This is a genomic window from Acutalibacter sp. 1XD8-33 (assembly GCF_003612555.1).
In the GTDB taxonomy this organism is placed as follows: domain Bacteria; phylum Bacillota; class Clostridia; order Oscillospirales; family Acutalibacteraceae; genus Acutalibacter.
The window spans coordinates 1-54796 of sequence record NZ_RAZF01000015.1 but is presented as its reverse complement, the minus strand read 5'-3'; the positions used below and the strand labels follow the sequence as shown (position 1 = coordinate 54796).

The following is a 54796-nucleotide window of genomic DNA, read 5'->3' as shown; positions in this document are numbered from 1 at the left end:
ATACTAGCAGCCAGATTGCAAACAAAGATGAACAGGCAGTAGGGGAGGCAGAACGCCTTACCCTGTCCTGGCAGAAACCGAACCGCCCGCTCCAGCGCCGGGTCGCAGGACAGAAGGATGCGGATTGGAGTAGTCCTCGAAGTGAAGGCCCCGCACCAGTTTAGCAACATCTGGCAAATCTTTTTTGTGCGCTGCCGCCACATAGGACAGGTACTCCCGAAAGGTGAAATATTGGAAGGAGTTGTCCTCGGCAAAGACGGTGTACCGCCGCAGCTTGAAGCCCTTGTCCCGGAAGCTGACCGTCTGGCCGTTCAGGCGGATGCCGTCACAGCGGAAGCCCTCATGGAGACCGGACAGGGTTTTCAGAAAGGTGGTCTTTCCGGCCCCGTTCAGGCCAATCAGTCCCACCACCTCATGGGGGTGCAGCTGGAGGGAGAAATCCGACAGCACATTCTTTCCCTCGCTGTATCAGGCGCTGAGGTTTTGCAGCTCCAGGATGTTTTCGCCCACGGTCAACTCCCCCGCTTATCGTTCTTTGCCTTTTTCCAGGAGACCCAGGCGGAATACCCGAAGGCCGCCCCCATCAAGACGTAGAGCCCGGCCCACTCCAGATTGCCGGACACACCGCTGACGACCGCCGCCAGCCAGATCAGAGCCAGGATGCCACGAATATAGACATGACGCATAACAGTTTCCTCCTTGAAGCAGTGCTTCCTTTGATGTATCTGCATCATAGCAGAAAACCGAGTACTGTGCGGGAATATCCGTAAACGGCAGGTTTTTGACCGCGAAAAGGGGCTCTACCCACAAAGGAAAGTGCCCCGATCAATTGGTTTTATCAATCTGCTTTTCTGTTCTTGTGATGATAAATCACCAACACAAAAGCGAAGGAAACAAGCTGCGCAGCCATGATCCGGACAATTTGTAATTCGTCTGCGCCCGTTGAAGAAACGACATGCAGCATATTGGTGGCAACGGAATTATTGAACAGACGCCAATCTCGCAAAAGATGCCGACAAACAGGCCCATTCTCAGCTCGGCCCCTTGCAGCCGGTGGGCGCAGGCGGCAATCAGAACCGCCTCTAGAGCCATCCGGTAGAAATCCGGCGCACGGAGCAAGGACAGCAAAACCGTGAGAACCAGCGCCCCGGCCAATATGCCGGAGAGCAGCAGAAACACGTCCGTCATCAGCGATGTGCGCCGCTTTGCACAGCGGGTCACCCGCCCGGTGAACAGGTCCACACAAGTCTTTTCCGAGCGGAGGACGATGATCTTTATCCCCATCCGTTCCAGGACGGGGATGGCGGTGTCGTAGATGAAGTCCCGATGTTCAGGCACTTCGCCGGAGATACCCTTGTAGAACATCACTTCGCAGTAGACTGCCTCGTCCAGCGGCTCACCATGCTTTTTTGCTAACAAAATGGTGGCCAGCGAGTCCTTGTCAAAGCTGACCGAGGCGATGCGCTTAGGCAGCTCCATGGTCACCGCTCCTGCCGGGAAATTTTCTTTTTGGAAGCTGCCGTTTTGCCGCGCTTATCCTCTGCCTTGCAGTCAATCCCCGTTACTTGGCAGCCAAAGGCTTCCAGCTCCTTCTGAACACAGCGTACACAGTAGCTTGTTTAAACGGCGTTCCCACAAAATGGTGGACTCGGAGCCCTTTTGCCTCTACAGGGGTGAGAAACCAAGTTTGGTATATTGGAGTTAAAAATGGCGCAGACGATGAAAGTTACGATGCTGAACTTGGTATCCGCCCGACCTTCATCCTCCCGTCCGCGCTCATGGTCTCCAATAGCGGGGAGGTCACCACCAACCAGCCGCCTACTGTCCCGTCCAGCATCACGGTGCCCTCCACGGTCTACGGCGGGAAGCCTGTCTCTATATCTTGGGGGGGCAGCACGGATCCGGACGGGAACCTGGAGGGCTACAGCCTGGAGCGCCAGGTGGACAGCGGCGCCTGGGCGGAGGTATATAGCGGCCCGGAGCTGAGCTTTACGGATACCATCACCAAGGGCTGGGAGACCGTGGCCTACCGGGTCCGGGCCCATGACAGCCACCCCTGTCTGGGAGGACTGCATCGCAGAGATGAAAAGCGGACTCAACTATGTTTTTGAAAACGAAACCGCCCAGAACGGCTTCGCGTTCAGCTTCCGGGTGAACGTCTCCCGAGGGGAGAGCGGCCAGGGCGGGTACATCACATCCATACAAGGAGGGTTTCAGTAATGGGATTGAACCGGTTTCAGAGGGGGAGCACAGAAAGCAGGCCCAAGACCCGTACGGAGCTGGAGGCGAAGAACCAGGCCCTGCGGGCAAAACTGGCCAGCCTGGAGGCTCAGCTGGAGGACACCCAGCTGGCCCTCTGCGACGTGTACGAGGCCATGCTGGGAGGTGAGGGATAATGGCGGCGGTCTATGCGACCCTGATCATCAAGGACAAGAAAATCCGGGAGCAGGTCCGGGAGCGGGTCCGGGAGATCCTCTCCGACCTTGAGGTGGATGCCTGACAAGGATTGACAAAATTTCCCAGAATGGTATAATAAAAACACCCCCATTTTTGGAGGCGGAGGACGTTGTTGCATACGAGTTGGAGATCCCAACTCGGGCGGTTAGCTCATCCCCAAAGAGGTACATACCTCGGGAAAGGGGGTGATTCATCTCTCTGAGTGAACACGAAGGGAGGTGAGGCTTTATGGGACGAAAGCTGCTGCGGTTTGCAGTGTGCTTACTGATTGCCCTTGTGGTAATCATGTACTTAGCCCCAAAAGCGTGTTAGCCGCCCGGCTAGGCCCCGGACGGCTAACTTTATTAGCTGAAAGGTAAGAGCTAACCGCCATGCAACAGCGCCCTCTTTGCCTGTATTATACCCCAATCTATGGAGTTTGTCAATGATAAACTCCAGCAGACCGCCAGCTTTCTTCCTCTGCGGAAGTCTCCCGGCGGTCTGCTTTATATCATATGCTCCGACTTTGTCAAGTGGCAAGGCCGGGGCTTTCATTTTTCATGAGAGGTGAAAGCCAATGACTTTGGAGAAGTTCCTGGCCTGTTCCGGCGGCGGGATCTTCCTTCTGCTGACGCTCATCCAGATAGCCCCTATCCAGGTGAACCCCTGGTCGACCATCTCTCGGTGGATCGGCAAGGCCATCAACGGCGAGGCGCTGGCCGAAATCGACGCCTATGAGCGGTTCTGCGAGGATCACCCAGATTATCCTAACAACAAGGCCGTGATGGCCATTGAGAACATCCGGGAGAACTACAAGGAACTGCTGAAGAAACATGATTTTTTGCAGGAAGGAGAAGCACATCATGAGTAACAGCGCTTTAAGCTGCAAGCGGCTGGTCAGCCCCAACCGAAACAGCCCTAGGAATCACAAAATCGACACCATCACCATCCACTGCGTGGTGGGCCAGATGGGGGTGGACAGATAGTTATGGAGGATGGCCGCCACCTGGGCGCGGGTCGCTGTGCCTTTGGGGTCAAAACGGTTGTTGCCCACGCCACTGATGATGCTGTTGGCCCTGGCCCAATCGACGGCGGTGCCCGCATAAGTGCTGATGCTGGATTCATCGGCAAAATCGGGCGCGGTCGCTGCCGGGCGGCCTTCATACCGACACAAAATGGCAACGATCTGTTCCCTGGTTACCGGGTCATCGGAACCAAACACCCGGCTGCCATAACCACTTATATAGCCGTTATTACTGGCCCATCTCGCGGCGCTGTTGTAGTAGGCACTAGCGGGAACATCGGAGAAATCTGCCAGGCCGTCTACCTTTGGACTTCCTGCCGAGCGGTACAGCACCGCCGCCAGCATGGCGGGCTGTGTGTGTCATAGGGCCTGTACACCACCGGGCAGTTCTCCTTTAGGGGCAACAGGACTTCCTCCAATACACGCTCCCGGTCGACATTTCCACCCGGCTCGGCAAAGCGTTCCGGTGTCCTCTGCTCGGGCCGGAGGAAGAAGTCGTCCATATGTACCACTGCCGCGCCCGTTTTCTCCTGAAGCACTCTTGCGAGAGTGGTATTTCCCGAGCCGCACCTCCCATCGATTGCTAATAGCACGGGCTGTTTTGGGGGCACTTGAATAAACGCACGAGGCCTTTCGGCGGCAGAATACACGTCAGTTTTCAGCTTTTCCATTTCGTAGACCCCGTTTCACCTTGAAAGGCACCAGCCCCGTGCGGCCCAAGGCAAGCATGATTATCGGGATCAGCATAAGCTGGGCGATAATGCCGGGAATGGCGTTAATAAATGCCCCAGCGAGGAACATATGCACCGAGAAACCCCAGCTGGATGGTCTGCACGAGGCCCCACACCACGCGCCCGGGCAAGCATGGCAATAACCAGGCTGCGGTACAGCGCCAGTAGACACTTCCATTTGGAGAGGGAGTAGAGCAGCCCGGCCACCAGGCCGTAGGTCATCAGCTCGAAGGCCATGCCGGTGGCGGAGGGGAAGAATACCGGCATACCGAATATGGCTGACCGCAGCAGCGGCAGCACAAAGCCCACTATGGCCCCGCTCTGCCAGCCGCACACAAACCCGCACAGCAGGACGGGGATGTGCATAGGCAGGAGCATTTGGCCTATCTGGGGGATCTGGACGGTGAAAAAGGGGAGGATCAGACCGATTGCCAGGAACATGGCAGACAGGACGATGTTTTTGGTGATGGATTTCATGATGCTTGGCTCCTTTGCTAATAAGTTCATGCTTTTAAGATTATATAAATTCTCTATCCTACTGAAAATGTGATCTCGACGTCCCCCTCGCCCAAAATATCCTTGAGCTCCTGCTGGGTAACACCCTGCACCTTCCCCAGCTGGGTAAAATTCCAGGTGTTCACATCATAGTACACGGTGACAGAGTTGCCCTGATACAGAATGATGTCCCCCGGCTCGGTGGTGATCTGCTCATTACTTTCCGGCAGGCTGGTTGGCAGCGGGCCAATCTTCTCAAAATTTCCATAGTCGTGCATCTGCACGGTGACAGGCCCCTCCTGGAGCAGCTCCGCAAAAGCCTGGGCGGAGGTGTTGTCCGCAAGCTCCGCTGTCAAGTTATGCTCTTCGATTTGCAGGTTTATCATGTTGCTTTCCTCCTGTTCTTCTGTTGTAATCACGGATGTTTGGGATATCTCTGGCTCATTCGAACCGGGTGCGATACGCACGATTTTATTCCCCCAGCCCTCCAGCACCGGGTTATTCTCCACCGCGCTGACGAAATCCTCTGTCGCGTCAAAATAGCCCACCGGAGTATACTCTCCGCTCACCTGCGCGTCACCATAAAACAGCACAATGCGGTTGGGCTCGGAGTAATAGACCTCACCGGCCCTTTCACTGGTGACGTTCTCCGGGTTCGAGGGAATCTCATACCGGCTGGGGATGTCGTAATACTGCATGACCTCCCAATTTTCGTAGTCATCGTAGTGGTAGATGGGCAGCCGCCAGTCGGCAGTACCCACGTGCCGGGCAATGGCTGCGGCTGTGTCATTGTCATATAGGTGCAGGGTGAAGGGAGCGCCCTGGTCGCCAAAATTGACGGTGAGGCTTGTGGCGCTTTCTGCCTCCGGGACAGATTCAGCGCTGGTCTGCGGCTGGCTGTCTGCTATGGAGGAGGCCGGAGTCGTAGTTGAAACAGGAGCGGAACGCCTGTTTTCTGTCTGTGAACAGCCCGCCAGCACCAGAGTGCAGAGGATCAGGCAAATAAAGAGAAGAACTTTTTTCATGTTGGTTTTCCTTTCCAAATAAATTATTCGCTTATAAGACTTGTCAAAGCAACCCGCCTGATTTTCCCCGCCGCCAGCCAAGCAAACCCGGCGAACAGCAGGGTAACGGCCAGAACCGGCAGCAGGGTGCCCCTAAAGCTCACGCCGGAGGCAAAATTGCTGATGCCCGCCAGCTTCATTACTGTGGAAACAATGGGGGTGGTCAGTAACCCTGAAAGGACAACACCCATCGTCGAGCCAAGGAGGGCGGTTACCCCAAAGCGCAGGGCAAAGGTCAGCCGCTGGACAGAATCGGCAAAGCCAATGGCTTTATAGATGGCGATGTCCCGCTGTTCTGCCGACAGAACACGGCTGCCGGTCAGTACCGTGACCACCAGAATAAACACCGCCGTGGTAACGTACATTGCCGCCACCAGTGCCCGCATAGCCGCGATGATGCCGAACAGTCCGGGCCAGGTATTTTCGTGGACATGGACGTCCCCGCCGAACCTTTCTTCCAGCGCCTGGGTGATGGCAGCTTTTTGGCTGGGGTCACCGAGGAAGTAGTGCCAGCACCAGATGCGCGGGTCGTCCCGGCCAATTTTCAGGTATCCTGATTGACTTAAGCCTACGTTGGCGCCCATGTCGTTGGCGCAGGAATAGATGCCGCTGACGGTGTATTCGTCGTTTGACAGGTCGCCCCGGACGGTAACCGTATCGCCAATAGCCACACCCAGGTCGCTTGCCACAAACTCGGTCAGAACGATTTCGTTATCGCCCATGCAGGTACGGCCCTGCAAAATATGAAAGCGCCCCGGCTCCGAGATGGCGTTGGCGGTGTAGTCCACGCCGTTGACGCTGACGCTGGGCATGGCCAGCAGGTAGGTGTCGGTGATATTGCTGTATTAGCGAACAATTTCCGCCGCCTGTTTTATAGAGGATTCGCCAAACATCTGCACCCCGATATCGTGGTCGGCGGGGTTGAAAGCGTCCATCATACCCTTGCCGTCCGGGCCGAGCCAGGCGCCCATGCAGCCGATCATGGCGGCGAAAAAGGACAGCAGGACTGCCACGGCCAGTGTGCCCAGATACATCCTGCGTCCGGTCAAAAGCTGTCGCATGGCCAGGCGCAGAGGGAGCGTTTTTTCAGTGATTTGCACGGCTGGGCTGCTGCCTAGGCTTGCCGCTTCCATCTCGCCGCGAATAACCCTCATGGGGCTAATTGTGCCGATTTTCCCAGCCCGCCAGTAGATGAATCCGCCCAGCAAGAGGATGATATCACTAAAGCAGAGAGCAAACAGCCCTATAGGGAGAACGGTCGGAATACGCAATCCGGTGGTGGTCAGGGTCGCCGCGCTGACAACAGAGCTTATGGGGACAGTCAGCAGTAGGCCAAGTACCAAGCCTACAAGAATTGCTATGCCATACTGCACCAGCAGCACCATGCGTAGGTCAGCGGTGGTGAGGCCAATCGTCTTGAGGATGCCCATGTTCTTGTATTCGACGCGTATGGTGGCGGAAATGCTGTGCCCTGCTATAACCAATACTGCGATGAGAAGTACAACCGCAAATGCCAAAAACAGCGCGGAAAAGGCGTTTTGCAGCACCAGCATGAACCCGGAAATCGCCTTCCGGCTGTGGGAGAACTCCGTGAAATCTGCAAGGCCGGTGCGCTCGTTCAGGATGGCGCTCAACTCGGTGGCAAGCAGGTCAGCCGAAGGGAAAATGTGGAGCATGGCTCCATTCCGGGCAAGCGCGTCAATACCCGAACTTTCGATGGTATTCAGTGCGGCGCGGTAGTCGCTCTCGCAGACAAGAAAACCTTTCATGCCGATCATGCTGCTACCCATCACCGGGTCTTCATAAAAGCCCGCCACTGTCAGCGCCATATCCCGCCCGGAGCGGGCGATGGGAAAAGTGATCTCGTCACCGATACTCAGCCCGAACGTTGACAACAGCGAGGGGGAAACGTACACTTCCCCAGGTCGGATATTTTCGGGCGCGGGTTGATAACCGGACAAATCATCAGCGAAAAAGCGGTAGCGCTCCCGCTCCGGTTCGTAGAGAATGAGCTGTCCCTCGCTGTCAGACTCCTGCCCCAGGGCGGTGTAATTGGTGAACACCAACAGTTGGGTTTCTACCTTGCCTATCTCGTCAAGATTGGTTATTTCTGTCGACAGGCTTTCCGTATCGGCTTCGCCGGACACCCAGGCTGTCAACGCACCAAAGCCTGCCTGGGTCAGTCCGGTTTCTTCATGGGCGGCGTTGGCCCACAGGGTCAGCACCGTGCCGGTAACGGTAGCGGTGAGTGTAATCAGCAGAAATATGCCCAAAAGCGCACCCCAGTGGCGTTTCAGCCCGGCGCGTATCAAAATGCGTTTTTCCATTTAAATCCTCCCCTAATAAAATTTTTCATGCAATGAAAAATTGAAGAGTTCAAACGCGCCAGCGCTTGAACTCTTCACCACCCCAACTCTGAAAGCCAACGGCTAATCTTTGTTTCCCGCTCTTTTTCATCTTCTGCACGGTAGGTGGGCAGGCCCAGTTCATCCAGGATTTTTCCGTCCTCCAGGTAGAGCAGCCGGTTCCCCCGCAGCGCTGCCCGCAGGTCGTGGGTGACCATGAGGATGCTCTGCCCCTGGGCGTTCAGCCCGGTCAGCAGGTTCATGACCTCTTGACTGTTTGATTTGTTAAGCGCGCCGGTGGGCTCGTCCGCAAAGAGTAGGGCGGGCTTGTTTATCATGGCCCGGGCGATAGCGGCCCGCTGGGCCTCGCCGCCAGAGACCTGGTTGGGCAGGCGGTTTTTGGCGCTGGCAACATTCATCTGTTCCAGCAGGGCATGGGCGAGGGCGTTCACGTCAGCAGATTTTCCCGCATACCCGGCAACAGCCACGTTCTCAAAGAGGGACAGGTTGCTCACCAGGTGAGTCTGCTGGAACACAAAGCCGAACTCTTTAGCCCGGAGCGCGGCCATTTTCCTCTCTCTCAGGCCGGTAATGGGCTGATTCTTGAAAAATACTTCGCCTCCGGTCAGGCTGTCCATGCCGCTTAAACAGTACAGCAGGGTGGATTTTCCCGCGCCGGAGGAACCCATGATTACAGTAAAATCTCCGGCGTAGATGTCCACGTCTATGTCCTGCAAAACAGGAGTTTCGCCATACTTTTTGTCAGGTTTTTGCCCCTGAGTATCATTTCCTTCATCCCGCAGCCCGCCACCTTCCTGCGTCATTTTTCACGATAAGCTGTTTCTTGCCGGTGCGCGGGTCGGGGAGGATCTCCTCCACAAACGTCACCTGGAACCGAACATATCCCAGCCCCTTTTCTTCCAGAATCCCCCGCATTTGCGCGGTTAGTTCCGCTTGAATCACGCTTTCTGTCCCCTGAGAGGTTTTCTCCGCTATCATGACGAAGCTGTCCCTGCAGGTCTGCTGGAACTGATAATCCCGCAGGCCCTCCCCGCAGAAGCCCTCTATGGCGAGGGGGTGAAGGAAATCCCGATGACCGAAGCCATCTTCAAACCAGAGCATATCCTCGCAGCGGCCCAGGAGCCCGACGGCGCGGGTGAAGGGGCTTTCTTTCGTCGGTTGCGCCAAGGTCAAAGAATCGGAAATTTTGTAGCGGATGAGGGGTTGTGCGAAGTTATAGAGGCTGGTCAGGTACATTTCGCCGTCTATTGCCTCCACCACGTTCAGGTCATCGAACAGGAGCATACCGCTGCCGTCGTCCACCCCCCAGAGCCAGGGACTCGCTGGCGCCGTACACATTGATGACCGCCCCGCCCAGCACTTTTTCCAAGTACCGTCGCAGACCCGCGCCCAGAGGTTCCCCGCAGGAGATTACCCGCATGACGGACAGCTTCACCCGGCCCTGCTCCACCAGCTCGCCTAAAATCTTGACTGCCGACGGATAGCCGATGATGATGTTGGGCTTGAACTTGTTCAGCTCCGCCACCCACTGCTCCAAGGGCTGCTTGATGTCCAGGTGGATCTGAGCGGCCCCTACGCCGTCAATGCCGTCTCCAACCGCCATAGCCCTACCGTATCGCCCATCGGTGGCGGCAATATAGGCGATGCGTGGCCCAGCCCCCAGCAGCTTCACGATCTCTTTCATAGACATTCCCCACAGTGCCACCCGGATGATGCCAAAAAGCATGGTGCGCCAAGCGGTCTCGTCGTACACGAAATAGCCGGGCCTGCCGGTGCTGCCGGAGGAGTGAACCACATGGTACTTACCCTTGTAAGCGCTTCTGTCGGCGGCGGTTTCGGCGTCAAAGTGGCGAAGCTCGTCTTGGGTCAGGTCGGGTACGGTGATAAGCTGGTCGAAGTTGTGCAGGAGTATTTGCTTATCCATCACAGGGAGCGTGGTCAGAGGCGCGGTGCGGATATTGCTCTCGTCGATGCCAGCCCTTACAAAAGCCCGGTGATAATAGCTGGAGTGCCGGAAAGCGTAAACCAGCATTTTCCGCAGCTTCTTCGTCTGATATTTCTTCATTCGGACCGGGCTCATGCGCTCGTGGCGTTTGAGCCTTGCGAGTTCCAGCAATAATTTCAATCTGTTCGATATATGAAAGCTTATAATATAGCTGAAAAGTATAGTTTTCAGCATGATTTTCCCGATGATAGTACCGGGCGGTCAAATTTTCCAGGTCAAAGACCACGCTCCACTCGGTGGACTCAAACTCACCAAAATTGTCCTTGCTGACACTGTCCAGCGCGTCCCGGACTTCTTCTTGATTCATAGTTTTATGGTTAGAGAGCGTGTCTATCAGTATGTCATATCTCTCATGGGATTGAGCTGTACCAATGCCGTTCTTCTTTCCCTCTGCCATGTAAAAGTTGGTGACGATAGGCGTTTCCACCACAACCATTTCGTTGTTCACCCACTCCACCACAACGCTCCGGCCCGTGTTGTCGGCAATCGCAAAATGCATCATGTAGCCCATGGAGGCGTGCATATCGTACTGAGCAAGCAGGTCGAGGGCTTCATTCACGGTAGCGGCTCTGTCCAGCAGCAGGCGGATGGCGGTGGTGGTAGTCAGACCAGGCTTGCCGGTGTTTTGGTCGATGGTGGCGCTGTCCTGGATCATATTTACGGACACCGCCAGACCCTTTTCGTTCATGCCGTCCAGGGGTGCATAGAGGCAGATAAGAGCCTGAAATTTATCTGGAAGTTGGGATAAGTCCACGCCGCTCATGCCAATAAAATCCGTGTTGACGGTGGAGACGGATTTGTACCCGCTCTCCGGAGCGGATTGGACGATCATGGCATTGCAGGGTTCCCAATCGAAGTTGCGGCCAAAGAGATAGCCGCCCTCGGTATTCTGAACAGAAATCGTACTGCACCCAAAGAGCAGGTCGCCCAGGGAGATGTTTTCCTTTACCAGCGAGGTGAGGTACTGTGCAACCCCGCCGTCGGATGCGGCCCCGCCTTGGGCGAGAAACTGGTCAAATCCGGAATCGCCCTCAAAACGGATGGCGGAGAGGCCGTCCTCCAACTGTGTGACTTCAAGGGTGGGTACAGTGATGGGTTCCGCTGCCGCAGAATCGCCGGAATCAGTGGGGACTAAACTGTTTGCAGATTGCGGGGGTCTGCTTACATTTGCGGAACAGGCGGCAAGCCCTAGAAGCAATGGTATCAAGAGGAATAATCGTAAAACTCGTATTCTGATTCTCCCTTCTCCGAAAGTTTGTAGATTCTGGCAACAGTATCCCGCGTGTGATCATGGATCTCTTTTTCCTGGACAAACCCAGCTTGCTGGAAAAGCTCCCCAAAAACCGGATGTAATAGTTAACGCAGTTCAAAAGAGGCTTTACCTCTTTTGAACCAGGCGGCGTAGCAGCCCAACTATAAAACCGGTATCTACCGGTTTTATAGTGCGTTTACTATAGTACACGGCCCAAATATCCCGGTCGCGCTTATTCTGACTTTCGATAAGCCGTTGTATCACCTTCTCGAATACTGGCTTTCCAAACGGATTGTAAAAGTAGAACACGGCGGCATAGCCGTCAAAGTCTGCGGCGTTAGCATGGATGCATCCCACATTAAGCTGCAATTTGCGCATATTCTTCCGAGCTATGTTCAATAGGCGTTCGTCCAAATCCAGGCCATCCATTTTGGCATATCCCAATTCTGCGGCAACCTTCATGCACATACCGCGAGTTGAGAATCAACTCGACCGCAGCCCACGTCCAGAAAAGCGGATTTGCTGGGTGTTACTGGCACAGCCTGGAGTATGCGTTTCATATGATCCGCGTCGGTCATGCTGTAACCGTGATATTCGTCTGTGTTCTTTTGCAAATCGCCCACATAGACCATGCTGAGATCCAGGCCGTGCAGCCGTTCCTTTGATCCCATTCCTCAACGCCCAGGCTACAGCCTGTTCGTAGTAGGCGCCCTGGGGCACATCCGAAAAGCCGTGAGAGCTGCTCGGAGCAGGAGAGTTGTCCATCCGGTGCAGGACGGTTGCCAGCATGGCGCGGGTTATGGGCGTGCCGGGGGAGAATTTCCCGCCGCCGGTGCCCGACATCAAGCCGTTTTTGAAACATATCCAACCGCCTGGGCGTACCAGGCAGAGGAGCTAACATCGGTGAAACTTATGGCAAATGCGGTCTGCCCCAAGCTACACAGTATTGTAAAACTCAAAAGAGCGCTGAGAACTTTTGTATATGTCTTTTCATGTGATTTCTCCTTTCCTGCTAGTGGAATATACCTATAAATATGCGGACAAATATCACCAGGCTGAATCCCAGCAGCACACCACCAAAACACTTCTCTATCGTCCGCAAGCTATACTTCTCCATTTTCTTTTTTATCGCAACAACTCCCGCTGACAAGGTGAACCACCAGAGATAAGTGCCGATAAACACGCCGGTTACCAGAAATGTTCCGTCCATCGCCCCCATCCCTTCCCCCAATCCAAACCAGGAGAACGCGAACAGGAAGGTCAGAATTGCCGCTGGGTTCGTGATGCCCACCGCGAAAGAGGACAGGAACAGCTTTACCCCTTGAGGGCTCTGGGCTTTAGGGGCGTTTGCGCTGTTTGTCTTTAACAGCAACCCCAATCCCATCGCCAGGATAAGCGCTCCGCCCAGTAGGTTGATGATGGTCTGATGGGCCAACAAAAAGTCGGAAATAAGCGAAAGTCCGAATGTTCCCACACAGGCATATAAGCAATCCGCCACCGAGGAGCCAAGCCCAGTCAGCAGCCCGGACCGCAGACCGCTGCTATATGCCCGCTGGGCTGTCATAGCTCCCACGGCCCCGGCAGGCACGCCGAACAGCAGGCCAATCAAAATGCCGCGAAACAGGTAGCCCATGTCAGGCGCAGTGGCATTGGCACTGCACGATGATCTCGCCCTGAGAATCTTTATCGTCCCGGATGATCTCATCCACACAGGGTACATAGATATGCCCGGAGAGCGGGTTCTTGATGCTGACGATGGGCGCGGTCAGGGTGGCTTCCACCTCCGACTTCTCAAAGCTCAGATCGGTGTCGATCATTTCACAGTCAATGAGTTTGAGGCCCTTGCAGTAGCACAGGGGCTGGGTGCCGATGATCTTGCAGTTGATAAACGTGATGTTTTCGCTGTACCAGGCCAGGTACTCGCCCTTGACCGTACTGCCCCTTACAGTGATATTTTTTGCGTGCCAGAAGGCGTCTTTTGTGTCAAAATTGCAGTTGTCGAACTCTGAATTTTCGATGTACTGGAAAGAGTATTTGCCTTTGAGGGTCACGTTGTCAAAGTGCAGATCGTCGGAGCGCATCATGAAATACTCGCCTTGCACAGTGGTGTCCAGCATTTCCATGCCGTGGACAGACCAGCCGAACTCCGGGGAAATCACGTCGCAGCCACGCATTTTGATGTTGGCGCACTCCCGCAGAGCTTTGATGCCGTGGAGCTTGCTGTGGGCAATTTCCATGTTCCGGGAGTACCAGATTGCGGCGCGGCACATCTCGGTCATTTCCGCCTCGGTGATTTTTACACCATCGTCATGCCAGAAGGGATAGCGCAGATTGAAGAAGCAGTTTTCCATCTCCACATTGCGGCTCTCCTTCAGGGCGCTTTCGCCGTCGGCTGGGCCGTCGAAGCGGCAGTTTTTCAGCAGCAAGCCGTCGCTGTTATAGAGGGCGCGTTCCTCGTCAAAGGTCTTGTTTTCAATGATTTGCTTCATGATGATATCTTCCTTTCTGCGTCAAATATTGTTTTTCCTGATTTGATAGAGCAGATAATCCAGGCAGTCGATACGCTTCTGTTCCCGGTGCATAGCGTCCAGCAGCAACCGGCGGTGCTGGTTCAAAAGGCGCAGGCCGGCCTGCATCCTGTCCTGCTCCAGGTCTTGCATAAATTCCCGGATGCACTTTTCCTCGCAGCCCGCGTCCCGCAGGTTCTGCTCAATGGCTTCTCTCGTCTGATAGGCTCCCATTTTGCCACCCCCTTGCTTAATGGGCCTATTATAATCCGCTGAAACCGGAAAAGCAAATGCTTTGATGCTGTATCACGGTATGCTTGACAGGTATAGCACTTTCTGCTATGATAAAATGCACACGGGGTATGCATTCCAAGTTTTTCCTCGAACCGTGAAACGGTTCGCTTTTCTCCGAAAAGTTCGGGAAAAACTCTTATGAATCAATTTAAGGGAGGAAACCTCAATGGAACTTCGCGTTTTGCAATACTTTCTCGCCGTGACCAGGGAGCAGAATATCCTGCGGGCGGCGGAATCCCTGAACCTGTCCCAGCCCACCCTCTCCCGGCAGATACGAGACATGGAGGCGGAGCTGGGCAAGCAGCTTTTCATTCGGGGCAGCCGGAGCATTACCCTCACCGAGGAGGGCATGATTTTGCGCAAGCGCGCCGAGGAAATCATGGAGCTGGTGAAGAAGGCCGAGGACGAGATCGCTTTGGCGGAGGAGCCTGTTTCCGGGGACATCACTGTGGGGGCCGGGGAGACGGACGGCCTGCGGGTGCTGGTGCGGGCTATACAGGCCCTGCGGGAGGAATGGTCGGGGGTGCATTTCCATGTGGTCAGCGGGGACAAGTGCTCGGTCATTGAGCAGCTGGACGGCGGGCTCATCGACTTCGGCGTGGTGTTCGGGGATTTTGACAAAATTAAATACGAGTATATCCAGATACCCTGCCCGGAGCACTATGGCGTGCTCATGCGCCGGGACGACCCCCTCGCCGGGCAGGAAAGTATCGATCCCAAGCAGCTGTGGGACAAGCCCCTGATCCTCTCCCGTCAGGCCATGTGCGACCAGGACACCAAAGAGTGGCTGGGCCGCGACCAGAAAAAACTGAACGTGGTGGGCACCTTCAACTTGCTCTATAACGGTTCCTTGATGGTGGAGGAGGGCATGGGTTATGCGCTGTCTTTTGACAAGATCATCAACACCAGCGGCGACAGCAAGCTGTGTTTCCGGCCCCTCTCCCGGCAAAACGACTCGCCTATGTTCATGCTGTGGAAGAAGTATCAGGTGTTCACGAAAGCGGCGGAGAAGTTTTTGGTGAAGCTGCGGGAGCTGGAGGAATGAGGCGGGTTTTTGCTGTGCTGGTTTCGCTCTGCCTGTTCAGTTTAAGCGGTTGTGCCGCGCAAAAGGCCCCGCTTGAATCCCAGCCGGAGTCCCGGCAAGAGCCTGTTTCCTCCATGGAAACACCTGGAATGATCGAATCAGCCGAGCCAGAGAAAACACAAATTGAAGGAGAGTGCAAAATGGAAATTTTGACTTTTAAGCGCGATGACAAGAAAATCTATGGTGAGCTGTACCTGCCAGCAGGCGAGGGGCCATTCCCGGCAGTTATTATGGCCCACGGCTTTGGCGGGCAGTGCGCCCATAACCGGCCCTATGCGGAGGTTTTTGCCCAGAATGGTATTGCCGCCTATATTTTCGATTTCATCGGCGGGGGCAATGACATCCAGAGCGATGGCGAAACCACGGAAATGTCCGTACTCACCGAGGCGGCTGACATGGCGGTGGTGCTGGGGGGCCTCACGGCTATGGAGCAGATCGACAGCCAAAACATCTTCCTCGCCGGTCAAAGCCAAGGCGGCTTTGTGGCCTCCTATGTGGCGGGCACCCAGCCGGAGAAGGTGCGGGGGCTGGTGGCTATTTTCCCGGCCTATGTTTTGCAGGACGACGCGAAAAAGCGCATGGAGGGCCGGGAGATCCCGGAGACCGAGGAGATCATGGGCCTGCTGCTGGGGCGTATCTATGCCGAGGACGCCATGTCCTTTGACATCTACGATGTGATAAAGAATTACCCCGGCCCGGCGCTGCTCATCCACGGCACCGCCGACCAGTTGGTGCCCATCGAGTATTCCCGCCGGGCGGTGGAGGTGTTCCCCTCGGCGGAGCTGGTGGAGATCGAGGGTGCGGGGCACGGCTTTTCCGGCGCAGACGAGGAGCGGGCTATCCGCTTGTCGCTGGATTTTGTGAAGAAGAGCATACAGTAGGTAAAACGGATATATGCTTTCTGAGTATACCATGGTATAGCGCATAGGCATTTGATTTATTCCCTCTCTGGTGATAGAATGGTTTTATAGTAGTAAACGCACTTTAAAATCAGTACATACCGATTTTCAAGCTGGGCGGCTTTGTCGCCTGGTTCAAAAGAGGCAGAATGTCTCTTTTGAACTGCGTTAACTATACCACAGTTTCACCGGACAGTTACAGTGCGCCATCAACCGCATTTACGCGCTGGATAAGCCCAAAAATCTCAAAAAGGCGGCGCTGATCCTCAGTTCCGGCAGCAACCATGTATACTGCGGGGCGTTCTACGAGTACCAGCAGTCTTTCCTCAACTATCTGCATCTGGAGGACATGGGCATTTTCACCGCCTACGGCAAGGAGAATAAATCCGAGGAAAAGCTGGCGGAGCTGCGCGAGGCCGGACAGAAATTGCAATAAGGAGGACTTTGCATGGAATACAGAAAACTGCCCCACGGGGAGGAACAGATCAGCGTCATCGGCCTGGGCGGCGGCAGCCTGCCCGAGGACATCGACAAGGCGGCGGAGATCGTCAGCGCTGCCATTGACAGCGGTATCAATTTCTTTGATTTGGCCCCATCGTATCAGCCGCCATTCTACGCTTTCGCCAAAGCCTTCGCCGGGCGCAGGGACAAGGTGCTGACCCAAATGCATTTCGGCGCGGTGTACGGCAATGGCAAGTACGGCTGGACGCAGGACTTACAGAAAATCAAAGAGCAGATTGCTTGGAACTTTGAAACCATCGGCACGGACTACACCGACTTCGGCTATCTCCACTGCATCGACACCCACGAGGACTTGGACAAGGCCCTGGCTCCCGGCGGGGTGTGGGAGTATATGAAGTCCTTGAAGGTAGAGGGGAAGATACGGCACCTGGGCTTCTCCTCCCACGAGCCGAGAATCGCCCGCCGCCTGCTGGACACGGGCCTCGTTGACCTGTTTATGTTCAGTATCAATCCGGCCTATGACTACCAGAAAGGGGAGTATGCAAAGGGCGAGGTCGCCGAGCGACTGGAGCTTTATCGGGATTGCGAGAAGTCTGGCGTGGGCATTTCCGTCATGAAACCCTTTGCTGGGGGCCAACTGCTGGACGAAAAGACTTCTCTCTTTGGGCGGACACTCACCCATACCCAGTGCATCCAGTATGCCCTTGACCGTCCCGCCGTGCTGACCGTGCTGCCGGGTGTACGCAGTCTGGAGGATTTGCAGACTGCCCTGCATTATGTGGATTCAACCCCCGAGGAGCGGGACTACTCCGTTATTGGCGAGTTCACGCCCAAGAGCGCCGAGGGCATCTGTGTCTACTGCAACCATTGCCAGCCCTGTCCCAAGGGGCTGAATGTGGGGCTTATCAACAAATATTACGACCTGGCTCTGGCTGGGGACGAGCTGGCAAAAGGCCACTATGAGAAGCTGCCCCTCCACGCTGGCGACTGCTTGAAGTGCGGCCACTGCGAGAGCCGGTGCCCCTTCCATGTGAAGCAGGAGGCGAGGATGGAGGAAATTGCCGGATATTTTGGGAAATAGGGCTTGACATGGAGTAGGCTCTAATTTGTATAATGGAGAAAATTTGGAAAGGAAGTACACACTATGAAAAACTTTGGCTTCGGCCTCATGCGCCTGCCCACCACCGACCCCGCAAACGCGGGCGCAATCGACGTGGAGCAGGTCAAGAAGATGGTAGACCTGTTCATCGAAAAGGGATTTACTTACTTCGATACCGCCTGGATGTACTGCGGGTTCCAGAGCGAGCCCACCGTCAAGGAAGTGCTCACCAGCCGCTATCCCAGGGACAAATTCACCCTGGCAAGCAAGCTGCATAACGGCTTCTTCAACTCCCTGGAGGACAGAGACGCTGTGTTCAACGAGCAGCTCCGCAAGACCGGCGTGGAGTATTTCGACTACTATATGCTTCACGGCATCGAGGCGGGCAGTTACCCCAAGTATGAGCAGTTCGACTGTTTCAACTGGCTGAAAGAAAAGAAAGCGGCGGGCCTGGTGAAAACGGCGGGCATCTCTTTCCACGCCACCGCCGAACTGCTGGACGAGATCCTCACCAAGTACCCCTTTATTGAGTTCGTCCAGCTACAAATTAACTACCTGGACTGGGACAGCCAGTGGATACAGTCCAAAGCCTGCTACGACGTAGCGGTGAAGCACGGCAAGTGGGTGACGGTCATGGAGCCTGTGAAAGGCGGCACCCTGGCGAAGGTGCCCGCAGAGGTGGAGGCGCTGTTCAGGGCCCACGACCCCAGCCTGTCCCCGGCCTCCTGGGCCATCCGGTTTGCCGCCAGCCTGCCGGGGGTGAAGATGGTGCTCTCCGGCATGAGCAGCCTTGCGCAGATGGAGGACAATCTCAGCTTTATGGAGGACTTCCAGCCCCTCACTGATGAGGAGAAGGCCATGGTGATGAGGGCCGGGGAGATCATCAACGGCCAGATTGCTGTGCCCTGCACCGGCTGCTCCTACTGCACCGAGGGATGCCCCCAAAAGATTTGCATCCCCCAGTATTTCTCCCTCTATAACGAGGATATGCGGGAGCACCTGGAGGAGAAGGGCTGGACGGTGAACTTCACCAACTATGCCAATCTGACAAAGAGTTTCGGCGCGGCAAAGGATTGTATTGGGTGCGGCCAGTGCGAGGAGATGTGCCCCCAGCATTTGCCTATCATTGAGAAGCTGAAGGAAGTTTCCGCGCATTTTGACAGATAAAGTTTGCTTACAAGTTTTGAGGATGTATTGATATGGAAAAGCCGGTAGGAGCATCCTACCGGCTTTCGTGTTATTATTTTGAATTTACTTGCGCTTTTTCCAATACGCTCTGTGGAACAGGCAACCCCATCAGAGTGGACACCCCCGCCAGCGCGTAGGTCAGCACATACCCCGCCCCAGCGGAGACAGCGCCCCAGATTGCCGCGCCCGCGCCGTTGCCGATGTCGCCCATGAGCATAAAGGCGGTACTGGCAAGCCCCCGGCGCTCGCTGGGCACGGCCAGCATGACCTCCACCTGCAAAAGCTGGGTCACCGCCGTGATGCCCACGCCCACCAGCACGGCGGAGAGCATCATCAGCGCCAGGTTGTAGGCAATGGCAATCAGCCCTGTGCCCAGCCCGCACAGGATAATGCCGAACAGGATGCAGGTGCGCTTGGGCACATAAGCAATCACCCGGCCTACCGTCAAACGGGAGACGATGACAGCAAGGTTGTTGACCAGGAAGTATAGGCTTATCTGCGCAATGTCACGCTCCAGGCCGCAGGGGGTGAGGAAGCTCATGACAGCGGCGTTGCCCACGTAGATGAACAGGCTTATCATGGAGGGCAGCAGTACCAGAGTCAGGAATACCTTGTCCAGCCGTAAGCCTGTCTTCGTAAGCCTGTCTTTGGCCTGGGTTCGTTCTTCTCTGGCTGGGCAGGCCGCTGGTAGTGTTCTTTGATAGGCAGGGACAGGGCAAAGGAGATAAGCCCCATAATCACCGCTGACCAGAACATGGCCTCCGGGCCAAGGTTGTTGTAGATGGCAAGGCCGATGGTAGGTGTCACCGCGAACACCAGAGAGCTGCTGATGCCGAAGAAGCCCATGGCGTCCACCAGTAAGTCCTCCGGGGAGATGTCGGCTACCATGGTGGGCGGCACCGGGAAGAAGATGCCCTGGGTGAAGCCGTGGAGCACCCGCAGGGCGAACAGGACGTTCAAGTCCTTGGTGAAACAGAAGGCCAGGGCGTTCAGGGCGTAGAGCCCACTGCCGATGACCAGCAGCTTCTTGCGGCCTATCCGGTCGATCAGCGGCGCGACAATGACACGGGTGACCATACCCAGCAGGGTCAGGCCGGTCATCATCATGCCGGTGAGGGCGTTGGTGCCGCCCAAGTACAGCACATAGACCGGCAGCAGTGAAATAAAGATGCTGTTGGTGTAGGACGCGATGGAGCAGACCAGCAGCACTAGGATAAAGTCCCGGTTCCACAAGCGTCGGGAAAACATTTTTGCAAACATAATACCCCTCCCAAATCGTTTTACATCTTTGCCAATTCGTCCACAAACGGCTCCATGCTGTCAAATACAGGCGTTTCCATGTCCCGCAGACGGGACATGAGCCGGGTCAGCGGCACCTGGGGCAGCACGAAGGCGCTGTATTTCTGCTGGTTCGCCCGCAGCCAGCGTTCGAAATCTTGGTCTGCCAGCTCGGTGCTGCCGGTTTCCGCCAGGCAGTTTTTGGCGGTTTCCACGCAGATGGGTTCAACTTCTATGTTCTTTCCTGCCTGCCGGGCGGCAAATTCTACCGCCAGCTTGGTGGGGCCGAGGGCAGCTGTGTTCATGGCCGCCACCGCAATTTTGCCACCCTCTGGAGTGACCGCCACGGCGCGCCGGGCCAGCACATCATCGTAAACCAATATGGGCGGCGCCACGCTCTCCTGCACCTTCTCGACACCGCCTTTGATTTGGTTACAGAGCAGGCCGATGCTCCCGCACCCCGCGTCAATCAGCTTATTAAAATCTGCCGCCAAGATATCGTTTACCTTGTCGTTAACCACATTACCCGCCGCCTCGAAGTGCGCCCAGGGCAACCGTCTACATAGTGGACGATGTCCAAACCGGGATACCGTGCCGCAATTTTATCCAGCGCCGCGCAGTTGTTGGGGGCTGTCTGTATGATGCCAATTTTCATAATGCTTCCTCCTTAATTTTCACGCACATTCTTGGGCTTGTAGGTGATCATCAGGCCATCGCCCTCTACTCTCTCCACATCCACCAGGGACAGCGCCACAGGCTGGGATTCATCCCTCTCGAACCTCTTAAACAGAGTGTTGGAGTGTGGGTCGCCGTCCACCACAGGCACCAGCATAGTCTTGATTTCATCAATCAGGCCGTGTGATAAGAGCGTCCAGTCGGCATAAGCGCCCCCGGAGATAATGGCTTTCTTGATGCCGAATTTGCTGTAGAGTTTTTCCATCATCAGCACAGGGTCGAGTTTTTCCTTCCCGCAGAAAATGTAGGAGATGCCTTGCTCCCGCAGGTACTCCAAATAGTGATTGGAGATGTCCTCGGTAAGCACATGGATGATGCCATGCACGCCCCGGCCCCGCACTTCAAGGGTAGGGCTGACGATGCCGCCGTCTATATGGCATTTCGCGCTGACGTTCAAATAGCAAATAGTGTAGGGTCTGGTCATGGTATCCGTCCTTTCATCCCTCTGTTTTCCCCATTATATCAGCGGGAATCAAGATAATCAAATACTTTGTTTGTATAGGATGATATGCTCTAAAAGCATATATTTTTTGAAAAAAAGCCTTGACATGGAGCGCGCTTCATATGCTATGATGCAAAGCGGAACCACCAATTTTATCAAATAAAGGAGCCGCTTATGAAAGTATTATTTATCGGCAACAGCCACACCTTTGTCCACTATGTTCCATTGAGGGTCAAGGCGTTCTGTGAAGGCCAAAGCAAGCCCATCGAGCCGGTGATGCTCACTCACCCCGGCATGGGCTTGGATTGGCACCTGGGCCAGTCCCAGACCTATTTTAACCTTATGTGCGGCGGGTATGACGCTGTGGTTTTGCAGCACAACGCCCACCCGTTCCCCGGCAAAGATTCCCTGCTGGAAGCCGGGGAGAAAATGGCCGCGCTCACTCCGAAGGGCACAAAAATCTTTTTGTATATGACCTGGAGCGAGAAGAATAATCCGGCAGGCCAGACCATCATGAGCGAGGCATATGAGGTGCTGGCTGAGAAGATCAGCGCGGCGGTCTGCCCGGTGGGACGAATCTGGTGGCAGGTGGCTAACGCCCACCCGGACGGGGAGCTTTACTTTGCCGATGGCGAGCACAGTTCTGTGCTGGGAGCGTCCCTGTCAGCGGCGGTGATCGGACGCACGTTGCTGGGGATGGAGACCACACCTGAAATCTGCTATGCCGATGCGAAGGAGTTGGAAAAGCTAAAGTTGGATTCCCGGATGATCGACTTGGTTATGCGGGATGGGGAATTGGACATGGAATAAGCTGTGAGGGCGCAGTTTGCCGAATTATTTTGCCAATCAAAGAAGGTTTTTCTTTTCTGTAGTAATCTCTTTTCAAGTGGTAAGTTCCCTACACCTGCCACCATGACAGGAGGCACCTGCCACCGAGAGAGCGCAATAGAGCACCAGACGGTTATCGTTGTACTCAATGCTCTCGTTTCTTACGGGATGTTCCATCAGATAATGCAAAATGGGAATGTTGACTTTCTCCAACGCTTTATGGACTGCCGCCCGGCCCTCTGGTGTATACACGCACCAATCCCGGGGCCTGTGCTTCGGCGGCCTTGTCTGGACATAGGATACCGGCAGGACGAACAACCCTCTGATATAGCGGAGCTGTCTGCTCTTACCATACATTTGCTGAACAAATGGGGGTAATGTATTCCCCTCACGCTTTAGTCTCTGACCTAATCTGCATTTCATAGTCCGTTTGACCGGAAAGCCGATTTCCGTAAAATCTTGACTTACATGGGTCGCTATGCGATAATAATTATGGACTCCCATCACATAAGAGTTATAGTCCATTATGAATTTGTGTTCTTTAAACTTATCCGCAGGGAACTTGATTTTTTCCGCCATTTCAGCGGCGCGCTTTTTGATTTTCTCTTTGCGCTTATCCAAAACATGGGACACCACTGTGTACTTAGGCTTGCCGTTCTTTTCGCTTTTTTTGCAGACCTTTATTTTGAAGCCGAGAAACTCTCAATAGTGTCGTTTCAAATTGACAATTTGTGATTTCTCCGGGCTGATATTCAGCCCCAGCCTCTCTTTTAGCCATTTCTGCGTGGCAATGAACAGCTTTTCCGCATCCTGTCTTTTCCGGCAGAAGATACGGAAATCGTCCGCATAGCGCAGGCCGTAGCACTCTTTCAAATTGGCCTTTTCCCTTAAAACATGGTATCCCCTTGTCCTCTACACCGTTATCGTTGCGGATATGGGTATAATTTCTGCGCATAGGCATGGTTTCCCATTGGCTGTATACTTCAGCGAAGCTGAAGTATTATCCACACAATCCAGTTCGTTTAGTACGATATTGGAGAGCAACGGAGAAATGACGCCGCCTTGGGGCGTGCCCTTTTCCGGGAAACCTATCCCCGCAACCTCTGCTTTCAGCATAGCGGAAATAATGGACAGCAGCTTTTTGTCCCGAATACCCAAAGCCCACATCTGCCGGAGCAGTTTACCGTGGCTCACATTGTCGAAGAACCCTTTAATATCCAGGTCTATAACAAAATGCAAGCCTTGGCGCTGGGCCAAAGAATAGGCCACGGCCACCGTGTTTTCCTGGCTGCGGTTTGGGCGGAACCCGAGGCTGCGGTCATGGAATTTCGCTTCGCATATGGGCTCCAGCACTTGCAGAAAGCATTGCTGAATCAGCCTGTCCATGATATTGGGTATGCCCAGTGGGCGCGTTTTACCATTGTCCTTGGGTATCTCCACCCGGCGCACCGGCTGGGAAATGTACCACTCCAACCGTCTGCGTACATAGCGCACTAAATCAGGCTCTTTCCATGTTTCAAGGTCTTTGATGGTCTTTTTATCTGTCCCCGCTGTCTTGCTCCCGCTGTTCTTTTTCAGGTTGCGGTAGGCAAGGCAGATATTGTTTTCAGAAAGTATCAGCGGCATGATTTTGGTGAAAATTTTACCCTTTTTGCTCTCTGAGTACAGTTTGTCAAACACATCTTGCAGGTCATAATATTCCCCATTTCTTAGTTTTTGCTTTTTCGGTTTCTTGCTTGTTGTCATAGTCAGCCGACACCTCCGAGCGGAAGTCGGCTTTTCTTAGTCTTACTCGAACCTATGAAATGAATCGAACTTTATTTTGTTCACATAATACGACTAATGCCTATCCCTCCACGGCTTGTTATCGCCGCTTCACAGGTACTGTGGCATCACTCTCAACCGGACAAAGGCAGGTTATGGATTCCCTGCCAGCATTTCACAGCGGTGCAATCCGCTCCATGCTCCGGCCTTCCCACGTTCCAATATCCCTACCTGTATATACATTTAGGCTGCCCTTTGGCCCTGTATGCAATAGTTATCTATCATATCACCTGTAATGGTATAAGGGCTTTCATAGTACACATTTTTACTCGCCCTCGCATACACCGCAATTATACGGCAGCGGCATTTCTGCCGCCCATTCGTCTAGAGCCGTTCATTCGGGGTTTCGTCAGTTGTAACAACATTCTCACCATGGGTATCTTATAGACCTCCGGCATATCATCTGCACAGCCTGCCTCCAGGCCGGGTTCCACAGCGGCTGACAGCCCTGTTTGGACATACTTCTGCCGACTTTGCAAGCTCTCAGACAGGAAATTTACTGCACAATTCCCCGCCTGTCGCAGTTTCAAGGTAGGCGTTTGGGGGCGTTACCCCTTCATTCCACCTATCGGGATATCAGTTCTACAAGTTATTTTAGAAACTCCTTTCAATTTTCTAATAAAGCTATTCTTGTGTCTAAGCTCTTCACTTAGAAACGTGTCGCACTCGTGCCGTACTCGTCGCAGTAGAAGATAGCCCGGTTCTTCAGCTTGCCGCCATTCTCATCCGCCATGGACAAGATTTCTCTATAGAGTTGCTGGATAATCAGCGAAATCATAAAGAACGAGTTGAAATTTTCCGCCGGCAGAATTACGAAAACAGCGCACTTCTCGTTGCAGAATCGCTCTGCGTCTATCTCCGTATCAAAGCACAGAATTTGGTCGAGTTCCGAATCAAGGAATGAATTAAGGCGCGACAACGCCGTACCCATAACACTTGCCATGGATTCCTTGGAGGTGTTCAGCGTAGCACCCGCAAACCACTTGGCCTTGTGGTCGTTTGGCAGCATAGCCATGAGCTGCTGGAACTGGTTCTGGCCTTTCTGCTGGGAGGGGGCAAGAAGTTCTTGGATGATTTTGAACACGGGAACAATGTGCCGCTTTTGCGGTTCGCAGAACTCTGACACCAGTAAAATCGTCGCCGCCAGCAGACCCTCGGCGGCATCGTAAAAATAAGCGTTGTCGCCAAAGGACGCACCGTCCATGCCGGACATGATGATAGTCTTGGCGATGATCTTCGCGTACTTTTCCGCCTTTGCTTTATAAGCAAGCTGGTCGGGACACTCCAAGTAAGCGTCCATATATTTGTTGACGAGATGGAGCAGATTGTTGCCATGGGAGCGTGTGGGGTTTCGCAGATCAATCACGGAAACATGGTAGCCGTATTTTTCAGCAATGGCGCCATAATTCCGTGCCACGTCCCCCTTGGTATCCCTTCCTAACCAACTCATACCAGAAGCGCAGGCATACTCAATGCAGGGATAAAGCCAGTATGCAGTTTTGCCCACGCCAGCCGTGCCAATCATCATGGTGTGGACATCACCGGTGTCTACCATGGCTGTGGTTTCTTTTCTGCCGGTACAACCAACCACGATGCCCTGGGGGAGCAGCTCACCATTTTCCATGTTCGGTTCCTGGTGGTGAGCCGCCTGCTCCCGCCAACGCTCCGGCGTAAAAGGGACATGGCGGTACACCTTTTTTATCTCAGCTTTCGTGGCCCACCGCGCGGTACCATGCTGACCATCTCCAACGGTTTTTGCCTTAACATTGTTGAGATTGTAGATGTGCGCCAGTAAAGTCACTCCGCTGAGAACACAGAACATGAGCGTTGCCACAAAAATTAGCGGTGCAATATTTGGCATGGTTCCTCCACCTCCATACTGATTTCGCTCTGGAGTTCCTTCAGCTTGTCCAGGCTCCGAACCTTGAGCTCGATAAATACTGAACAATGCAAAAGCGGCTCCTTATTCTTCCGCAGGTTCGTCAACAGTTTCACCACATCCTGGAGGTTCCCTTGGGCCTCGATGGTCTCGTTCACATCGTTGCCCCCGGGCATGAGCTTATTCTTGCGGGTAGCGTTCTGCAAAATCTTACGCTGCTCCATGGGTTCCACCAGCCGGTGATAGATGCGCAGGGTGACCCCGCTGCGGTCGGCAATCTGGTCGTTAAGGCGGTGGGATTGACTTTTTTTTCAGCGGGGCCGAATTGATACAGGCAATCAGCTCCGAGTAGGAAACAGCGGTGTTCACTTGATACTGGATAGCGAACAGGACGGCGGCCTTCAAGCATACATGCTTGCACGGTTGTGCTTGATAGAGTGCATGGTGCGGGCCGTCCGGGAGCGGTTCTTGTAAGTGGAGCAGGCGTAATAGATATTTTTCCCGCTCTGGCTGCGGGTAATGGATTTCCCGCAGTCCGCACATTTCAGAAAACCGCTGAACAGGTGAACCTCGCGCCCTTTGGGGGAAGTCCGGGTATCGCGTACCAGTAGGGCCTGCACCTTGTCAAAGGTTTCATGGGGGATAATCGCCTCGTGGGTATCGGGCACGCGCACCCATTCATCCTCCGGCCAGGAGTCTCCGCTCAATCTCTGAGAGTTTGGCCCCGCCAAACTCTTGCACACAGCCGCAATGCCTGAATGCCCGCACGATTTCCATGCCGTGTGCTGTGTACCTTGTAGCTTTTCACCCGGCGGCGGCCCTGTACTAAATCCCCGGTGTAAATAGGATTTCTGAGAATGTCGGTTATAATCTTGTTGCCCCACATGGGAGCGTCCGATATAGCCGGGGAGTAGGGCAGGCCCTTTAACTTTCGGTAAGCCGTGGGGCTGGGTATGCCGTGGTCGTTCAGATACATCACAATTTGAAGTTTGGCCGTACCTTGCAGGCACATCTCGTAAATCCTCTTGACGGTTTCAGCGGCCTCCGGGTCAACGATTAGCTGGTGCTTGTCCTTGGGGTCTTTTTTATAGCCGTAGGGCGGCGGACACATGGGGTCGCCAGGCGTCGCCGCGCAGTTTTTTTGAACTGCGTACCTTGCGGCTGATATCCTTTGCATACCACTCGTTGAACACAGGTTATTGGGGAAAGGGAAAGCAAACAGGCAAAAATCCAGTATTCATGCGGGTTTGCGGCGAGATGGCTCTCAAAAGCTAACCTCACAAAAGACAGATTATTGCACAATCACATATCGTTTCTAAGGGAGAATGTTGATTCCGGTCACATTCTCCCTTTTTTCATACCAAGAAACGAGGTGATTATCTTGAACACGCAAATCATCGCCATCGCCAACCAAAAGGGAGGTGTGGGCAAGACCACAACCTGTGCCAACTTAGGGATAGGACTGGCGCAGGCCGGAAAGAAAGTGCTTCTCATTGACGGGGACCCGCAAGGGAGCCTGACCATCAGCCTGGGCAATCCCCAGCCGGATAAGCTGCCTTTTACCCTCTCTGACGCGATGGGCCGTATCCTGACCGATCAGCCGGTCCGCCCCGGCGAGGGGATTCTGCGCCACCCGGAGGGTGTGGACCTGATGCCGGCGGATATTCAGCTGTCCGGCATGGAGGTGTCGCTGGTAAACGCTATGAGCCGGGAAACGATTCTGCGGCAATATCTGGACAGTGTAAAGGGGCAGTATTCCCATATCCTCATAGACTGCCAGCCCTCCCTGGGTATGCTCACCGTCAACGCGCTGGCCGCCGCCAACCGGATCATAATCCCCGTCCAGGCGGAGTATCTGCCCGCCAAAGGGCTGGAACAGCTGCTCTCTACGGTAGCCAAAGTCAAGCGGCAGATCAACCCGAAACTGCAAATAGACGGTATCCTGCTGACGATGGTGGACAACCGCACCAACTTTGCCAAAGAGATTGCCGCCCTGCTGCGGGAAACCTACGGCAGCAAAATCAAGGTATTCGGCACAGAGATTCCCCATTCTGTCCGGGCAAAGGAAACCAGCGCGGAGGGCAGGAGCATTTTCGCCCACGATCCAGGAGGCAAAGTAGCCGAAGGCTACGCAAATCTGACCAAGGAGGTGTTGAAACTTGAAAAGCAGCGCGAAAAAAGTAGAGCTGGCATCGGTCGATGATCTGTTTTCCACCGAGGAAAGCCGCGCCGATGCAGGGCGGGAAAAGGTGGTAGAAATCCCTTTAAGCGAGCTGCACTCGTTCAAGGGCCACCCTTTCAAGGTCAAAGATGATGATGCCATGATGGAAACCGCCGACAGCATCCGACAGTACGGCGTTCTGGTTCCGGCGATTGCCAGACCCGACCCCAGCGGCGGCTATGAGCTGGTAGCCGGACACAGGCGGCATCGGGCCAGCGAACTGGCAGAGAAAGAAACCATGCCGGTGATTGTCCGGGATTTGGACGATGACGCCGCCACGATTATCATGGTTGACAGCAATTTACAACGGGAAAGCCTGCTCCCCAGCGAGAGGGCCTTTGCCTACAAGATGAAATTGGAGGCCATCAAACATCAAGGAGAACGGTCGGATTTAACTTCTCGCCAAGTTGGCGAGAAGTCCAGCACTTCTATTCAGCTTGTCGCAAATCAAGCTGGTGAAAGTCAAAGGCAGGTGCAACGCTACATCCGCCTGACCGAGTTAATCCCCGAACTGCTGAACATGGTGGACGAAAAGAAAATTGCCCTGAACCCGGCCTATGAGCTGTCCTTTCTCAAAAAAGAAGAACAGACCCAGCTTTTGGACGCGATGGACAGCGAACAGGCCACCCCCTCCCTTTCCCAAGCCCAGCGGCTCAAAAAATTCAGTCAGGAGGGGCATCTGTCCATAGATGTAATGCGGGCGATTATGGGCGAGGAAAAGAAAAGCGATCTGGACAAGGTGACGTTTACCTCCGACACCCTGCGGAAGTATTTTCCCAAAAGCTACACCCCTGCCCGGATGCAGGAAACCATCATCAAACTGCTGGAACAGTGGCAGAAAAAGCGTCAGAGAGATCAGGAACGCTGAAAGGAGCGCCTATGAGAGATCACGTTGCCAGGGAGTTAAAGGGCCACAACATACTGGCTGTGGAACGGTTTCAGGATAAGACCCGCTGGATGGTGGAGTTTTCCGTCCTGCGGCCCCGTACCGCCTACGGCGCACCCGGCGATGAAACGCGCCTGTTTCTGGACGAGGACGGCTACCAGGCCGTTCTCGCCAGCCAGAAACGCCGGGACATCAAAATCAAACGGTATGCCCGCGTCATTGAGGGGCATATCCTGGACTTCAAGCCCAAAAAGAAACGCCACCCGTAAACCCGACAAATTGAGAGGAAGGAATGAATATGTGTACCGTTAAGGAAATCAGAGAAGCCATCCGGGAGGACTGCCGCTCCCAGCGAAACATGGAAACCATTGAGATTGACCGGATTTTTCAAACCCTGACGTTTCCGCAGTTAGAGAGCCTGTTTGACAAACCGCCCATGCCGCCGTTTTTTCACCGGTACAGGCAGAAGTCAGCCAGCAAATGAACGCCGCAATTCTTTTTACGGGATTGTGGCTTTTTTCATGCCCTGGGAAACGAAAGGAGTGCAGAAAATGGCCGTTTTTCGCGTAGAACGCACACAGGGATACACCGTCATGAGCAACTATCATCTGCGGGACAAGAGCCTGAGCCTGAAAGCAAAGGGCCTGCTGTCCCAGATGCTCTCACTGCCGGAGGATTGGGACTACACCCTTTCCGGCCTGGCTGTTATCAACCGGGAAAGCAAGGACGCCATCCGCTCCGCAGTCAATGAGCTGGAAAAGGCGGGGTACATCAAGCGCCGCCAGACCACCGACGCGGGCGGCAAGTTCAGCGCCAACGAGTATGTGATTTATGAGCGTCCGGTAACAGAGGAACCGCCCGCCCAACCGTTGCCCCCAAAACCGTTGCCCCCAAAACCGTTGTCGGGTTTTCCGACAACGGATAATCCGTCAACGGGAAAACCGTCAACGGAAAATCCAACGCAAATAAGTATAGAGAAATTAAATACCCAAAAATCAATTACTGACGGATCAATTACCGATTCCCTTCCCTTCCGGGGAACGGCGGCAAAGCCACCGGAACCGAAGCGAAGGGAAACGATGTCACTGACAGAGATGGAAAGTTATCGGGAGCTGATTTTGGAGAATATCGAGTATGACTGCCTCAAACAGCGGTTTGGGACCTATCGGGAGGACTTGGACGAGATCGTGGAGCTTCTGGTGGAAACCGTCTGCGCGAAGCGTAAGACCCCCCGGATTGCCGGGGCGGACTTCCCCCATGAGGTGGTGCGTTCCCGCTTCCTAAAGCTGGACAGCTCCCACATCGAGTTTGTCATGGACTGCCTGCAAAAGAACACCACCGAGGTACGGAACATGAAACAGTACCTTTTGACGGTGCTGTTCAACGCGCCCACCACCATGAGCAACCATTACACCTCACAGGTCAACCACGATATGTACGGCGGCTTTTGAAAGCTGGCCGTTTTTGTCTGCCCGGAACTGCCGGGAGAAAGGAATCTGTTATGAAACGACCGCTTGCGTATATCACTGCTCCCTGGAGCAAGACCCCCCATGAAAACGCGGCAAACGCCGCCAGCTACTGCCGCCAGGTGTATGACACCGGATATTCCCCGGTCTGCCCTGTTTTGTTCCTGCCGCTGTTTTTGAAGGATGAAATCCCCCAGGAACACAAGGACGGAATCGACATCGCCAGAGATTTCGTCGTCGCAAAGTCCGCTAAACTCCGTTTCCGCCTGTCGGCGAAAACTGCGTCCGCTCCCTTGCTCCTCCTCTCCCCACAAAATCTTCAATTTTGCGGGGACCCCGATTACCGCTCCCATGTGCTGGTGGTCTGCGGACACTCGACCGATGAAACGGTCAAAAACGATATTGCCACCGCTGAACGCCTGCGGATCACCGCCACCACGCTGGACGGGATTCTGACGGTGAAAGGCCAGGGCCGGGAGAAAGGGGGCGCACACCATGCCTGAGCAAAAGACCATCGGCCAGCTGATGGAGGAAATGCGGCTTAAAGCCGGGGCGCGGGAGTATTCCGGCCATAGTTACATGGACTTAAACCGGTTCGCGGAGGACACCCGGCACATGATTATTTTTGATACCCTGACCGCTGATTCCCCTGTTGGCTGGAAAGGGGAATGCAGCCGCGCCTTTCTCACCGAGGAGGGATATAAAAAGTCCCTGGAACGCCAGGAACAGGGGCATATCAAGATTGTGAGCCATGCGAAGGTCCGAAACGGAAACCTGCACTATGACCGGCAAGACCAGCTCCGATAGAGAAACCATGCAGAAAATCCATAGAGAGGAGGCGAAACACCCATGCAGGACGAAGTGGAAAGCAAAACCCTGACGCTCATTGTCAGCGGCACAAAGTTCACCGGCAGGCTGTTCAAAGCGGCGATTATGAAGTATCTGGCGCACCTGAAAGAGCAAAAGATGCAGAAACAGCGGGAAAAGGGCGCGGAGGTCAAGCCCCAGGGAAAGCAGACGGTGAAGCAGCTCATCGGGCAGAACCAGGGCGTGTCCAATCTTGAGATCACAGACCCCTCCATCAAGGCGTTTGAACGGGTTGCCCGGAAGTACGGCGTGGATTACGCGGTAAAGAAGGACCGCAGCTGCTCCCCGCCCAAGTACCTGGTCTTTTTCAAGGCCCGCGACGCGGACGCGCTGACCTCCGCGTTTACCGAGTACACCCAGAAGAAGGTCCGCAAGGCGTCCCGCCCGTCTGTGCTGGCGAAGCTGAACCAGTTCAAGGAGCTGGTGAAAAACGCGGTGGTGGACCGCACAAAGCGAAAGGAGCTGGAACGATGAAAAAGCCCCTGAACATCAAGAAGCTCGTTTTGCTGAACCTGCCCTATATCCTGATGGGGCTGTTTTCCACCAACTTCGGGGAGGCGTGGCGGATGGCCCAGGGCGCGGACGCTTCGGAAAAGGTATTGTCTTTGATCTCCGTCCTTCCGGCGGCTCTTGGAAGTTTCTGGCCCAGCTATCACCCGCTGGACCTGCTGGTCGGGCTGTGCTGCGGCGCGGCGCTCCGGCTGGCTGTTTACCTGAAAGGCAAAAACGCCAAGAAGTACCGCCCAAATATCGAGTACGGTTCTGCGAGATGGGGAAATTCCCAGGACATCGCCCCTTATGTCGATCCGGTATTCCAGAACAATGTAATCCTCACCCAGACGGAACGCCTTACCATGAGCAGCCGCCCCAAGGACCCCAAGACCGCCCGCAACAAAAATGTGCTGGTCATCGGCGGTTCCGGCTCCGGCAAGACCCGGTTCTGGCTCAAGCCCAACCTGATGCAGCTCCATAGCTCGTATGTGGTTACTGATCCGAAAGGATAACTACAATAAGGGTTGAGAGAAGTAGGTATTCTCAAAAAAGGAGGTTACACACTATGAAGAAACAGACAGAGAAAGACAAACTCACAGCCCTTTACGAAAGACTCTCCCATGACGACGAGCGAGCCGGGGAAAGCGTATCTATCGAGAATCAAAAGCGGATTTTAGAGGACTACGCAAGGAAAAACGGGTTTACCAATATCCGGCATTTTACAGATGATGGAATCCGGGGAACTACGTTCAAGCGTCCGGGGCTTGACGCTATGTTGGATGAAATCCGGGCGGGGAACGTGGCAACGGTTATCATCAAAGACCAGAGTCGAATCGGGCGTGATGTGGTTGAAGTAGGGCTTTTGAAGCGCACCTTTGACGAGTACCATGTGCGTTTTATCGCCGCCAATGACAATCTTGACACCGCAAACGGCTTTGATATTATGTCTATCTTCCGTGACGTGATAAATGAGTGGTACGTTGCCGACACCAGCCGCAAAATTAAGACTGTTTTCAAGTCAAGAATGGAAAAGGGCTTGCGCTGTTCCGGGAGCGTCTGCTACGGCTACCGCGCTTCCAAAGAGGAAAAAGGCGAATGGATAATTGACGAGGAAGCCGCCGCCGTTGTGCGCCGTATCTTCCAGAGCGTCCTTGCCGGGGAAACCATAGCCAGCATAGCAAAAACACTCCGCGCCGAGAAAATCCCTATCCCGTCCGAGCATTGGAAGCGGACAGGCGAGCCAGTCCGGGCGGCAAAGTACGCCGACCCCTACGCATGGTCAGCTACCACTATCGGCTACATACTGAAACGCCCGGAATACACAGGGTGCAAGGTGTTAGGGAAAACCGTATGCGAGAATTACAAGACCAAAAGCACCCGAAAGACCGCGCCGGAGGAACAGCACGTTTTTGAGGGCGCAATCCCCGCCATTGTGGACGAGGAAACGTGGCAGACTGTACAGAAGATACGGGAAACCGTGCGCCGCGCCCCGAAACGGCAGAACGCCCCTAACCGCTTGACCGGGCTTCTCTACTGCGCCGACTGCGGCTCAAAGTTGACACACCGCTACAACCTTGTGCAAGGGAAATGGATAGAGGACGCTTTTGTCTGCTCCGGCTACCGCCAGCTTACCCATGACTGCACCATGCACTATATCCCCACAGCGAAGATTGAAGCCGCCATTCTTGCCGTTATCCAGCGCGTGAGCTGGTATGTGCGGCACAACGAAAAGGAGTTTACAGAGCGCGTCCGGGAAGCGTCCGACCAGAACCAAGAAAAGACCGTCAAGGAATGCAAGCAGAAAATCAATAAGGCACAGAAGCGGCACAAAGAACTTGACGGGCTTGTGAAAAAGCTGTATGAAGATGTATGTTGTAAAGGGTAAGGCTGACCGCCTTGCCAAATACAACATAGCTGCGGCTCATTTGTGGCAAAAATGACATAAGCAGTTGTGAGAAGGGCGGTGATACCACAAAATTCGGCGTTTTCTGCGACTGCATTCAACATACCACCACAAAGGAGCTGATGACTATGGATTTAGGGCTGACCTACACAAAAATTGGCGATTACTATTACCCTGACATTGCCCCGTCAGACACCACCAAGTACGAAATCGGCTATTATGGCCGGAAACATGAGCGGTACTTAAAGGAACACCGCCCCAGCGTATGGGCAAGACTTGTTCTTACCGAGGGACTGCTCAGGCATCTCTATGAGGTCGATACCGCCTGCAATGAACAGATGGAATATCTCATCAAGGAGATTGCCAAGCGAGAGGGTGTGACCGAGGCCCTGAAAGCCGCCGATCCCATGACCTGGGTGGGATACATGAACAATATCCGCCACAGGGCGGAGGAAATCGTTCTCCACGATTTGGTGTACGCCTACTAAAGAGAAAATTGGACTGGACGGAACTGCTTCGGCGGTTCCGTCCTTTTTACGGCGATTTGTAAATTTTTTATGAACGTCCAAATTCGACTGCATAAAACAAGGATTTTGTATACGCTTAGTGGGAAGTCCTCATGCACATCCACAGCTGAATGACCGTCCGAACGAGATATGCTTCAGGTGAAGTGCGCCACGACATGAGCGCGCCAATGGAGAGAACAACGCCGCCGTGCAAGCCGGGGGCAGGAACCACGTTTGGGAGGAACGGCAGATCACACGCAAATACATTCAGCGAAAGGGGGGAGATCATTGTGATGGATATCGCATTGGCGATAGTAGACATACTGGCGGGAAACCAGCACCCGCCTGCGCGAAAAAACCGTACCGATTGGAAGTGCTGGAAATGCGGCCTGACCGCAGGAAAGGAAAGAAATTATCAGCGAAGTTCAAAGGGAAAACTCCGTCGTTATATACCGGCGGATCGGGTCTACTACATACAAAGTGCGTATCCATTTCAGTGACACCGCCCAGGAAAGCATGGAGGATAAAATTATCCGTTTAATTGGCAGCGAGACTATGGACATGGCCCCGGAATGTGGTATAATGATGTTGCCACAAATGAGCCGTCAGCCTGAAGGGAGTACCGTATGAGCAGGCAGACGGAGAAAATTACCGCCCTCTATGAGCGGCTTAGTCGTGATGACGAGGCGGCTGGGGACAGTAACTCGATTGTCAATCAGAAATTGCAGTTGGAGAGCTACGCCGCCCAGCACGGCTTTACCAACTGCATCCACTACACCGATGACGGCTGGTCCGGCGGCAACTTCGAGCGGCCCAACTGGAAACGGCTGATTGCGGACATTGAGGCCGGAAAAGTGGGCTGTGTCATTGCCAAAGACATGAGCAGAATTGGCCGTGACTATCTTCAAACTGGTTTCTATACCGAAGTCCTCTTTCGCGAGAAGGGTGTTCGGTTCATTGCTATCGGCAACGGTGTGGACAGCGCAGACCAGAGTACAGGGGAGTTTGCCCCATTTATTAACATCATGAGCGAGTGGTATTTGCGGGATTGCAGCCGGAAGCAGAAGGCAGCATATCAGGCCAGAGGCAAGTCTGGCAAACCCACCACCAGCCACGCTATATTCGGCTACCGCAAAGACCCGGAGGACAAGCACCACTGGCTGATTGACGAAGAAGCTGCCGCTGTTGTCCGGCGTATTTTCCGCCTGAGCATAGAGGGCTACGGCCCCAGCCAGATTGCCGGGATACTGCGGGATGATAAAATTGAGTGTCCTTCCGTCTACATGGGCAGGCGGGGGCAAGGGACACAGCGGAACAGCTTTGATGCCAGCCGCCCCTATGACTGGAATGGGACAAGCATTTCGCATATTCTTGGAAAACCGGAATATATGGGGCATACGGTCAATTTCCGGACGTACAAGGAGTCCTATAAGGACAAACGCGCTATCAAGCGTCCACCGGAGGAATGGATGATTATCGAGAACACCCATGAGACCATCGTTGACCCGGAAACTTGGGAACTGGCTCAGCGGCTGCGCAAGACAGTAAGGCGCACAGACACCACCGGCGTTGCTAATCCGCTGACTGGCCTGCTCTATTGTGCCGACTGCGGGGCGAAAATGTATAACCACCGTGGCCGAGCGCAAGCCAGCAAAGAAAATCGCGGCAAAGACCCAGTGAGCGGCCTCTATCCCTACGACCACTACGATTGCTCTACTTATGCCCTGACATTTTGCCACACCAAGCAGGAGTGCTTTGGGCATTACATCAGTACCAAGGACATCCGGGCGCTGCTGCTGGACACCATCAGGACGGTCAGCACCTACGCCATTTCCAATGAGGCCGAGTTTATCGAAAGAGTCCGGGCAGCATCCGAAATTCGGCAGGCCCAGGCCGCAAAGGACTTAAAACGGAAACTCGCCAAAGATTGCAAACGCTCCAAAGAGTTGGACGGCCTCATAAGGAAACTTTACGAGGCATACGCCGGTGAGAAGATTTCGGAAAAGCGGTTTGAGGTGCTGTCCGGCGAGTATGAGCAGGAGCAAGAAGCATTGGAGGTAGCCATCGCCCAGGAGCAGGCTGAACTGGATGCCTTTGAAGCGGATACCGCCAGAGTAGATCAATTTCTGGAGCTGGCAAGGAAGTATACCGACTTCTCTGTGCTGACGACCCCGATGATCTACGAATTTGTAGATAAAATCCTCGTCCATGCGCCAGACCGCTCCAGCGGAGAGCGCACTCAGGAAGTGGACATCTATCTGAAATTCATCGGCAAGTTTGACGTGCCGCTCCCGGAGCTGATGCCGGAGGAACTGGCAGAGATGGAAAAGGTGCGTCAGCGTTGGGCCAAAGGCCGTAAAAAGTGGCGTCGTGCGCAGGAGAGGAAAAAGCAGCAGGAACAGGAAAGTGCATAATCACGCCAAGGGGCGGTCTGCGATTGCGGACCGCTCCCTTTTATTCAAATCACGAAAGGATAATTGCTTGGAAAATACCCTTCCCCACTTTGATTACCGGCAATTCCAGCGTGTTCGCGGGCTGGTGCATCAGTGCTGCAACAATGTCTATGGAAACTGTCTGCTGTTGGATGACGGCTGGGAACCATGCGTCTGCGTTCAAAGCATTTCCCGTTCTCTAATCTGCAAATACTTCCGGGCCGCTGTCCTGCCGCTGGACAGGGAATTGGAAACAGCTCTGCTTTACAAGAACAAAAGCAAACGCTGCTGCCAGTGCGGGACGCTGTTCCGTCCAGGTTCCAACCGGGGGAAATACTGTCCCGACTGCGCCGCTGCTGTTCACCGCCAGCAAAAGGCCGAGAGCGAACGGCGGCGCAGGGCGGAGCGTGGACAATTAGGAGCTTGAAAGCCTTGTGCCACAGGGCTTTCAGAGCGGCCATGGGCAGGGGACCATATGATTACCTTATCCTGCCGCCATTTTTTTAGGAGGCATTTTTACTGTAGAAAATGGGAAGCAAAAAGGCATCTATTTCAAGGTTTCCGACAAAGAACGGGATTTGATCGAACAAAAAATGGCATTGGCGGGTGTCCGCAATATGAGCGGCTTTATCCGTAAAATGGCGATTGACGGCTACGTTGTCAATCTGGAAATCCCAGAGCTGACGGAGTGCGCGAAGCTGTTGCGCTATATCTCCAACAATGTCAACCAAATGGCCCGCCAGATGAACTCCGGCGGCGCGGTCTACCCTGGTGAGGCCCACGACATCTGCATCAAGCAAGACGAAACCAACCGGCTGTTCGGGGAGATTTTGGAGCAGCTCTCGCGGTTGAAGTGAGGGGCGGAGCATGGCAACAACACGCCTGATGCCCCTCCATACAGGCAAGGGCCGGACGGTGGCCGAGGCCCTGGGCAGGACAACCGATTATGTGAAAAATCCTGAGAAAACGGACGGCGGTGAACTGGTGTCAGCCTACCAATGCAATCCGGCCATCGTGGATCAGGAGTTTCTTTTTTCAAAGCGGCAATACGCCACGATGACCGGGCGCAATCAGAAAGCGCATGACGTGATTGCCTACCATCTGCGGCAGTCGTTCAAGCCGGGAGAGATCACGCCGGAGTTGGCAAACAAAATCGGCTATGAGCTGGCGATGTCGCTGACGAAGGGAAAACACGCTTTCATCGTCTGCACTCATGTGGACAAGGAACATATTCACTCGCATATTGTGTTCAATTCCACTTCATTGGATTGCTCCCGAAAGTTCAATAATTTTTGGGATTCCTCGTTCGCCGTCCGAAAAATCTCCGACATTCTCTGCCTTGAAAATGGTCTGTCGGTAATCGAAAATCCGAAGCCCAGCCGGGGCAGCTACGGCAACTGGCTGGGTGAGAAACCGCCCACCGTTCGGGAACAGTTGGAGCGGATGATTGACGCCACTCTGACCGGCTGCAAAGACTTTGACAGCTTCCTGGCGGCGCTGAAAACGGCAGGCGTGGAGGTCAAGCGGGGCAAGCACCTGGCCTTCAAAATCCCAGGCGGCAAGAAATTCATTCGCTGTTCCTCTCTGGGCGAGGATTACACCGAGGCTGCTATCCTGGAGCGCATCTCCGGCAAGCGGGTCATCACGCCGGTGCAGAAACAGGTAGCACCTAATCTGCTGATCGACATTCAGTCGAAAATGCAGCAGGCCCGTTTCCCTGGCTATGAGCGGTGGGCCAGTGTGTTCAATCTGAAAGAGATGGCAAAGACGCTGAGTTTTTTGCAGGAGCATGACCTGTTGGCCTATGCGGATTTGGAAGCAGCCTGTGATGCCGCCGCTCAGAAGTACCATGACCTCGCTGACCGCACCAAGGCCAACAGCGCGAGGATGGAGGAAATCTCTGCGCTACAAAGGCACATCGGCACATACAGCAAGACCCGCGAGATTTACGCACAGTATCGCAGACTGCCGCCCAAAAAGCAAGAAGAATTTTACGCCCAACACGCCAGCGCCATTATTTCCTGTGAGGCGGCGAAACGGTATTTTGACAGTCTGGGGCTGAAGAAACGGCCCTCAATTCAATCTCTAAAACAGGAGTACGCCGCTCTGTCAGCGGAGAACAGAAAGCTGTACCCCGACCAGAAAAAAGCTAAGGCGGAGATGATGGAACTACTCACCGCCAGACACAACACCGAGAGAATTTTGAGCCTATCCGAGGAAGAAAAACGGCAGAAACAACGCCAGGAAGAACGATAATCTCTCGATATTCCCCCGTCCCCCAAGGGGGCAGCAGACGCCGAAGGCGGCTTAAAAGGAGCGGCGCGTTGCGCCGCTCCTTACGGGGCTTGGGGGCGGTCAGCCACCAACAAGCGGGGGTCGGTATATACCGAGCCATTGCTTGCCGTTACTGCCGCACCCCGTTCCATAATATCAACTATTTTGCTCTATTTCGGCCTCAATTAGGGCAACAAGCTCACTGGGGCGCATATCCAGCGCATTAGCGATTTTCCAAAGTGTTTCAAAGTTGGCCTGCTTATCCCCGTTCTCAATCATCGTCAGATGAGTACGGGCAATTCCCGCAAAGCCACTCAAAACATCTTGGGATACACCCTTTTTATTGCGAAGATTGCGTATCGTCCTCCCAACCGCACTATTGTCGAATTGCACCGCCTCACCCCGCTTTCTCAACAGATAGTGTATGAGAAAACGTGAAAATGGTAGTCTACGATAATAGATATTTGCAAGATTTTTTGGTATAATGCGGAGCAACTATTTGTATGGGAGGATTGTTCCAATGACAGAGACAACCTGCGCATTTACTGGCCACCGGCCAAAAAGTTTTCCCTGGAAGTATGATGAAACTGCCTCTGACTGCGTTTTGCTGAAGGAAGTCCTGATGGCACAGATTGAGGCACTGGCGGATAGAGGCGTGACGGATTTTTTGTCGGGGATGGCCCAGGGGACAGACCTCTGGTGCAGCGAAATTGTTCTCGACCTCAAAAAGAAAAATCCTGCGCTGAAGCTCCATTGTGTCCTGCCCTGCAAGGGACAGGAGAGCAAGTGGACAGCATCAGCGCAGGAACTCTATCGTTCTATTTTAGTACAGGCCAATGAGGTTATCTATGTGAGGCAAGCGTATAGCAGGGACTGTATGATGAAACGGAACCGCTACCTGGTAGATCATTCTTCCATCTTATTAGCCGTTTACAATGGCGCTCGGCGTAGCGGTACTGGAGCGACGGTACACTATGCCAGACAGCTTGGAAGAAATATTTATATAATTGATCCTATTACACGGATAATTGAGCAGGAGGTTGTTGAAAAATGTCGGCGTCTGTAGTATTATACCAAGTGTAAGGCTACCCAGCGCAAGATAGCCCTATGTTTATTGCAATTACACTTCTCGAACGTCAGCGGCAGAGGAGGGACTAGCTAATGGCATCTATCCTAGATATTATCGCTTCTGAGACCCATGGAAGTAGCTTTAAGACATATAAGTATGGATTTGACGGTATTGAAGTCCCTCGCTTTGATTATGACGATCATCAATATCACTTCACTTGGAAACGATATGGTGAAACAGAAACCCACAAAAAGACTGTTCCACTGAAACGAGTAGTCGATCAAATTGTTGGTACGGAACCGCTCTTTCATTATTTCCTTGATGGGTCGCGGAAGACATATAAAGTCGATGATATGTCATACCGAAATCAGATTTATCCTATTATTGCTGGACAGGTTGGAGTTGGGTGCTGTCTGCGCGAACAAGGAGAAATGTTTCCATTAAAAGCCCCGGCATATGAGCGGCATCTCGTTATCTCTCTTCCCAAAGTTGCAAAATCCAGTGATTGGGATGATGACGAATTAAGTTTTGAATACTTACTCAAAAAGATAAACGCACGAGCAGACCTCCGAGAAAAGGGCGTTGAGTTTGCGAAAATCATACCCTACTCTACAAGTGTTGCACAGGGCGATAAAATAGAAAATAAAGGGATAGCTGTGATACAAAAATATATGGCCCAGCGTGAAATTCGGATGGTAGCAGAGCTTGTTAGAAGGGGACATCTTCTACCAACAAGGTTTCTGCTTAAAGACGGTTCCCTCGAATATCAGGTGCATGGAATATCCAGTAAGGCAGAGTTGGCGAGGTTTAAAAATAATTATCAGTTTGTAGTTGGTGTATCCAAATCTTTTAATCCAGCTTATTGTATTGATAAGGATGGACGCAACAACTCTTCTCAAATTGCCCAGCTCCCCCTTTATTCAAGGACACCAGTTCAAATGTATGACTCGCCAGTCATTGGTGATGTAACATTCGCAGTATGGTTTGTCCGCATCCGCGAAAGTCGTTATACAAACAACACCTTTGATGGCGTACTAAAATTGGAAAAAATACTCGTAAGCGATGAGCAAGTAGAACAGGGCCTTGACTCAGAAGAAGTCGATATGATTACAGCAAATATCATCAATGAGCGAAACCCTGTATGCTATGGTGCTGACCGAAGGTGGGCAAATCATCTATATCCGATATATGTAACCGAAAGCTATGTGAAAAGTAAATATCTAGGCGAAAGTATGTTTTTGAACTTATTCTAAGTGAGGTCATGGTGGATATGGGAAAAGTTATAGGAAAGGTTCTTGCGACAGAGAAAAATCCCTCAACAATGGAGGAATTCTTTTTCTGGACGAAACCTGAGTTGATACTAAATCCGTTCGATGTCGTTAAGGTTGAACATATTAAATCGAGTGTCACCTATGGTGTAGTTGAAGAAATATCACATATCACTGATACAGCTAATTTCCTTTCCGAGTATATCTCAAATGACTTTGGTGATGTATCAACTATGCCCGTCACCCATCGGATTGGAATGAACTACGTTAAGGCCAGGATCGTGGGAAATACCCAAGGGATTTATATTCCTGTTTTAAGCGGAAAAACTGTTTGTTTAGCAAACAGAGATGAAATTTCGGAAGCATTAGGACTCTCTTCTATCCAGAATCCTGTTCCATGTGGATATATTGAAATGTACCAGGGAGCAGATGAAGATGAGCGTGTAAAACTGCGTGTGGATGTTGACTCACGATACCTCATTGGCCCAGAAGGAGCGCATCTCAATATTTCTGGTATCTCTGGCTTGGCTGCAAAGACCTCATTTGCCATGTTCCTCTTAAAGGGAATACAGGACAAGTGTATGGCAGCCGGTGGTGAGCAGGACGATGAAGACGTTGCTTTTGTCATTTTCAATGTCAAAGGATGCGATTTGCTTGCCATTGATGAGCCAAATGAGTTTGCCAGTGATGCAGAGCGGGAGGAAACATTTGCAATATACCGTGACCTTGGTATGACTACACATCCCTTCCGCAATGTTCACTATTATTATCCATACTCTACTCGCAACACATGGAATACCCATCTTGCCCCCGAAGCCGTTGAGTATAATATCACCCATGATAAGGCCCATATGTATAAATACGAGTACAAGATGGACAAGGATAATCTTGACTTGATGTTCGCTAGCATGGATGATCCTACACAAACCATGGACTCTATCTTAAGCTATATTATTTCTGGTCGCGGAAATTTTGGAAGTTTAGAAGACTGGCAAGACTTCCTCAATGAGGTTCACAAGTGCGGAGAAGCCGGAAGTACCGGCGATAAGGAAATCACCGTCCAAAGCTGGCGCAAATTTGAGCGCATAGTTAAAAAGTCAATCTATCGAAACGGAATGTTCGATAGCATAAAAGACGGGCATCGAGAAACCCGGATTAGCGATGCGCTTAAGCATATACGGAAGAACGAAGTCCATGTCATAGATATCGCAAAACTGAACGATGATATGCAGTGCTTTGTGTTTGGTGATGCAATACGGGCAATTTATGATTTGCAGCTTGGACAGTACAGTGCGGACGATGAATATGTGCCTCCCTCAAAAATCGTCGTATTTGTTGATGAACTTAACAAATATGCAGCATCAGACGCGCCCAAGACATCTCCTATCCTTCGGCAAGTTCTTGATATTGCTGAACGTGGCCGCTCGCTTGGTGTTGTGCTGTTTGCTGCGGAACAATTTAAGAGTGCAATCCATCCCCGTGTAACAGGTAACTGCTCAACATTTGCATATGGCCGGACAAACGCAATCGAAATCGCCAAAAATGATTACAAGTTTATTCCTTCTGTATATAAAAGTATGATGGTACGGCTTAAGCAAGGAGAGTATATTATCCAAAATCCTGTGTTCCGCTCATTGCTTAATGTCCGTTTCCCAAAGCCGATTTACAAACAATTCAAGTCAAAGTAGGATGAGCTTTATGGCTATAATCGGAAAAAATGTTATCGAAAACCTCACGACTGCAATGTATGAAGATTTGCGGATCATATACCGTGAATATGTTCAGAATGCAGCAGACTCAATCGACAAAGCAATTAAGCAGGGGTTACTCCGCCTAGAGGAGGCCCGGATAGAAATCAATATAGACGCCAACAAAAGGTATGTATCTGTTCGGGATAATGGGACAGGGATCAGTTGCGATGACTTCCTCCGTAAAATGAGCCGCATTGCCGACTCTGAAAAGGATCGGGCGGAGGACAAAGGTTTCCGTGGCATTGGTCGATTAGGAGGCATTTCTTCCTGCAAAACACTGAAATTCTCGTGTTCGGTGCGTGGAGAACAGACGGCATCAGTATGTGTTTGGGATGCACAACAAGTTCGCGATATATTGGTAGATGAAAAGCAAAATCCCTCTGCTGGCGAACTTGTTGATATGGTCACAACCTACAGCCAGGATGTATGCGATATTGATGAACATTTTTTCTTAGTTGAGCTGATAGATATTGAGCAATCTTCGGCGGAACTTTTAGATAAGGATAATGTGCAAAAATACTTGGAGGCAGTTGCTCCTATTCCCTATGCCACAGGATTTACATTCAAAAGCAAGATTGCTGAATTTGCCCGCCAAAATGGATTTACCATTGACGAATATCAAGTATTCATAAATGGAGAACGTCTGTTTAAGCCTTATTCAAGGAAACTTTATGAGCCCCATAACCACTCAAAGAAAGCATACGATGAACTTTCTGATGTTAAATTCGAGATTTTTAAAGATACCAATGGTGAAACTATTGCATGGATGTGGTATGGGGTCAGTAAATTTGAAAAGCAAATCCCAGCTATAAATCCTATGCGGGGTATTCGTTTGCGCAAGGCCAATATCCAAATCGGCAATGAGAACACTTTCTCGGCTCACGATTTTTATAAGGAGCCTCGCGGATGCTTATATTTTGTTGGAGAAGTTTTTGCTGTGGGGAAAAATTTGATCCCCAATGCACGCCGGGATTATTTCAATTTGAACGATACCTGTCGCCTCTTTGAACGAACTCTTCGCCCTCTGTTTTATGATACTTTCTACACCATCTATCATCGCGCTAACGAGTATAAAAAGGCGCTCCAAAAACAATCCGAACTTCAGGCTACTCAGCAAGAGCATGAGCAAAGAATGGCAAGCGGAGGATTTATAGACGCGGAAGATCAGGCTGCTAGTGAGAAGAAAATTGAGGAACTGAAAAAGGCCGCAGAACGAGCCGCAAAAACTATTGAAACTCGTGAGCAAAAAGAAGCCACAGACCAAGTATTGGGTCGGGTATACAGCGCCCTTCGCTCTGACTATGCCCCATCAGTTGATGAGTCTGGCGAGGAGACACCCCCACAAAGCAAACCGTGTTCTGAAAAACCGAAAGGGTACATGACACAATCCCTAAGCAAATATAATCGAAAAGAGCAAAAGCTGATTAGCAGAATTTATTCAATCCTAAAAGCGATCCTTCCTCATGATACTGCGGAAATCGTCATAAGTAAAATACAGGAAGAACTGAGCAAATGAACCGTCAAATATTATTAGTTGAGCCCAACTATAAAAATAAATATCCACCGATGGGGCTAATGAAACTTTCAACCTATTACAAAAGGTTGGGAGATCATGTGACTTTTTTCAAGGGCGATTTGATAGACCTGGTGCTGGATGATACGTTTGAGATGCTGAAGGAGCAGCTTTATGCCAACGATAATACCGTTTTTTGGGAACAGTATAAACCTCAAATTTGCCAGTATATCAAAAAAGGCACGAAGTCTTCATTGAATGGAGTCCCAAAGGTTGAAGAAAATCCAATTATTGAGGCACTATTCAAGTTTTATCGGCAATATTTCTACCGCAAACGATATTTTGAACCGGAATTTAGAAAATACGACCGAGTAGGGATTACCACATTATTTACATTTTATTGGGACATTACGATTGAAACAATCAACTTTGCAAAACAGCTCTGTAAAACAGCTGACGGTGTAATGGTAGGCGGAATTATGGCGTCTATTCTTGCTGATCGTGTTGAAGCAGAAACAGGTATAAGACCACATATCGGAACGCTGCATACCCCTGGCGAACTAGACCCCGAAAGTGATTTGATAATTGATACTTTACCGCTCGATTATTCAATATTAGAAGAAATCGAGTACCAATATCCTGCGTCAGATGCTTATTTTGCCTATATGACACGCGGCTGTGTTAATAAATGTAAATTCTGTGCTGTACCGAAACTTGAGCCTGTTTACACAGAATTTCTCCCTGTGTCGGAGCAAGTTCATATTGCCGAAGAACGCTATGGAGCTAAAAGAGATTTACTTTTGCTGGACAATAATGTTCTTGCATCTTGTCGTTTTAATGATATTGTCGATGATATTATCGCCGCAGGATTTGGTCGCAATGCAACATATACCTCTCCTAATCTGTATGAAATAGCAATTCAAAATTTGCGTAGCGGGCATAATGATCGAGGGTATATCAAAATGTGTGTACGCCAATTTCGGCTGCTACTGAACAAAGTAGGACGTAATCAGGTTCAAGCAGTTTATGATTTATTGAGGGACAATTATCTCCTAGAGGATTATACAGCGACAAAGGCCGCTATCCTTCGTACATACGAGGAACTGCGCCCTTATTTTGAAACAGTTTACTCTAAAAAACCCAAGCAACGTCATGTCGATTTCAATCAGGGCATTGATGCACGACTAATCACTGATGCTAATATGAAAAAATTAGCGGAAATACCCATTAGACCTGTGCGGATTGCTTTTGACCACTGGGAGTTACGCGATATATATGAGAATGCTGTGCGCACAGCTGTTCGGAATGGACATACAAACCTTTCCAATTATATTCTTTATAATTTTGAAGACCTCCCAGTTGAACTATATTTGAGGCTTAAGTTAAACGTTGATCTGTGTGAAGAATTAGGTGCAAGTATTTATTCATTCCCAATGAAATACCATCCAATAGAAGATCCAGAATATTTTGATAACCGCGACTTCATCGGGAAATATTGGAACCGGAAATTCATCCGCACAATTCAGGCCATCCTAAATTCTACCAAAGGCAAGGTGGGCCGTGGGCATGATTTCTTTTGCAAAGCATTTGGAGCGAATGAGCAAGAATATTATAAGCTGCTTTATATGCCAGAAGCCATGATTATATATCGTTTTTTCTTTGAAGGAATTGGCTTAACTAATCAATGGTGGGCTGCGTTTTCGGCGCTTTCTGATGAAGAGATGGAAATTGCTAGACCAATCATTGAAAAAAATATTTTTACCAACATCCAAGATGAAACTGATAATAATAACGTATTGAATGTTCTTCGATACTACTGTATTACCAGGGATGATGCAAAAAGAATGATGGAAAACCCGTAAATCTTGCTATATTCGCTCAATACTTTATATTTGGATAATCTTAAACAGATTTACCTGTGTAGAATATGTCTTTCTACATGGGTAAAATCTGTTTGGACAAATTTACCCTTGACAAAAGCTCTCTGAGGGCAACGCCACGGGCAAGATACCCGACAAACATTTTACCCGGCTGCTGAATGAATATGACGAGGAACAGACCGGACTGGAAACGTCCATAGCCGAATGGCAGAGGCAGATTGAAAACTGGAACGCCGACAGGCTGAAAACAGACCAGTTTATCCAGCTTGTGAAACGCTATACCGACTTCTCCGAGCTTACAACGCCCATGCTCAATGAGTTTATTGAGAAAGTGGTTGTGCATGAGGGCGAGGGGCGGGGGAATGACCGCCGCCAGCGGATAGACATTTATCTGAACTTTATCGGGGCTTTTGAAGTGCCGGAATATATCGTCACCCCGGCAGAGGTAGAGGAACAAGGCCGCCAGCGTGAGGAACAGGCGGCAAAGGAAGCCCGGTCAAAGGAGCTTGCAAAGGCGCGGTATGAGAAACGCAAGGCAGAGAAACGGGAATTTACCGCGAGGAAAAAGGCGGGGCTTCTCACCCCGGAGGAACAGGAAGCCGAGGAAAAGCGGCTTGCACACAACCGGGAGTGGCAAAAGGAATGGCGGGAGAAACGAAAAGCCACAGAGCCGGAGAAGCCGCCCAGGCAGAAATCCATAAAGGAGCTAATGGCGGTTGAAAAGACCGGGGCAGACCTCACGCCGGAGGAAACGGAACGGCTTGTGGCATACCGCCGGAAGAAAGCCGACCAGCAGAGGGCAAGGCGGGAGGGAAAGAAAAGCAACCAGCCGAAAAAGAAAGTCAGTTAGCGGGAGAAGCCCCGCGCCGGGAGGAACAAAAGGAGCATTGTGGAAATGTGCATAACAGGCTATGGAATCATGGATAACCCTGTTCACAGCACATGGAAAAGCTAAAGTGCAGCTTTCCCACGTCCTGCAAACAGAGTTACCCACAATTCCAAAAGACAGCCAGTTATACACATTACCACGAATGCCGACTACTACGGAATCCCACCCCTATCTTTTTATAAATTCTTAAATTTCTTTTAGGGCATTGCATTATCACCTACGAAGTGTTAATATAAATACATACCTACAAAATGTTAAGATAAAAAGGAGGACAATATGGCACAGCAAATTTCTGAATCCGAACTGGTACTAATGAAAATCATCTGGAAGAATGGAGGGGCGGCTTTATACTCCCTCATCATGGAGGAATTGGAAAAAGACAAGAACGAATGGAAGAACAACACCGTACTCACTCTGCTTTCCCGTCTGGGCGAAAAAAAGTTCTTGAAAGTCAAAAAAATCGGCAGGAAGAATGAGTATGTGGCTACGGTAACAGAAGCAGAATACCAGACCATGCAGACCCACAGCTTTCTTGATAAAGTCTACGGCGGGAATGTGAAAAACTTAGTATCAACCTTGTTGCGGCAGGATATTCTTTCGGCAGATGAATTGAAAGAGATTGAAACATTTTGGAGAAAAGAAAATGAATGAATTTATAAAAGTATTATTGTCGCTTTCTGTTTCCGGCGCACTGTTACTGCTTTTCATTTTGGGATTGAAGCCGCTGTATAAAAACAAGTTCAGCAAGCGTTGGCAGTATTATATCTGGATAGTTGTTGCTTTGCGGTTTCTGCTTCCCTTTACTCCCGATAATGCGGTTGTTGGAAGCCTGTTTGAAAAAATCGACACAGTAGCAATAACGAATGAAATTCCTACAAGCCCTAATATACCCGTTCCCGCAGATACGGGTAACAACGAAGCAGAGCCGATACAGACAAACCGGGAAATAAACGCCGCTGCCATGCGTGAGCCATTTAATAAATATGTCTGCCTGTTTTTTATCTGGTCAGCATTGGCACTGATTTTATTTGTTCGTAAGGTAACAGTTTATCAAGGATTTATCCAATACATCAAAGCAGGAAATAAAGAGGTATCGGATATAAAAATCTTGAATCTGCTATCTGATTGTGAAGAAAAACTGAATATAAAAACAAGGGTTGAATTATCCCGTAATTCTCTGATTGCTTCCCCCATGCTGATCGGTTTCTTTCGACCAAGAATCATTTTGCCTGTTGGCGAATTGGAAGATAAAGAGTTATCTTATATCTTTGTGCATGAGCTAATTCACTACAAGCAGAGGGATATGTTTTATAAATGGCTGATACAGATTGTTGTGTGCGTCCATTGGTTCAATCCTTTTGTATATTTGCTGGAAAAGGAAGTGAATAAATCATGTGAATTGTCATGTGATGAAAAAGTTATATCTGTACTTGACGATACCGCAAGGCGTGAGTATGGAGATATACTAATTTCATTTTTGAAATCAAACAATCTCTACAAAAGTTCTTTAGCTTCCGTCACTTTGACAGAGGGAGCAGAACAGTTAAAAGAAAGGTTAGGTGCGATTATGAAATTTAGGAAAAAATCAAAAGTGATTATTGCCATTACTGCCATTTTTACGGTTGCTGTTTGCGTCTGCTTTTTTGTGACTGGTGCATACGCCGCCCCTTCTGTTGCTAATGATAAGAAAACGTGGAGGGACAGCGAAATATTGAATGAAGTTTTAACAGATAATGGAGTGTATTATATCTTTTGTGAAGGTGCGGACGAAGAAGATAGACCACAGGCATCTGTATCAGTTGGAAGCATCAAGTTTGTTGTGGTGCGAAAAGATAGCTGGACATCTATTGGACCGTTTGACAATAAGGAAACACTTCTTGAAGATGTCACAGAACAGTGTAAATATATGAAAAATCTTACAGAAAAAGAAAAGGGATTGGTTATAGAAACTGCGGCATCAATATCAGAGAAGAAAAACAACGGAACAGATACATATATTTATGATGAAAATTTAGGGTTTGGTTGGTATCTGGATAATGAAAATTTGGATAATACGGATTTTGAAAATAATGAATCATACAAATACACTTATACACAAAAAGGATATTACTGCAATTCCTATATTATTGAAATGGGTTGGAACGTATATGCAAAAGCCCAGCAATACTATGGAGTAACAGAAATTGTCATGAAAGACAACTCGAAAATGACGGTGTATTTTTCTGATACTGCAAAAGATTATATAAATGACAGCGAAGCTGTTTCGGCAATAGAAGAATTGATTTATTCTTTGAAAAGTGCAAATATTAGTCCGACAATAGAAATGCCTTTAATTATGAGTATAACGCCTGTTGCAACTGATGATATACCAGCATTGACAGAAAAATATTTTCAAAATGAGGACTTGATTAGATTTTCTGCACTCTTTTCAGTATTAGATGAAGTAACCCAAAAAGATTACTACAAGAAAGTATATGACGCTGATAAAATTGCGCTCTTTTCAACTATTGTACAGAACATGGACGCAGATTTAATTTTACAGTATATAGATAAATCGGAACAGGATAATAAATCAAATTTCTTTGCCGTACTTTCAGATTATATGCAATCAAGTGATTTGAAAAAATATGCCGAGAAATACTATGAAGCTAATAATATTGCCCGGTTTACAATTCTGCTTGATTGCATGACAAAGGAAGAAAAACAGGAATGGCTGAAACGGGCGCGAACAGATAAGAAAACTAATTTTGTTGTAGTCTTATCTGATGAATTGCTTGATTAAATTGTTATGGTTTAACAAGGGGCAGCCGACTAAAACAAAGCTGCCTCTTGCAAAATAAATGAACTTATCAATATTGTTTCCCATGTGGGAGAAAGGGGGAATTTTCTATGGACTGCACAGAAGCATACAGGGAACATATCATGTATTCTTTCAATGGTTTCTGCAAAGTCGTCATACGCTATGCCGCTATCAATGCATGGCGTGACAGGAACAGGCGGCGGCAAAGAGAAATATCCTTTGAATACCTCACAGAAGAAAAATTCTATCCCCTAAGCACATCAGACGAAGCTCTCAAATCACCTTACGAACAATACCCTGTTACAATCTGCGGTCAGACAATTATCCTCACCAATGGGGAGCTTGCCGCCGCCCTGTTATCCCTACCGGAGAAAAAGAGAGAAATCATTTACCTTTACTTTTTCGGGAATTACACACAACAGGAAATCGCGGATTTATACGGACATTGCAAAAGTACAGCGTGGCATTATATTCACAGCGCATTACAGATGTTGCAGAAAGAAATGGAGGGATTTTCACATGGGGAATACTAACCTTGTGCCATATGAAACCATTGTCCGGGCGACAAACGGCGAGCCGGAAGCCGTGGACGAGGTTTTACGGCATTACAGCAAACGAATCCGCTTTGCCGCCCTTGAAAACGGGCACGTCAACACAGACACCGAGGACAGCATAAAACGGCGGCTTATCACTGCCCTGTTCCAGTTCCGCTTTGACTGAAAAAGGCGGCATGACAGGAGGTGAGGTTTGTCGGGAAAATAGCCATGCTGATATTCAATGATACCGAGGAAAAAGCAGTTGAAAAAGCCATAGCCGCCCTTGCGGATATGATACCGCTGGAAGCCATACAGCCGCCCCACTCCCCCGCGCTGGTTTTCCCCGGACTGGAAATCAGACTACACCAACGCCGGGTACTGAAAAACGGGATTGACGTTTCCCTCACCCGTTTAGAATACGGCGCACTCTGCTACCTTGCCGCCAGTCCGGGGAGGGTATTCACAAAGGCGCAAATTTTTGAAGCCGTGTGGAGCATGGGGAGCGAAAGCTGCCAGTCAAGCGTTACAAATGTGATATGTAATCTACGGAAAAAGATAGAGCCGGACAGCAGGAGTCCCACTTACATAAAGACCATTTTAGGGATAGGCTACAAGTTTGTTTCCGGGGAATAACAAAGAGATAACCGCCGTTACTGGCGAAGATACGAAACAGGAAATCGGGGAATAAGGTTTCCTGTTTTTTTACGCCTGTTTTGCTTATCCCCGGCTTTACAGCGGGAGAAAAAACTGCCGCAAAATTGGCGCAATCCACACCACGCAAGCCGGGGTTATCAGCAAAAGCCCACACAGAGGAAGCCGCCACTTTCTAAGAGCAAGATTCTACCACAGTACCAAATTTCGCTAACCGCTCAATTTTGTCCTGCGGGAATCTTGTTGGGGTTGCCACCCCAAGCCCGCCTTTTTGCGGCTTGCGCCGCTTGAAAAATCCACCCAAGAAAGGAGGTTCACAGCCATGAAAAAGTACAATACGCCCCACCGCCGCCGGGTAATCAAGACACGCTTGACCGAGGAAGAATATACAGAGTTTTCCGAGCGCATTTCCCTCTACAAAATGAGCCAGTCTGAATATATCCGGCAAGCCCTAACCAAGTCAAGCATACGCCCGGTTATCACTGTTTCCCCGGTCAATGATGAATTGTTATCTGCCGTTGGGAAGTTAACCGCCGAGTATGGAAAAATCGGCGGCAACTTAAACCAGATTGCCCGCTGTCTGAACGAGTACGGCACACCTTATAACGCCCTCTCCCAAGAGGTACGAGCCGCCCTCTCCGAGCTTGCCGCCTTGAAGTTTGAAGTCTTGCAGAAAGTAGGTGAAGCCATTGGCAACGTTCAAACATATCAGCTCTAAAAATGCCAATTATGGGGCGGCTGAACAATACCTAACTTTTGAGCATGACGAGTTTACCATGAAGCCCACCCTTGATGAAAACGGGCAGATTGTTCCGAGGACAGGCTATCTCATTTCCTCTCTGAATTGCGGCGGGGAAGATTTCGCCATAGCGTGTATGCGTTCCAATCTGAAATATGGCAAGAATCAGAAACGGGAGGACGTAAAGAGCCACCATTATATTATCAGCTTTGACCCCCGTGACGCACCAGACAACGGCTTGACCGTAGACCGGGCGCAAGCGTTGGGCGAGCAGTTCTGTAAAGAGCATTTCCCCGGACATCAAGCGTTGGTATGCACCCACCCGGACGGGCATAACCACAGCGGCAACATTCATGTGCATATCGTAATCAATTCCCTACGGATTGCGGAAGTACCACTATTGCCGTACATGGAAAGACCAGCCGACACAAGAGAGGGCTGCAAGCACCGCTGTACGGACGCAGCTATGGAATACTTCAAAGCGGAAGTCATGGAGATGTGCCACCGGGAAAACCTCTATCAGATTGACTTGCTGAACGGGAGCAAGAACCGCATTACCGAGCGTGAGTATTGGGCGAAACGGAAAGGACAAGCCGCACTGGATAAGGAGAACGCTTCCCAAGCCGCCACGGGAGAGCCGCCCAAACAGACCAAGGTTGAAACCGACAAGGAGAAACTACGGCGCACAATCCGAGCCGCCCTGTCCTCTGCCGTTTCCTTTGAGGATTTTTCCGGGAAACTGCTACAACAGGGCGTGACCGTCAAGGAGAGCCGGGGGAGATTATCGTATCTCACGCCGGACAGGACGAAGCCAATCACCGCCCGGAAGTTAGGTGATGATTTTGACCGTGCCGCCGTATTGGAAGCACTCACCATAAACGCACAGAACGCCGCCAGAGCCGCCGAAAAGCACCTACCCAAAGAGGAATACCCACGGAGCATAAAAGACCGCTTACAGCGCAATAAAGTTGCCATAAACGCCCCGAAGAATGACAGCGTACAACGCATGGTAGACCGGGAAGCGAAACGAGCCGAGGGCAAGGGCATAGGATATGACCGCTGGGCGGCTGTCCACAACTTAAAGCAAATGGCGGCGACCATGAGTATTTATGAGGAATCCGGCTTTTCTTCCCCGGAAGAACTGAAAGCCGCCCTTGCCGCCGCCAGTGCGGAGCTGAACAGCGTCCACGCCGAACTGAAAACCGTGGAAAGCACCTTGCATGAGAAAAAGGACTTGCAGAAACAGCTATTGGCATACATCAAGACCAAGCCCGCCCGTGACGGGCTGAAAGCACAGAAAACAGAGAAAGCCCACAAAAACTACCGGGAGCAGCACGAAAGCGATTTTATGATAACCGAAGCTGCCACCCGGTATTTTAAGGCACAGGGAATCCAAAAACTGCCAGCGTCCAAAACCTTACAGACCGAGATTGAGCAGCTTACCAAAGAGAAAAACGCCCTTTACAACGAGTACCGGGCAAAGAGGGAACGCACAAAGGAATTGCAGACCGTAAAGGGCAACATTGAGCAGATTTTAAAGCGCAAGCCAGAGCGCAGAAAGGGGCGGGAAAATGAACGGTAAACGCCCCTACATGGATTACCCAAAGCACAGAGCCGCCCGCCGCCTTGTGCATGAGTGCTGTAACTACGATAACGGCAACTGTATTGTACTGGATAACGGCGCGCCTTGTGTATGTGTGCAAAGTATCAGCTATTCGCTTCTCTGCCGCTGGTTCATTGCCGCCGTGCTTCCCCTTGACTGGAAACTGGAAGCCGCCCTACTCCACCGGGCAGAACTGAAACGCTGTACCGAGTGCGGCGGTCAGTTTCTCCCAAAATCCAACCGGGGGAAATACTGCCCCGATTGTGCCGGACGCATGAAAAGAACCAGAGCCGCACAGCGCAAGCGGAAACAGAGGGGGAAATGTCACGCTTTAGAAAATACAGAACCCCCGTAAATCAAGGCTTTCCGGCTGCTGCTCAATGGGTATGCGGTACATTTATCCTTTACCCCCGGAAAAGCCGTTTTAAATGCGTAACAGAAGCCACAGACAGGAGGTGAAAACCATAGCTGAATACATCACAGCCGAAACAATCATACCGCCGTATCTGCCCTATCCCCGTTTCCTGCTGAAAATGGACTTGTCACAGACCGCAAAGCTGCTCTATGCGCTGCTGTTAGACCGTTCCACCCTCTCACAGAAAAACGGCTGGCAGGACAATGAGGGCAGGACGTATATTGTCTACCCCATAGCAGAGATAGCGGAAATACTGGATAAAAGCACCATGACCATACAGAACTCCCTAAAAGAACTGGACATTGCCGGGCTTTTGGAGAGGGAACGCCGGGGATTTTCCGCGCCGAACCGCCTTTATGTGAAAGTGCCGGAAGTAGTAAAGGTTTCTTTAGATATGACACAAAGAAATCTTGATGTCAGTCCTACAGAAAACTGTACATCAGACACAAAGAAAACTTTACCTATGATACAAAGAAAACTTTACCCTAACCAACTAAATATAAACAAACTAAAAGAGAGCCAACGAATGGGAGCGAGTGGAGAGCCGCCCGCGCCCTATGGCAAATACCAGAATGTTTTCCTCACTGAAAGCGAATATGCGGAGCTGAAGCAGGAATACCCGGACTGCCTTGAACGGCTTATTGTCAGCGCCAGTGATAAAATGTAAAAAAACGCCGAGGAAAAAATGTAGTTTTGTGGCGGAGGTGAAGGGAAAAAGATAGACTCCCAATCAGGGCGAGAAA

Annotated in this window: 67 protein-coding genes and 5 pseudogenes; 41 read left to right on the top strand and 31 right to left on the bottom strand. The window is 51.4% G+C overall.

The features are described 5' to 3' along the window. Positions 1-57: 57 nt before the first annotated feature. The 3 genes from D7X94_RS11065 to D7X94_RS19220 form a co-directional block, all read right to left on the bottom strand. On the bottom strand, positions 58-450 hold the full coding sequence (locus tag D7X94_RS11065; RefSeq protein WP_243111280.1) for an ATP-binding cassette domain-containing protein: 393 nt from the start codon (positions 448-450) through the stop codon (positions 58-60). A gap of 62 nt (positions 451-512) precedes the next feature. Then, on the bottom strand, positions 513-686 hold the full coding sequence (locus D7X94_RS18780) for a hypothetical protein (RefSeq protein ID WP_199715075.1): 174 nt from the start codon (positions 684-686) through the stop codon (positions 513-515). A gap of 184 nt (positions 687-870) precedes the next feature. After that, positions 871-1479: a hypothetical protein gene (locus D7X94_RS19220; RefSeq protein ID WP_243111279.1), complete on the bottom strand. Its 609-nt coding sequence runs from the start codon at positions 1477-1479 to the stop codon at positions 871-873. An 86-nt stretch (positions 1480-1565) separates the two neighbouring features. Here D7X94_RS19220 and D7X94_RS19520 point away from each other — a divergent pair. The 5 genes and pseudogenes from D7X94_RS19520 to D7X94_RS11040 form a co-directional block, all read left to right on the top strand. Next, positions 1566-1760, top strand: a pseudogene (locus D7X94_RS19520) (DUF6273 domain-containing protein); the annotation flags it as partial. A gap of 18 nt (positions 1761-1778) precedes the next feature. Further along, positions 1779-2111, top strand: a complete 333-nt coding sequence (locus D7X94_RS11050; RefSeq protein ID WP_147401707.1) for a hypothetical protein — start codon at positions 1779-1781, stop codon at positions 2109-2111. Further along, positions 2083-2220: a hypothetical protein gene (locus tag D7X94_RS18490; RefSeq protein WP_158591003.1), complete on the top strand. Its 138-nt coding sequence runs from the start codon at positions 2083-2085 to the stop codon at positions 2218-2220. Before D7X94_RS11050 ends, D7X94_RS18490 begins: the two co-directional genes overlap by 29 nt. After that, a complete protein-coding gene (locus D7X94_RS18485) occupies positions 2220-2396 on the top strand; it encodes a hypothetical protein (protein ID WP_158591002.1) in 177 nt (58 codons plus the stop codon). Before D7X94_RS18490 ends, D7X94_RS18485 begins: the two co-directional genes overlap by 1 nt. Positions 2397-3013: 617 nt before the next feature. Next, complete coding sequence (locus D7X94_RS11040) at positions 3014-3307, top strand: hypothetical protein (RefSeq protein WP_120427758.1); 294 nt, start codon at positions 3014-3016, stop codon at positions 3305-3307. A 54-nt stretch (positions 3308-3361) separates the two neighbouring features. Here D7X94_RS11040 and D7X94_RS11035 read toward each other — a convergent pair whose 3' ends face one another. The 16 genes and pseudogenes from D7X94_RS11035 to D7X94_RS10970 form a co-directional block, all read right to left on the bottom strand. After that, a complete protein-coding gene (locus tag D7X94_RS11035) occupies positions 3362-3805 on the bottom strand; it encodes an S-layer homology domain-containing protein (RefSeq protein ID WP_120427757.1) in 444 nt (147 codons plus the stop codon). Next, on the bottom strand, positions 3760-4131 hold the full coding sequence (locus tag D7X94_RS18775) for a hypothetical protein (protein ID WP_199715073.1): 372 nt from the start codon (positions 4129-4131) through the stop codon (positions 3760-3762). Before D7X94_RS18775 ends, D7X94_RS11035 begins: the two co-directional genes overlap by 46 nt. Positions 4132-4200: 69 nt before the next feature. Further along, positions 4201-4668: an ECF transporter S component gene (locus D7X94_RS11025; protein WP_330558204.1), complete on the bottom strand. Its 468-nt coding sequence runs from the start codon at positions 4666-4668 to the stop codon at positions 4201-4203. A gap of 53 nt (positions 4669-4721) precedes the next feature. Further along, complete coding sequence (locus D7X94_RS19215) at positions 4722-5711, bottom strand: cyclophilin-like fold protein (protein ID WP_243111278.1); 990 nt, start codon at positions 5709-5711, stop codon at positions 4722-4724. A 23-nt stretch (positions 5712-5734) separates the two neighbouring features. Beyond that, on the bottom strand, positions 5735-6562 hold the full coding sequence (locus D7X94_RS19210; protein ID WP_243111277.1) for an ABC transporter permease: 828 nt from the start codon (positions 6560-6562) through the stop codon (positions 5735-5737). A gap of 33 nt (positions 6563-6595) precedes the next feature. Then, positions 6596-8077, bottom strand: coding sequence for an FtsX-like permease family protein (locus D7X94_RS19205; RefSeq protein ID WP_243111276.1), 1482 nt, complete (start codon positions 8075-8077; stop codon positions 6596-6598). Positions 8078-8151: 74 nt separating this feature from the next. Next, positions 8152-8832 carry an ABC transporter ATP-binding protein gene (locus D7X94_RS11005; protein ID WP_330558203.1) on the bottom strand — a complete coding sequence of 227 codons (681 nt, stop codon included), beginning with the start codon at positions 8830-8832 and terminating at the stop codon, positions 8152-8154. Between the two features lie 55 nt (positions 8833-8887). Beyond that, positions 8888-9400: a hypothetical protein gene (locus D7X94_RS19200; protein WP_243111275.1), complete on the bottom strand. Its 513-nt coding sequence runs from the start codon at positions 9398-9400 to the stop codon at positions 8888-8890. Beyond that, a complete protein-coding gene (locus D7X94_RS19195; protein WP_243111274.1) occupies positions 9384-10148 on the bottom strand; it encodes an AMP-binding protein in 765 nt (254 codons plus the stop codon). Before D7X94_RS19195 ends, D7X94_RS19200 begins: the two co-directional genes overlap by 17 nt. Next, positions 10033-11184: a carcinine hydrolase/isopenicillin-N N-acyltransferase family protein gene (locus D7X94_RS10995; RefSeq protein WP_243111273.1), complete on the bottom strand. Its 1152-nt coding sequence runs from the start codon at positions 11182-11184 to the stop codon at positions 10033-10035. Before D7X94_RS10995 ends, D7X94_RS19195 begins: the two co-directional genes overlap by 116 nt. Before the next feature lie 315 nt (positions 11185-11499). After that, positions 11500-11817: a class I SAM-dependent methyltransferase gene (locus D7X94_RS10990; RefSeq protein ID WP_120427756.1), complete on the bottom strand. Its 318-nt coding sequence runs from the start codon at positions 11815-11817 to the stop codon at positions 11500-11502. Between the two features lie 14 nt (positions 11818-11831). After that, positions 11832-12044 carry a hypothetical protein gene (locus tag D7X94_RS19190; RefSeq protein WP_243111272.1) on the bottom strand — a complete coding sequence of 71 codons (213 nt, stop codon included), beginning with the start codon at positions 12042-12044 and terminating at the stop codon, positions 11832-11834. Between the two features lie 124 nt (positions 12045-12168). Beyond that, a pseudogene (locus D7X94_RS19875) lies at positions 12169-12237 on the bottom strand (S-layer homology domain-containing protein); the annotation flags it as partial. Positions 12238-12385: 148 nt separating this feature from the next. Continuing rightward, positions 12386-13006, bottom strand: a complete 621-nt coding sequence (locus tag D7X94_RS10980) for a LysE family translocator (RefSeq protein WP_158591001.1) — start codon at positions 13004-13006, stop codon at positions 12386-12388. Between the two features lies 1 nt (position 13007). After that, positions 13008-13862: a DUF3737 family protein gene (locus tag D7X94_RS10975; RefSeq protein WP_120427753.1), complete on the bottom strand. Its 855-nt coding sequence runs from the start codon at positions 13860-13862 to the stop codon at positions 13008-13010. A 21-nt stretch (positions 13863-13883) separates the two neighbouring features. Continuing rightward, a complete protein-coding gene (locus tag D7X94_RS10970) occupies positions 13884-14114 on the bottom strand; it encodes a hypothetical protein (RefSeq protein ID WP_120427752.1) in 231 nt (76 codons plus the stop codon). A 226-nt stretch (positions 14115-14340) separates the two neighbouring features. Here D7X94_RS10970 and D7X94_RS10965 point away from each other — a divergent pair, with 226 nt between their 5' ends. The 4 genes from D7X94_RS10965 (at position 14341) to D7X94_RS10945 (ending at position 18885) form a co-directional block, all read left to right on the top strand. Then, positions 14341-15219 (top strand): LysR family transcriptional regulator, encoded by an 879-nt coding sequence (locus D7X94_RS10965; RefSeq protein WP_120427751.1) that lies wholly within the window; start codon positions 14341-14343, stop codon positions 15217-15219. Positions 15220-15398: 179 nt separating this feature from the next. Further along, a complete protein-coding gene (locus tag D7X94_RS10960; RefSeq protein ID WP_120427780.1) occupies positions 15399-16139 on the top strand; it encodes an alpha/beta hydrolase family protein in 741 nt (246 codons plus the stop codon). 466 nt (positions 16140-16605) lie between these two features. Then, a complete protein-coding gene (locus D7X94_RS10950; protein ID WP_120427750.1) occupies positions 16606-17700 on the top strand; it encodes an aldo/keto reductase in 1095 nt (364 codons plus the stop codon). Positions 17701-17763: 63 nt separating this feature from the next. Further along, positions 17764-18885 (top strand): aldo/keto reductase, encoded by a 1122-nt coding sequence (locus tag D7X94_RS10945; protein ID WP_120427749.1) that lies wholly within the window; start codon positions 17764-17766, stop codon positions 18883-18885. A gap of 73 nt (positions 18886-18958) precedes the next feature. Here the strand turns inward: D7X94_RS10945 and D7X94_RS10940 are convergent, their stop codons facing one another. Genes D7X94_RS10940 through D7X94_RS10925 form a run of 5 tightly spaced genes read right to left on the bottom strand, consistent with a single transcriptional unit; the run spans position 18959 to position 21343 of the window. Beyond that, positions 18959-19486 (bottom strand): MFS transporter, encoded by a 528-nt coding sequence (locus D7X94_RS10940; protein ID WP_120427748.1) that lies wholly within the window; start codon positions 19484-19486, stop codon positions 18959-18961. 20 nt (positions 19487-19506) lie between these two features. Next, positions 19507-20166: an MFS transporter gene (locus D7X94_RS10935; protein WP_120427747.1), complete on the bottom strand. Its 660-nt coding sequence runs from the start codon at positions 20164-20166 to the stop codon at positions 19507-19509. Between the two features lie 20 nt (positions 20167-20186). After that, positions 20187-20705: a hypothetical protein gene (locus tag D7X94_RS10930; RefSeq protein ID WP_120427746.1), complete on the bottom strand. Its 519-nt coding sequence runs from the start codon at positions 20703-20705 to the stop codon at positions 20187-20189. Then, on the bottom strand, positions 20687-20839 hold the full coding sequence (locus tag D7X94_RS18480; protein ID WP_158591000.1) for a hypothetical protein: 153 nt from the start codon (positions 20837-20839) through the stop codon (positions 20687-20689). Before D7X94_RS18480 ends, D7X94_RS10930 begins: the two co-directional genes overlap by 19 nt. A gap of 12 nt (positions 20840-20851) precedes the next feature. After that, positions 20852-21343, bottom strand: a complete 492-nt coding sequence (locus tag D7X94_RS10925) for a dihydrofolate reductase family protein (RefSeq protein ID WP_120427745.1) — start codon at positions 21341-21343, stop codon at positions 20852-20854. A gap of 192 nt (positions 21344-21535) precedes the next feature. Between D7X94_RS10925 and D7X94_RS10920 the strand changes: the two genes are divergently transcribed. Beyond that, positions 21536-22171, top strand: coding sequence for a hypothetical protein (locus D7X94_RS10920; protein WP_120427744.1), 636 nt, complete (start codon positions 21536-21538; stop codon positions 22169-22171). Positions 22172-22243: 72 nt separating this feature from the next. Here D7X94_RS10920 and D7X94_RS19185 read toward each other — a convergent pair whose 3' ends face one another. The 6 genes and pseudogenes from D7X94_RS19185 to D7X94_RS19865 all read right to left on the bottom strand — a co-directional run bounded on the left by D7X94_RS19185 (position 22244) and on the right by D7X94_RS19865 (position 27069). Next, a complete protein-coding gene (locus D7X94_RS19185) occupies positions 22244-22810 on the bottom strand; it encodes a hypothetical protein (RefSeq protein ID WP_243111271.1) in 567 nt (188 codons plus the stop codon). Positions 22811-22891: 81 nt separating this feature from the next. Beyond that, positions 22892-23815: pseudogene (locus D7X94_RS19180) on the bottom strand (reverse transcriptase domain-containing protein). 865 nt (positions 23816-24680) lie between these two features. Next, a pseudogene (locus tag D7X94_RS10910) lies at positions 24681-25874 on the bottom strand (type IV secretory system conjugative DNA transfer family protein); the annotation flags it as partial. Continuing rightward, positions 25853-26116: a hypothetical protein gene (locus D7X94_RS18770; RefSeq protein ID WP_199715078.1), complete on the bottom strand. Its 264-nt coding sequence runs from the start codon at positions 26114-26116 to the stop codon at positions 25853-25855. The gene D7X94_RS18770 and the pseudogene D7X94_RS10910, both read right to left, overlap by 22 nt. A gap of 177 nt (positions 26117-26293) precedes the next feature. Next, entirely contained in the window at positions 26294-26566 is a 273-nt protein-coding gene (locus tag D7X94_RS19870; RefSeq protein WP_279221779.1) for a recombinase zinc beta ribbon domain-containing protein, read from the bottom strand. A gap of 29 nt (positions 26567-26595) precedes the next feature. Continuing rightward, complete coding sequence (locus D7X94_RS19865) at positions 26596-27069, bottom strand: recombinase family protein (RefSeq protein WP_279221778.1); 474 nt, start codon at positions 27067-27069, stop codon at positions 26596-26598. Positions 27070-27273: 204 nt separating this feature from the next. Here D7X94_RS19865 and D7X94_RS10900 point away from each other — a divergent pair, with 204 nt between their 5' ends. From D7X94_RS10900 to D7X94_RS10825, 16 genes and pseudogenes are all read left to right on the top strand, one after another. Next, positions 27274-28095 carry a ParA family protein gene (locus D7X94_RS10900; RefSeq protein ID WP_004081473.1) on the top strand — a complete coding sequence of 274 codons (822 nt, stop codon included), beginning with the start codon at positions 27274-27276 and terminating at the stop codon, positions 28093-28095. Beyond that, positions 28052-28981 (top strand): ParB/RepB/Spo0J family partition protein, encoded by a 930-nt coding sequence (locus tag D7X94_RS10895; RefSeq protein WP_120427742.1) that lies wholly within the window; start codon positions 28052-28054, stop codon positions 28979-28981. Before D7X94_RS10900 ends, D7X94_RS10895 begins: the two co-directional genes overlap by 44 nt. 11 nt (positions 28982-28992) lie before the next feature. Next, positions 28993-29268 (top strand): DUF5720 family protein, encoded by a 276-nt coding sequence (locus D7X94_RS10890; protein ID WP_004054662.1) that lies wholly within the window; start codon positions 28993-28995, stop codon positions 29266-29268. A gap of 29 nt (positions 29269-29297) precedes the next feature. Beyond that, positions 29298-29483, top strand: a complete 186-nt coding sequence (locus D7X94_RS10885) for a hypothetical protein (RefSeq protein ID WP_016322379.1) — start codon at positions 29298-29300, stop codon at positions 29481-29483. Between the two features lie 67 nt (positions 29484-29550). Continuing rightward, positions 29551-30450, top strand: coding sequence for a DUF6017 domain-containing protein (locus tag D7X94_RS10880; RefSeq protein ID WP_120427741.1), 900 nt, complete (start codon positions 29551-29553; stop codon positions 30448-30450). A 50-nt stretch (positions 30451-30500) separates the two neighbouring features. Continuing rightward, a complete protein-coding gene (locus D7X94_RS10875) occupies positions 30501-30968 on the top strand; it encodes a DUF7768 domain-containing protein (RefSeq protein WP_120427740.1) in 468 nt (155 codons plus the stop codon). Beyond that, positions 30961-31272 (top strand): DUF5720 family protein, encoded by a 312-nt coding sequence (locus tag D7X94_RS10870; RefSeq protein ID WP_120427739.1) that lies wholly within the window; start codon positions 30961-30963, stop codon positions 31270-31272. The genes D7X94_RS10875 and D7X94_RS10870 overlap by 8 nt, the downstream gene beginning before the upstream one ends. A 42-nt stretch (positions 31273-31314) precedes the next feature. Then, on the top strand, positions 31315-31806 hold the full coding sequence (locus D7X94_RS10865; RefSeq protein WP_004070654.1) for a PcfB family protein: 492 nt from the start codon (positions 31315-31317) through the stop codon (positions 31804-31806). Further along, positions 31803-32333, top strand: a pseudogene (locus tag D7X94_RS10860) (type IV secretory system conjugative DNA transfer family protein); the annotation flags it as partial. The gene D7X94_RS10865 and the pseudogene D7X94_RS10860, both read left to right, overlap by 4 nt. A 56-nt stretch (positions 32334-32389) precedes the next feature. Then, a complete protein-coding gene (locus D7X94_RS10855) occupies positions 32390-33709 on the top strand; it encodes a recombinase family protein (protein ID WP_243111270.1) in 1320 nt (439 codons plus the stop codon). A gap of 146 nt (positions 33710-33855) precedes the next feature. Continuing rightward, positions 33856-34215, top strand: a complete 360-nt coding sequence (locus tag D7X94_RS10850) for a TnpV protein (RefSeq protein WP_243111269.1) — start codon at positions 33856-33858, stop codon at positions 34213-34215. Positions 34216-34644: 429 nt separating this feature from the next. After that, on the top strand, positions 34645-34863 hold the full coding sequence (locus D7X94_RS10845; protein WP_330558207.1) for a transposon-encoded TnpW family protein: 219 nt from the start codon (positions 34645-34647) through the stop codon (positions 34861-34863). After that, on the top strand, positions 34860-36647 hold the full coding sequence (locus D7X94_RS10840) for a recombinase family protein (RefSeq protein WP_120427735.1): 1788 nt from the start codon (positions 34860-34862) through the stop codon (positions 36645-36647). Before D7X94_RS10845 ends, D7X94_RS10840 begins: the two co-directional genes overlap by 4 nt. Positions 36648-36714: 67 nt before the next feature. Next, a complete protein-coding gene (locus D7X94_RS10835) occupies positions 36715-37092 on the top strand; it encodes a cysteine-rich VLP protein (protein ID WP_243111267.1) in 378 nt (125 codons plus the stop codon). A gap of 70 nt (positions 37093-37162) precedes the next feature. Further along, on the top strand, positions 37163-37522 hold the full coding sequence (locus D7X94_RS10830) for a plasmid mobilization protein (RefSeq protein WP_442857904.1): 360 nt from the start codon (positions 37163-37165) through the stop codon (positions 37520-37522). A gap of 10 nt (positions 37523-37532) precedes the next feature. After that, positions 37533-38921, top strand: coding sequence for a relaxase/mobilization nuclease domain-containing protein (locus tag D7X94_RS10825; protein ID WP_120427734.1), 1389 nt, complete (start codon positions 37533-37535; stop codon positions 38919-38921). 174 nt (positions 38922-39095) lie between these two features. Here D7X94_RS10825 and D7X94_RS10820 read toward each other — a convergent pair whose 3' ends face one another. After that, positions 39096-39332, bottom strand: a complete 237-nt coding sequence (locus D7X94_RS10820; RefSeq protein ID WP_158590999.1) for a helix-turn-helix domain-containing protein — start codon at positions 39330-39332, stop codon at positions 39096-39098. A gap of 127 nt (positions 39333-39459) precedes the next feature. On the opposite strand from D7X94_RS10820, the gene D7X94_RS10815 reads away from it, so the two are divergent. The 15 genes from D7X94_RS10815 to D7X94_RS10745 all read left to right on the top strand — a co-directional run bounded on the left by D7X94_RS10815 (position 39460) and on the right by D7X94_RS10745 (position 54720). Next, complete coding sequence (locus D7X94_RS10815; RefSeq protein WP_120427732.1) at positions 39460-40005, top strand: SLOG family protein; 546 nt, start codon at positions 39460-39462, stop codon at positions 40003-40005. Positions 40006-40100: 95 nt separating this feature from the next. Next, the gene (locus D7X94_RS10810; RefSeq protein WP_120427731.1) at positions 40101-41261 is read left to right on the top strand and encodes a hypothetical protein; all 1161 of its coding nucleotides are present in this window, start codon (positions 40101-40103) and stop codon (positions 41259-41261) included. A 17-nt stretch (positions 41262-41278) separates the two neighbouring features. After that, entirely contained in the window at positions 41279-42964 is a 1686-nt protein-coding gene (locus D7X94_RS10805) for an ATP-binding protein (protein WP_120427730.1), read from the top strand. 10 nt (positions 42965-42974) lie between these two features. After that, positions 42975-44543 carry an ATP-binding protein gene (locus D7X94_RS10800; protein WP_158590998.1) on the top strand — a complete coding sequence of 523 codons (1569 nt, stop codon included), beginning with the start codon at positions 42975-42977 and terminating at the stop codon, positions 44541-44543. Next, the gene (locus D7X94_RS10795) at positions 44540-46402 is read left to right on the top strand and encodes a hypothetical protein (RefSeq protein WP_120427728.1); all 1863 of its coding nucleotides are present in this window, start codon (positions 44540-44542) and stop codon (positions 46400-46402) included. Before D7X94_RS10800 ends, D7X94_RS10795 begins: the two co-directional genes overlap by 4 nt. 145 nt (positions 46403-46547) lie before the next feature. Continuing rightward, entirely contained in the window at positions 46548-47270 is a 723-nt protein-coding gene (locus D7X94_RS10790) for a DUF4368 domain-containing protein (RefSeq protein WP_330558206.1), read from the top strand. Between the two features lie 315 nt (positions 47271-47585). Further along, a complete protein-coding gene (locus tag D7X94_RS10785; protein WP_120427727.1) occupies positions 47586-47960 on the top strand; it encodes a BlaI/MecI/CopY family transcriptional regulator in 375 nt (124 codons plus the stop codon). Continuing rightward, positions 47953-50091, top strand: coding sequence for a M56 family metallopeptidase (locus tag D7X94_RS10780; RefSeq protein WP_120427726.1), 2139 nt, complete (start codon positions 47953-47955; stop codon positions 50089-50091). Before D7X94_RS10785 ends, D7X94_RS10780 begins: the two co-directional genes overlap by 8 nt. Positions 50092-50198: 107 nt before the next feature. Next, positions 50199-50642, top strand: a complete 444-nt coding sequence (locus tag D7X94_RS10775; protein ID WP_120427725.1) for an RNA polymerase sigma factor — start codon at positions 50199-50201, stop codon at positions 50640-50642. After that, on the top strand, positions 50629-50829 hold the full coding sequence (locus tag D7X94_RS10770) for a helix-turn-helix domain-containing protein (protein WP_016289817.1): 201 nt from the start codon (positions 50629-50631) through the stop codon (positions 50827-50829). The genes D7X94_RS10775 and D7X94_RS10770 overlap by 14 nt, the downstream gene beginning before the upstream one ends. Positions 50830-50873: 44 nt before the next feature. Next, complete coding sequence (locus tag D7X94_RS10765; RefSeq protein ID WP_120427777.1) at positions 50874-51278, top strand: winged helix-turn-helix domain-containing protein; 405 nt, start codon at positions 50874-50876, stop codon at positions 51276-51278. A gap of 340 nt (positions 51279-51618) precedes the next feature. Beyond that, positions 51619-52014 (top strand): plasmid mobilization protein, encoded by a 396-nt coding sequence (locus tag D7X94_RS10760; protein ID WP_120427724.1) that lies wholly within the window; start codon positions 51619-51621, stop codon positions 52012-52014. Continuing rightward, positions 51986-53617, top strand: a complete 1632-nt coding sequence (locus tag D7X94_RS10755; protein ID WP_120427723.1) for a relaxase/mobilization nuclease domain-containing protein — start codon at positions 51986-51988, stop codon at positions 53615-53617. The genes D7X94_RS10760 and D7X94_RS10755 overlap by 29 nt, the downstream gene beginning before the upstream one ends. After that, complete coding sequence (locus D7X94_RS10750) at positions 53607-53993, top strand: cysteine-rich VLP domain-containing protein (protein WP_120427722.1); 387 nt, start codon at positions 53607-53609, stop codon at positions 53991-53993. The genes D7X94_RS10755 and D7X94_RS10750 overlap by 11 nt, the downstream gene beginning before the upstream one ends. 73 nt (positions 53994-54066) lie before the next feature. Beyond that, positions 54067-54720 carry a replication initiator protein A gene (locus D7X94_RS10745; protein WP_330558201.1) on the top strand — a complete coding sequence of 218 codons (654 nt, stop codon included), beginning with the start codon at positions 54067-54069 and terminating at the stop codon, positions 54718-54720. Positions 54721-54796: the final 76 nt, after the last annotated feature.

Bases quoted from the DNA above. Each gene is read 5' to 3' on its own strand.
- D7X94_RS10765 (WP_120427777.1), top strand. From the start codon at position 50,874: ATGCTGATATTCAATGATACCGAGGAAAAAGCAGTTGAAAAAGCCATA.
- D7X94_RS18485 (WP_158591002.1), top strand. From the start codon at position 2,220: ATGGGATTGAACCGGTTTCAGAGGGGGAGCACAGAAAGCAGGCCCAAG.
- D7X94_RS19865 (WP_279221778.1), bottom strand. From the start codon at position 27,069: ATGCAAAGGATATCAGCCGCAAGGTACGCAGTTCAAAAAAACTGCGCG.
- D7X94_RS18775 (WP_199715073.1), bottom strand. From the start codon at position 4,131: ATGGAAAAGCTGAAAACTGACGTGTATTCTGCCGCCGAAAGGCCTCGT.
- D7X94_RS10960 (WP_120427780.1), top strand. From the start codon at position 15,399: ATGGAAATTTTGACTTTTAAGCGCGATGACAAGAAAATCTATGGTGAG.
- D7X94_RS10945 (WP_120427749.1), top strand. From the start codon at position 17,764: ATGAAAAACTTTGGCTTCGGCCTCATGCGCCTGCCCACCACCGACCCC.
- D7X94_RS18480 (WP_158591000.1), bottom strand. From the start codon at position 20,839: ATGAAAATTGGCATCATACAGACAGCCCCCAACAACTGCGCGGCGCTG.
- D7X94_RS10975 (WP_120427753.1), bottom strand. From the start codon at position 13,862: ATGAAGCAAATCATTGAAAACAAGACCTTTGACGAGGAACGCGCCCTC.
- D7X94_RS18780 (WP_199715075.1), bottom strand. From the start codon at position 686: ATGCGTCATGTCTATATTCGTGGCATCCTGGCTCTGATCTGGCTGGCG.
- D7X94_RS10865 (WP_004070654.1), top strand. From the start codon at position 31,315: ATGCAGGACGAAGTGGAAAGCAAAACCCTGACGCTCATTGTCAGCGGC.
- D7X94_RS10870 (WP_120427739.1), top strand. From the start codon at position 30,961: ATGCCTGAGCAAAAGACCATCGGCCAGCTGATGGAGGAAATGCGGCTT.
- D7X94_RS11040 (WP_120427758.1), top strand. From the start codon at position 3,014: ATGACTTTGGAGAAGTTCCTGGCCTGTTCCGGCGGCGGGATCTTCCTT.
- D7X94_RS10950 (WP_120427750.1), top strand. From the start codon at position 16,606: ATGGAATACAGAAAACTGCCCCACGGGGAGGAACAGATCAGCGTCATC.
- D7X94_RS10780 (WP_120427726.1), top strand. From the start codon at position 47,953: ATGAATGAATTTATAAAAGTATTATTGTCGCTTTCTGTTTCCGGCGCA.
- D7X94_RS18770 (WP_199715078.1), bottom strand. From the start codon at position 26,116: ATGGAGCAGCGTAAGATTTTGCAGAACGCTACCCGCAAGAATAAGCTC.
- D7X94_RS11050 (WP_147401707.1), top strand. From the start codon at position 1,779: ATGGTCTCCAATAGCGGGGAGGTCACCACCAACCAGCCGCCTACTGTC.
- D7X94_RS19210 (WP_243111277.1), bottom strand. From the start codon at position 6,562: ATGCCCAGCGTCAGCGTCAACGGCGTGGACTACACCGCCAACGCCATC.
- D7X94_RS19195 (WP_243111274.1), bottom strand. From the start codon at position 10,148: ATGCTGGTTTACGCTTTCCGGCACTCCAGCTATTATCACCGGGCTTTT.
- D7X94_RS10805 (WP_120427730.1), top strand. From the start codon at position 41,279: ATGGGAAAAGTTATAGGAAAGGTTCTTGCGACAGAGAAAAATCCCTCA.
- D7X94_RS19220 (WP_243111279.1), bottom strand. From the start codon at position 1,479: ATGGAGCTGCCTAAGCGCATCGCCTCGGTCAGCTTTGACAAGGACTCG.
- D7X94_RS11025 (WP_330558204.1), bottom strand. From the start codon at position 4,668: ATGAAATCCATCACCAAAAACATCGTCCTGTCTGCCATGTTCCTGGCA.
- D7X94_RS10815 (WP_120427732.1), top strand. From the start codon at position 39,460: ATGACAGAGACAACCTGCGCATTTACTGGCCACCGGCCAAAAAGTTTT.
- D7X94_RS10920 (WP_120427744.1), top strand. From the start codon at position 21,536: ATGAAAGTATTATTTATCGGCAACAGCCACACCTTTGTCCACTATGTT.
- D7X94_RS10940 (WP_120427748.1), bottom strand. From the start codon at position 19,486: ATGATAAGCCTGTTCATCTACGTGGGCAACGCCGCTGTCATGAGCTTC.
- D7X94_RS10760 (WP_120427724.1), top strand. From the start codon at position 51,619: ATGAAAAAGTACAATACGCCCCACCGCCGCCGGGTAATCAAGACACGC.
- D7X94_RS10795 (WP_120427728.1), top strand. From the start codon at position 44,540: ATGAACCGTCAAATATTATTAGTTGAGCCCAACTATAAAAATAAATAT.
- D7X94_RS10925 (WP_120427745.1), bottom strand. From the start codon at position 21,343: ATGACCAGACCCTACACTATTTGCTATTTGAACGTCAGCGCGAAATGC.
- D7X94_RS10775 (WP_120427725.1), top strand. From the start codon at position 50,199: ATGGACTGCACAGAAGCATACAGGGAACATATCATGTATTCTTTCAAT.
- D7X94_RS19215 (WP_243111278.1), bottom strand. From the start codon at position 5,711: ATGAAAAAAGTTCTTCTCTTTATTTGCCTGATCCTCTGCACTCTGGTG.
- D7X94_RS10970 (WP_120427752.1), bottom strand. From the start codon at position 14,114: ATGGGAGCCTATCAGACGAGAGAAGCCATTGAGCAGAACCTGCGGGAC.
- D7X94_RS10875 (WP_120427740.1), top strand. From the start codon at position 30,501: ATGAAACGACCGCTTGCGTATATCACTGCTCCCTGGAGCAAGACCCCC.
- D7X94_RS19205 (WP_243111276.1), bottom strand. From the start codon at position 8,077: ATGGAAAAACGCATTTTGATACGCGCCGGGCTGAAACGCCACTGGGGT.
- D7X94_RS10880 (WP_120427741.1), top strand. From the start codon at position 29,551: ATGGCCGTTTTTCGCGTAGAACGCACACAGGGATACACCGTCATGAGC.
- D7X94_RS18490 (WP_158591003.1), top strand. From the start codon at position 2,083: ATGAAAAGCGGACTCAACTATGTTTTTGAAAACGAAACCGCCCAGAAC.
- D7X94_RS11035 (WP_120427757.1), bottom strand. From the start codon at position 3,805: ATGCTGGCGGCGGTGCTGTACCGCTCGGCAGGAAGTCCAAAGGTAGAC.
- D7X94_RS10785 (WP_120427727.1), top strand. From the start codon at position 47,586: ATGGCACAGCAAATTTCTGAATCCGAACTGGTACTAATGAAAATCATC.
- D7X94_RS10800 (WP_158590998.1), top strand. From the start codon at position 42,975: ATGGCTATAATCGGAAAAAATGTTATCGAAAACCTCACGACTGCAATG.
- D7X94_RS10770 (WP_016289817.1), top strand. From the start codon at position 50,629: ATGGGGAATACTAACCTTGTGCCATATGAAACCATTGTCCGGGCGACA.
- D7X94_RS10935 (WP_120427747.1), bottom strand. From the start codon at position 20,166: ATGTTTGCAAAAATGTTTTCCCGACGCTTGTGGAACCGGGACTTTATC.
- D7X94_RS10965 (WP_120427751.1), top strand. From the start codon at position 14,341: ATGGAACTTCGCGTTTTGCAATACTTTCTCGCCGTGACCAGGGAGCAG.
- D7X94_RS10750 (WP_120427722.1), top strand. From the start codon at position 53,607: ATGAACGGTAAACGCCCCTACATGGATTACCCAAAGCACAGAGCCGCC.
- D7X94_RS19200 (WP_243111275.1), bottom strand. From the start codon at position 9,400: ATGCTCCTGTTCGATGACCTGAACGTGGTGGAGGCAATAGACGGCGAA.
- D7X94_RS10825 (WP_120427734.1), top strand. From the start codon at position 37,533: ATGGCAACAACACGCCTGATGCCCCTCCATACAGGCAAGGGCCGGACG.
- D7X94_RS19190 (WP_243111272.1), bottom strand. From the start codon at position 12,044: ATGGGATCAAAGGAACGGCTGCACGGCCTGGATCTCAGCATGGTCTAT.
- D7X94_RS10840 (WP_120427735.1), top strand. From the start codon at position 34,860: ATGAGCAGGCAGACGGAGAAAATTACCGCCCTCTATGAGCGGCTTAGT.
- D7X94_RS10885 (WP_016322379.1), top strand. From the start codon at position 29,298: ATGTGTACCGTTAAGGAAATCAGAGAAGCCATCCGGGAGGACTGCCGC.
- D7X94_RS10980 (WP_158591001.1), bottom strand. From the start codon at position 13,006: ATGGGCTACCTGTTTCGCGGCATTTTGATTGGCCTGCTGTTCGGCGTG.
- D7X94_RS10855 (WP_243111270.1), top strand. From the start codon at position 32,390: ATGAAGAAACAGACAGAGAAAGACAAACTCACAGCCCTTTACGAAAGA.
- D7X94_RS10745 (WP_330558201.1), top strand. From the start codon at position 54,067: ATGCGTAACAGAAGCCACAGACAGGAGGTGAAAACCATAGCTGAATAC.
- D7X94_RS10850 (WP_243111269.1), top strand. From the start codon at position 33,856: ATGGATTTAGGGCTGACCTACACAAAAATTGGCGATTACTATTACCCT.
- D7X94_RS10890 (WP_004054662.1), top strand. From the start codon at position 28,993: ATGAGAGATCACGTTGCCAGGGAGTTAAAGGGCCACAACATACTGGCT.
- D7X94_RS10810 (WP_120427731.1), top strand. From the start codon at position 40,101: ATGGCATCTATCCTAGATATTATCGCTTCTGAGACCCATGGAAGTAGC.